The sequence below is a fragment of the Rhodococcus sp. NPDC076796 genome (genome assembly GCF_040702765.1).
In the GTDB taxonomy this organism is placed as follows: Bacteria; Actinomycetota; Actinomycetes; order Mycobacteriales; family Mycobacteriaceae; genus Rhodococcoides.
In genome coordinates this window covers 1-57,671 of the sequence record NZ_JBFBMS010000005.1, presented here as the reverse complement: position 1 = coordinate 57,671, position 57,671 = coordinate 1, and the positions used below count along the sequence as shown (strand labels likewise).

The window sequence follows — 57,671 nt, the reverse complement described above, 5'->3', positions numbered from 1 at the left end:
GTCGGGGCTACCCACCTCACTCGCCGGGGCCGGCATGAATACCGGCCACGACGCTGAGCTGCGCCACTCCCATCACGACGGACTCGACCGTATCGAGGCCGAAGCCGGCACGCCTGTTCTGGCTATCACCACACCCCAGGGCGACAAGCGTGCATTCTTCGGCCCGGTTCTGCGCGACGCTGTCGACCGCGAGGACGCGATCACCCTCTGGGAAGCCCTCCGACAGCTGTCATCGGTTCGCGCCTTCCGCGAGCTCAAGAGTTGAATGGCGCTCCCTCCGAGGGCCATTGACCTCCTCGCCCCGTGTCATATCTGAGCGATGGGGGTTGGCAAAGCGGGCCGAAGGTGAGGCTCAGCGCAATGATGACGCCCAACCTCGAGATGGGAATCGAACCCGGCAGAGCCGATCAACGCATGCGGCAGAATCGAACTCCCGTCCATCTCGAACCGGTCGGTACCCGACGCTTCGAAAAACCACAGCGTGGGGTCGAAATGTCACGGCCGCAACAATCCGAAGTGCTACCGAAGTCTTGATCCAGGACTGCCACAGAAGCTTCCGACAAGAAATCCCGACGACCAATTCGAGTCGTGTCGGTATAACTACAACCGTGGCCGCTTACACGATCCGTGACATCCGCCCGGGCGACGAAGAACAGCTCGGTGCAGCGCACGTGGCGATCTGGAAGGCGACGTACGCGGGAATGATGAACAGCGCCAAACTCGATGCGATACGCCCTCGCGACCGCATCGAACGATGGGAGCAGATCATCGCCCGCCGCGACGAGCAGTCGAGCCGCGGCGTGCGGACCCGGTGCGCCGTCGACACCATCGATTCACGCATCGTCGGTTTCGCCACCGGCGGCCCACCGCGCGACGACAATCCGCCTGCGTCGACCGAACTGTGGTCACTGAACGTCGTGCCCGAGCACCACGGCACCGGCGTCGCAACAGAACTCATGACCACCGTGATCGACCCGGAGGCATCCACATACCTGTGGGTGGCAGCGGCCAACGATCGCGCCGTGGCGTTCTACCGCAAGCATCGATTCGAGCTGGACGGCACCGAGAAGTTCGACCCGATCTGGGAGTGCATCGAAGCCCGCATGGTCAGGGCTTGACCGGAGGTTCTCGTCTGGCTTCGTCGGGATCGAGCTTCTCGGGGTTCAGTACCACCTCGGCCACCATCGGGGTCGTCGCGACGGTCGCATCGCCGTACCGAACGGCCACCGTGTTGGGCAGAAACGCATCCAGGGCACGCGGGGTGATCCACCACAGTAGCGCCGAGAACAGGATCAGAATGTTGACCCACTGCAGAACGGTCGCCGCATTCTCGGACGGAATGACGCGATCGAACACCTGAATGTTCATCACCAGTCCGTGGATGGCGATCAACACCCACAGCCGCCGGTAGCGGTAGAACACCCAGACCGCCGCGGCACCCCAGCACAGCGCCCACAGAAATCCGCCGCCGCCGAAGTACATGTAGAGAAGGCCTCGCATCGTGGCCGACAACGCCATGATCGCCCAGATCGGGAGCCGGCCCACGAGCAGCAACACCGGTAGCGCCACCAGAATCGGCTCCTCGCGTAGACCCACGGCGAGAGCAGAAACCACTGCGAGCCAATCGGATTCGACCGAGGCCGGAACCGAGAAGCTGAAGCGGACGATGTCCAAACGAGACAACACGAGTAGAGAAGCAGACGCGGCACCGATCGCGGCGCACCAGGTGAGCGCGGCCTCGCTCGCGGTGCCACTGCGGGTCGGCCACACCGCAGGCAGCTTCCGACGTCGAGCGAAGTACACGGCGGCGATTGCCACGGCCCCCACCGCCACCTGCGCCGCACCGACAGCCAGATCGGCCCACTGATCCCCCATCGAGAGCGTCGGAGCCGGCGCATCGGGTTCTCGGAAGCGCCACAGCGCACCCATCAGGCTCACCGCGTAGACGACAACCCAACCGGCCACCAGACCGAGGACCATCACTGCGGTACCGGCAGTGGTTAGACCACGCCGAGACGAGCTCGTAGTGAGCCCCGCGTGGACACCGCTCGTCACCAGGTCACCACCGTTCCGCTCGATACCGCATCGCCGAACAGCTTGTCTATCACGCCTGGGCCGAGAATTCAGTACCGTCCTGGCGATAGGGAACCGGGGGTGCCACTCACGACCGAGTGTCACGCTCGGATGTATCGCCGGAATCCTTGCGGCCGACGATGTCGTCGCGCAGTTCCGCGAGCAGCCCCTTCTTGGGGTTGCCGCGACGCGATTCCCATACGTCGACCATCGCGAGCACCACCAGAACACAGCCGATCGGGCCGCCCTGGAACCAGAACACCTGCAGGTCCCAGAAGAACAGCGCCAGCACAGCGCCGACGACAATCATGACGATGCTGCGCGCATCTCTTGCAATCATCGTGCTTCCTCTCATCGATTCAGACCAGGTTCAATTCGATTGCCGCATTCGCGGCCAGTAGCGCGCCCACCACGAGCAACACCGTCGCCCACACGTCCCCACTCCAGCGATCCACGCGCCGGAGCAGAGTTGGCGTGATCGACGAAACACGTTCCTGCGCACACACTCTGGCGGCGAGCAGGACAAGGGCAGGCGAGAGCGTCACGAGCACGTACGCCGCGAGCAGCAGCGACGAGAACTCCCACCCCAGTCCGGCATCACCGACCACGTCGATCGCTGCGAAGTAGGGCAGCATCGTCGCCACCTCCACCGCGCCCACAGCGACGGCAAGCAGGACCACCCCGCGAACACTCCCCGGGGGCCGCGTCCACCACGCACTGCTCGGGACTCGCCGCCGACGGTCCCAGAGCAGGCCCATGATCAGAACCACAACACCCACCGCCAGCCGAACCCGGGCGTCGCCAGGAACAGCAACGCTCAGGCCATCGGTGGCCGCCCATACTGCGATGCCAACCCCGAGGTAGAGCAGACCCAACACGCCCAGATGCAGCAGAACGACACGCGCCCGGAACGACGGCCGAAGCATCATCCAGAGCGGAACCGCAAGAGTCCCGACGCCGATGCTGTCGACCAGCGCGAGCCCGGTCAGCTGAATTAACACAGCTGTACCGTAACAGGATTTCAATACAGTTGTGTGAAAAAGATTTCCTCGTGCTAGAACAGACCGATGCCGAAGATCGTCGACCACGATGCACGCCGGGCGGAGATCGTCGCCGCCGTGTGGCGCGTCATCGAACGAGCAGGAATGGACGGGGCGACGGTACGCAGCGTCGCCGCCGAAGCCGGCGTCTCCCCCGGATCACTGCGGTACTACTTCTCCGATCAGGGAGAACTCGTCCTCTTCGCGGCCGAGGCAATGACGCAACGCGTCGTACATCGGTTGGAGGCGCACCCAACCGACGGTGACGGCCTGGTTCGCGCGATCCGCGTCCTCGAGGAAATGCTGCCCCTCGACGAGGACCGCCGCGCCGAGGCGTCGGTCTGGCTCGAAGCGATCGTGAGAGCCAGATTCGACGAGCGACTCGCCGCCCTCAAGACGGCCGGGTGGTTCGGCAGCCGCTACCTGTGCCGGCTCGCGTGGGCGCACCTGCACGATCTCGATCGACCGAACTCCCCCGCCTTCACCTTCGACAGCAGTGCGGACGAACGTGCAGCGGCCGAACTGCATACCTTCATCGACGGACTGACGCTGCAGGCAGTGACGCATCCCGAGCAGCTCGCAGCCGACGAGGTACGTCGGTTGTTGCACACCTACCTCGAGCCGAGGCCCTGAGCCGACTCGACGGGGAATCTGCGGCCGTAGTACCACCCGATCACCGCGACGACAGAACCGGCGACGGCGATGGCCCCCAACACTGATCCAAAGCCCGACGCATCCACGACGCGACCGACGACCAAGGGAGCCACGAGAAATCCGATCCGAGAGACGAGCGAGACGATCGAGATGGCCGCTGCCGAGGACACACCGGGAAGCCGCCCGGCCAGGCTGAAGACGATGGGAAACAGCGGGCTCGCACCCAGGCCGGCAACCGCGAACGCACCGATGACCAGGACCGGTAGATCCGCGGCCAGAAGCGACAGACCCAAGATGACGAGGAACGCCGCCGCCACCAGTGACGCGCCTCCGGTCAGCACCGCCGACGGTCCGAACCGATCGACGATCCGGTCCCCGACCAACCGGCCGATCAGCATCGCGGCCGAAAACGCAACGAACGCCATACCGGCCGCACCCGGGCCCGCACCCTCTTCCGTCGTCATGTAGACAGCGCTCCACGATTGCGGGAAGTCCTCCATCAGCCCGGCAAGCAGCACCACGGCCCCGAGCAGGGCCAGTGCAGCCGTCGGCCGGACGAGAACGGGCCCCGGCGCTCGGTCTTCGTGATCGACGCGCGCCACCGATTCCGGACCCACCAGACCCCGGCCGACGGCAGCGAGAGCGAGCATCAGCACCACTGCGATCAGAGCGAAGTGCGCTACCACTGGCATCCGGATACCGGCCGCGGCCGCGCCGGTCACTCCCCCGACGACGGCACCGACACTCCATGCGGCATGAAAGCTGCTCAGCAGCGACTTCCCCGCGCGTTCCTCGACGAGGACGCCCTGCGCGTTCATCGAAATGTCCATCACTGCGTCTGCCCCGCCGAGCAGCACCAGCGCCGCCAACAGCGTCCACCACGACACAGCCACCGCAGGCAGCACGAACGCCGCGCACAGCGACAGACCCGAGGCGAGAATCGCCCACCGACTGCCGAACCGTCGGACCACGGCAGCTGCGACAGGCGCGGCAGCCAGCCCGCCGAGACCGATTCCGGTCAGCGCGAGGCCGAGGGTGGCAACGTCGATCGACAGCGACCGCTGGATCTCCGGAATGCGCGGAGCCCAGTTGGCGAACACCGCTCCATTGACGAAGAAGACGACGAGAACGGACAGCCGGGCGCTAGTCATATCGCTGCGAGCCTATCGTTCGCGAGCCGGCCGGATCCGTTACTCGAGGTAACGTCGATGGGATGCATGTGTCCGACCGCCTCACCGACCACGTTCCCCAGCGCTGGCTCGAGCCCCTCGTCAAGCACGCCGAGGCCCTCAAGTTCCTCATCGTCGGAGCGATCACCTTCGTTGTCACCGTCGTACTGTTCTTCGGTCTGAAGTGGACGATCCTGCAGGACAAGCCGGTGACAGCGAACGTTCTGGCCGTGCTGATCGCGACGATCGTGTCGTACATCCTCAACCGGGAATGGTCGTTCACTGCGCGCGGCGGACGACGACGTCACCACGAAGCAGCGCTGTTCTTCGCCGTTGCCGGAACCGGCCTGGCAATCAACCAGCTACCGCTGTGGGTGTCGAGTTACATGCTGGATCTGCGGTCGCCGAACGTGTCCTTCCTCACCGAGAACATCGCCGACTTCGTCAGCGGATCCATCATCGGCACGTTGCTGGCAACCGCATTCCGGTGGTGGGCGATGCGCAAGTTCGTCTTCCCGGAGCAGGTGGACGTTCTCCCCGATCCCGTTGCCCTGACCGTTTACGGTGGACGGCATGGCGACCACTAGGACCCTTGTGCTGATGCGGCACGGCAAATCCGGCTACCCCGACGGAGTACCGGATCACGAACGACCCCTGGCCGCACGCGGCCAACGCGAGGCGGCACTCGCCGGAGCCTGGATTGCCGAGCACGTCGGCAAGGTCGACGCAGTGCTGTGCTCGACGGCCCTGCGCACCCGCGAAACCCTGGCCGCTACCGGTCTTGGAGACGCTCCCACCCGCTTCGAGCGAGACATCTACGGCGGATCCGCCGACGAGATCATCGACGAGATCCGGCTCGCCGACACCTACTTCGACGACGTGACGGTATCGACCTTGCTGGTCGTCGGGCATGAGCCCGGAATCCCCTGGACCGCACTCGAACTGGCGGCAGACGACGACACCGACCTGGCCCGAGAGGTGCGACACCGCTTCCCCACCTCGGCAATCGCAGTGCTGACCACCGAGGCGTCCTGGGCAGAACTGGCCGCAGGCTCGGCCACCATCACCGAGTTCTGCATCCCCCGCGCCGAGCAGTGATCAGTGCTTGACGGTAGTCAGTGCTATCGGTAGTCAGCGGTTCTTGAGGTAGAGGTAGCCGGCTCCGCCTGTTGCGATCAGCAGAATCAACGCGGCGGGGAACCCGAGCAGCCACCACACCAACGCCAGCACCACCAACGCGGGTGCGGCGGCGATCAACGCGATGCCGGGATTCTCGCGAACCGTCTCCAATGCGGACTGTGCGTGCACTCTGTCGATCTTCTTGCCTGCCATCGTCGACTCCCGGGTTTCGTATGTCCTGTATGCGTACTTCCACAGTAGCGCGGTCAGCTACGACTTTCGGTGGAGCGCAGCGTCGTACCTTCGGCCGAACCACCAGGTACGACGCCTCCGCAGGGGTATCGCGCACGCATCGGCTGCGGTGAGATCAGGGCCATGAACAATCCGATTCTGCTCACGATCGCGATCTGCGAGGTCGGCTTCTGGGTTCTGGTGATCGGCGGCCTGTGCCTGCGCTACGTGGCACGCATGCGACGCGCCAGCACGATCACGCTCGCCCTGCTCCCGGTCCTCGACATCGTATTGATCGCGGCCGTGGCGCTAGATCTGCACCGGGGCGGAGACGTCGAATTCGCGCATCGCCTCGCCGGCATCTACCTCGGCTGGACCGTCGTGTTCGCGCACTCGACGGTGGCCTGGCTCGACGTGCGCTTCGCGCACCGATTCGCCGGCGGACCCGCACCGGTCAAGCCCCCGAAGACCGGTCCGCAGGCCTACCGCAACGAAATCCGAGGATTCGTGAAGTGGCTGGTCGCCGCCGCAATCGCGCTGGTGATCACCTACGCATTGGCCTTCACCGTGGCAGACTCGGAGCAGGCAGCAGCACTGAAGACCGTGATCCAGCCGCTCGGCGTCATCACGTTCTTCTGGTTCGTCACCGGACCGCTGTGGGTAGTGGGTACGAAGAACTCGAGCTCGAAAGATGCGGCAGGAGAACGGAGTCGACTCTGATGCTGGGCGATTCCCGGGTACTGGGTTTTCACCGCGTGCTGCGCACGTTTCGCCCGTCCTGGCGGCCACGCAATCCCGTGGTACTGCCGATCGAGATGCTCCTGGCAACGCTGGTCTACGCCGGATTCCAACTCTCGACGGGCATGGTCGGTGACACCGGAGACGAACTCGTCAGCAGCCCACCCCTGATCGCGGTGAGTGTCGTTGCCCTGCTGGCGATGACCGCGGTGACGTGCGTGCGCCGATCCTTTCCGGTCACGGCGTACTTGTCGGTGGTGGCCGTCAGCATCGCACTGATTCTCGTTCTGCCGGACCGGACTCTCGGATTCACCCCGCTGTACTGGTTCGCCATCGCCGCCTTGGCAATTCGGGTGACCGGGCCACGCCTGTTCGTCCCCATCGCCGTCGGGTTGATCCTCGAAATCGCTGTCAGCGTCGACACCGGCCCCGGTGGCACGATCGGCGTGGTCGTCGAGCAGATCGCGAACCTCGCCATCAACTACACGGTGCTCATCGCACTGGGCAAGTACATCGCACGCGGACGGGCCCAGGAACTCGAGAGCGAGGCTGCTCTCGGCCGAGCCGAAATCGAACACCGGCAACGGCTGAACGCGGCCCTGGACAACGAACGAAAGACCATGGCACGCGAACTGCACGACGTCGCGGCTCACCACCTGACCGGCATGCTCATCCAGGCCAAGGCATCGAGGACGCTCATCACCAGCAACCCCGAGCAGGCACGCGAACTACTCACCGGCGCAATCGGACACGGCCAGCGCACCCTCGACAGCCTGCGCCAGATCGTCGGAATCCTGCGCCCGAGCGACACGACCGACAGTAGCTTCGACACCGACACCAGCGTCAACACAGACACTGCTCCGCAGCCGATGATCTCCGATATCGCCGAACTGATCGAGCAGTCACGAATATCGTTCGGGCGCATCGAGATGAGCATTGTGGCAGACAGCAACGATACCGACAGCGCCGTGCAACTGACGTGCTACCGCATCGTTCAGGAGTCGTTGTCCAATGCCCGACGTCATGCGCCGAACTGCGATGTGCGCGTTGAGGTATCGAATCGATCCTCGGCCATCGAGGTGACCGTCACCAACACGATCACCTCGGGCAGCTCCGAACCGGACGAGCCCTCGGGTCAGGGATTCGGAATTCCGGGAATGCGGGAGCGGGCAGCACTGCTCGGCGGCACCCTCGATGCCGGATTGTCCGGCGACCGAGCGACGTGGACCGTACGCGCTCGACTGCCCATCGGCGGGAACATCTCTCGGTCACTGGAGGTTTCGGCATGATCACCGTACTCATCGCGGACGATCAACCGGTGGTTCGGCAGGGATTCGAGCTGTTCCTGGCCGGCCATCCCGACATCGAGGTCGTCGGGCACGCCAGCTCGGGAAAACATGCCGTGCACCAGGTGTCGGCATTGCGACCGGACGTCGTACTGATGGACATCAGGATGCCGAACGGCGACGGGCTGACCGCCACGCGCGAGATACTGGCGCAGTTCGACAGCGTTCGTGTCATCGTCGTCACCACGTTCGACCTCGACGAGTACGTGTTCGCAGCTCTCGACAGTGGAGCGTCCGGCTTCCTGCTCAAGGACACCGATCCCGACGAACTCGCCGATGCGGTGGTCACCGTCGCCGCCGGCGGAGCGGTCCTCTCCCCTCGACTGACCCCGCGTCTGATGACCGAGTTCGCCCGCCGGGGTGCCCCGAAGCTACCCACTTCCGTTGCCCCGCAACACGACCTGAGTCTGCGCGAAATGGAAGTGGTGCAACTGTTGGCGCAGGGCCTGGGCAACAACGAGATCGCCCGTTCACTGCAGGTCGAACAGAGCACGGTGAAAACTCACGTCGGCAACATCTGCCGCAAGCTCGACGTCACCACCCGAGTCCACGTGGTGATCTGGGCCTACCGCAACGGCGTTGCAACCTAGGTCTTTACAACTAGGGGTCTTTACAACTAGGCCGCTCTGCGCTGCTCCTCGTCCGAGGTCTTGCTGGTCAGCTCGGTTGCCGAAGCGGAGTGGTCGGTGTACTGGAAGTGCGGTCGCTTGTCGCCGATGTACGAGGTCATCCACGACACCACCGCGACGTAGCGGTTTCGGAAGCCGACCAGGTACATCAGGTGCACCGCGAGCCACATGAGCCAGGCGATCGGCCCCGACATGTCGACCTTGCCGAACAGCCGCGCCACAGCACTGAATCGGCCGACGATCGACATGCTGCCCTTGTCGGTGTATTTGAACGGCGTCCCGGCGTCGACCTTCCCGATGATCATCTTCGCAACGTGCCTGCCCTGCTGCATCGCCACCGGCGACTGACCGGGGAGCTTGTTCAACGACGTCACGTCGCCGATTGCGTAGATGTCCTTGGCCGAACCGACCGTCAGGTCGTCGTGCACGAGAAGCCTTCCGGCACGGTCTGTCTCGCACCCGGTGCGTTCGGCGACGGTCGACGCCAGATCACTGGCCTGCACTCCCGCCGACCAGATGACCGTCTTGGCCGGGTACGTCCGCGACGTCTTGGTGTCGACATCCTGCACCGTGACGACGTCGTCGGCGATGTCGGTGACCATGGCACCGGTGACGACGTCGACGCCCGACTTCTCGAGCTTCGCGCGGGCGTACGCGCTGAGCTTGCCGCCGAATGCGGGCAGAACTTCCTTGACTCCGTCGACGAGGGTGACCGTGACGTCGCTCGGGTCGATGTCCGGGAACGAGCCGGCGAAATAGCGGTGCGCGAGATCCCTGATCTGGCCGGCCAATTCGACACCCGTCGCGCCTGCACCGACGACGACGAAGCTCAGCAACTCCTTGCGAGCGGCCGGATCGGTTGTCAGGTGCGCAGTTTCGTAGCAGCTCAGGATTTGCTCACGCAGAGCGATCGCGTCGTCGACGGTCTTGAGTGCGAACGTGCGGTCCTTGAACTCGTCGCGGCCGAAGTACGCCTGCGTGGCACCCGTGGCGACGATGAGACGACCGAAGCCGATGGTGTGGTTCTGCCCGGCACCGACGTAGGTGACCTGGTGAGCGTCGGGATCGACATCGACGACGCGTCCGAGACGCACGTCGGCCGACTCGTACTGCGCGAGGATGCGTCTGATCGGAGGGGCGATCTCGCCCGTCGAGAGCATTCCGGTGGCGGCCTGATAGAGCAGCGGCTGAAAGAGGTGTTCGGTGGTGCTGGAGATCAGCGAGAACGTCACACCGGCCTTGCCCAGAGACTTGGCGGCGGCCAATGCTCCGAATCCCGATCCCACGATGACGACGTCGTACGTTTGCACAGCACTTTCCTTTTCGGCTCGAGTCTTTCCCTCTACGAAGAACTACCTCCATGAAACTCCGACCGCGAAGCTCTATCAACGCGGAAGTTGAAATAGCATCTATGAGCAGAACTCATGGTTGAATGGCGGCATGGAACTGCGGCAGCTGAAGTACTTCCTCGCAGTCGGGGAGGAACTGAACTTCTCTCGCGCTGCCGAACGCTGCTACGTCTCGCAATCGGCGATCAGCCTGCAGATCTCCAAGCTGGAACGAGAAATCGGTGAGCCCCTGTTCGAGCGGACCTCCCGGACCGTCCGATTGACCGTTGTCGGAGCACAATTGGTCTCCATCGCCCGGCACATGGTGGAGCTCGAGCAGTCCGCCCTGGCGCTGACGACCCGAAGGCGGAATCAACTGCGCCTGACCGGAAACATGACATTCGCAGCCAACGCCATCTCCGCCATCGTCGCGGTCCGCGAGCGCCATCCCGACGCCGAGATCGACTTCGTCCTGAAACGATTCGCAGAACAGATCGAAGCGGTGACGTCCGGCGACTGCCAGGTGGCGCTGATCCGCGGCAGCGTCGAACGCTCCGGTCTGCACGTGACCGAGCTGTGGACCGAGGACCTCGTCGTCGTCCTCCCCGAGGGCCATCCGCTGGCAGGCGAGAACAACCCGAGCCTGAGCCAACTCGCCGACTACCCCCTGCTACTACCCAAACGAAGCGAGCAAATCCTGCTGCACCGGGTGATCGAGCGCGAGATGAAACGCAGCGGACTGCCGCTGAGCTTCGGCCCACCCGTGGCGTCCGACCACACCGCCAGCGCCGAGCTCCTCAAGAATCCGCAATGCTGGTCCATCCTGTACGCCAGCACCGCCGACAGCACCCCCAAGACCGGCCTGGTCTTCTGCACCGAGGCCGACCGGAGGCTGCGGCTACCGGTATCGGCCGTCGTCGACGCGACCGTGCCCGCCACCGACATTCAACGCGATCTCGTGGCGGCACTGGCCGCGACGGCACCTGTCAAACCCACGGCACCGGTTCAGCCCGCCACTCCGGCGAGCTGAGCGAACGCGGCATCTGCGTCGAACAATTCGGCGCGATCGAACGTGGACGTCGAGGCCATGATCTCGTTCGCGCCGGTGCGCTCGACCACCTCTTCCAGCCGCGGACGGACCTGCCCGGCCGTGCCCAGGATGCTCGACGCCAACGACGCCTCGATTCGGTTCCGCGTCTGCGGCGTCCATTGCGATTCATCGATCGCCGACGCCGGTTCGAGAGCCGAAAACTCGCCCTCGCGTCTGGACCTGGCCATCGCCCATGCCTCCGGGACGGCGAGCCTGCGGGCATCGGCGGCGTCCGCTGCGATGGTCACGTCCAACGACACGATCACGTACGGTTCGGGATTCGCGGGCGTGGGCCGAAAGTGCTTGCGATAGAGCGCCAATGGATCGTCTTGCTGCAATACCGGACCACCGACAACGACCGGAAGACCAGCGCGGGCGGCCACCTCGAGACCGGCTCCGGTGGCGAGGACGAACACCGGCGGAGAAGACACAGCCGGCCGGGCCGTCACCGGGCCCGAACCATCCAGATACGAACGCAATTCGGCGATGTCGGCTTCGAACGTGTCGGTCCGCTCACTGCGCAATGCTGCCCGAACCGGTTCGGTGAAACCGAGGGAACGGCCGACACCCAGATCGATCCGGCCGGGAAAGAGGGACTCCAACATCAGGAATTGCTCGGCCACGACCAGCGGCTGATGATTGGGCAGCATCACCCCGCCGGATCCGACGCGAATGCGCGAGGTGCGCGACGCCACCGCCGCGGCGAGAACCGCAGGCGCGCCCGACGCGATCCCTGGAACGCCGTGATGCTCGGCCACCCAGAACCGATGCAGCCCAATCTTCTCCGCATGCACTGCCCGCTCGACGGTATGACGCAACGCCGACCCGTCGTCGAAACCGGTTCGCGTACGGGATCTGTCGAGGAGTGAAAGCAACACAGCTGGAACAACCGACGAGGCGTCGGGCATATTTCTCGAACTGTTCGTCCAACGCGGACCGAAGTCGTCCGCAATGGCCGTCAGTATTGCCTCATGAACCTCACCATGAAGATCGAACTCGTCACGCTGGCCGTCACCGATGTGGACCGCGCCAAGGACTTCTATACCTCGATCGGCTTCAACGCCGACCATGACGCCCGCCCCTGGGACGGCATTCGGTACGTCCAGCTCACTCCCCCGGGTTCGGCCTGCTCCATCGCGATCGGCGAGGGAATCACCGACGCCGAGCCGGGCAAGGGGGCCGGGATTCTGATGGTCGTGGACAACGTCCAGGAGGCCTACGAGCACCTCACGTCGGCGGGCCTGACCATCGATCCGCCCAAGGACGAGGGCTGGGGCACGTTCGTGTACTTCGCCGACCCCGACGGCAACAAGTGGTCGGTGCAGCAGTTGCCCGCATCGTCCTGACTCGCCGGATCTAGGACTGCCCGAAGGCCAGCCGAGCCAGGATGCCGCGGTGATCGGAACCGGGAATCGTCACGGCTTCGACCGATCGAACGGCCAGGTCTGCCACCAGAACATGGTCGATGGCGATCACCGGCGGGTACCAGGTATGCGCCGGGTACGTCCTGAGCATGCCCGCCCCGGTGGCCACCGCGGCATCGACGAACCGGCCGTCCTGCAGATCTCGGTACCGACGATGATCCTGCGTCGCGTTGAAGTCGCCCGCGACCACCACGGGACCGTCGTCGACGGGGATCTTGGCCAACAGCTGGCGCAGTAACCCCAGCTCACGTACCCACTCCGACGGCTCCCGCGGCCACGGCGGCACCGGATGGACCGCGAACACCAGCGGCCGGCCCGGCATCTCCACCCGCGCGGAGAGCAGTTCTGTCACGAAGCCGTCGTGCCTGCGCTGGTCGGCGAGCGGGAAGCGACTGTAGATTCCGCTGCCTTCGCCGCCGGGAGCTGCACTGACGTAGGCATGCGGCAACGAGCTGGACAGTCTCGGGCGCAGACGGGCGTCGGCCTCCGGCGTCAACTCCACCAGGGTGAGAACGTCGGGCCGATGCTGCTCGACCAGCGCTGCCAACGCGTCGAGGTCGGCCTGGCCCAGCCAGATGTTGGCGTGCAACACCGTCAGACTCGATGCCTCGGCCGTCGTCCGGGAGCGGTGCCTGAACAGAGGAATCTGCGTGGCCGCGGCACTCGTCAGTACAACTGCACCCGCCGCGAACCCCCACCAACCGAACGCCACGGCCGCGAGAGCAGTGCCGGGCACGGCGGCGAGCATGAGGACATGTGCCAAAGCACCGAAGACGAGCATCGCCTGCCCCCGGGCGTCGACGAGGTGCGCTGCGATGCCCAGTACCGCTGCGAAGAGCAGTAACAGCGCCACCGATCCCGAAACCATGAGCGGAGTGTGACAGGCAAACCTGAGGCCGAGCTGGGAGCCGTCCCTATATCCGACCGAAGTGTTCGCTTTCTTGCAGCAAACACGACACAATCGACAGCGCTGTCCGCACGCACTAGGGGGAAGTTTTCCGTGAATCGAAGGCAACTGCTGCGTTTGGCCGCTGCCGGAATGCTCGGCGCTGCCGCCGCTCCGGTCCTGAGCTCAGCTGGACTGCCGGGATCCGCCACAGCAGGCGCACTCCCCATCGGTGCCGAACGAATCCGATCACTGGTCCCCGAGCTGTTCGCCGATCCCCCGCGCCCACCGGACCACTCCCCCGTACTCGTCATCGGCTCCGGGTTCGGTGCCAGCGCCGCCGCCCTCCGGATGGCGCAGGCCGGCACCCAGGTCACCGTCCTCGAACGCGGACTGCGCTGGCCACGTGACCCGTGGCGCGAGATCTTCACCGCCGACATGACCGCCGACGGACGCGGACTGTGGCAACAGACCTCGTTCACCAACATCACCGGAATGCCCGTCGGACCGGTCGACCTGTTCGGCGGCGTACTCGACACCACCCGCTACGAAAACCTCTCGGTCTGGCGCGGCGCGGCCGTCGGCGGCGGCTCGATCGTGTACACCGGCGTCACCATCGCCCCCGACAAGAAGTTCTTCGACCTCTCCTTCGCCGGACGACTGAACTACGACGAGATGGCCGCCACCTGGTACCCGAAGGCCCGCTCGATGCTCCGGCCGTCGCCGATGCCCGAGGACGTCTACAACAGCCCGAACTTCGCACACTCGCGCACCTGGGACGACCACGCCCGGCGGGCAGGCTTCACCCCCCAGGCAGTGGACGGCAACTGGAACTGGAACGTCGTCCGCGACGAGATCGGCGGACGCTCCAGGCCGTCCGCAACCGTCGGTGCCAGCACCTTCGGCAACTCCAACGGCGCCAAGCACGACCTGACGCAGAACTACATCCCCCAGGCCGAGGCCACCGGCCGCGCGACGGTATGTCACAGCCACCGCGTCGCGGCGGTCGGTGCCGAATCCGGCGGCCGCTACCGCGTCGAGATCGAACGCCTGGATCCGTTCGGCAACGTCGTCGAGACACGCACGCTCACCTGCGACACGCTCGTCCTCGGAGCTGGATCCATCGGCACCACCGAACTGCTGATGCGCGCCCGCACCACCGGAGCGCTGTCGAACCTCAACGAATTCGTCGGCACCGGCTGGGGCACCAACGGCGACGCATCGATGACCCGCTCCCTCGGGCCGATGTCCGCCGGACCGCAGGGTGCGCCCTGCGCGTCACGCATCGTCGACGACTCGGGACTGCCACTGACCGTCGAGAACTGGTACGTGCCGGGCGTTCCGATGAACCTGGGTTTCATCGGCTCACTCGGTATGACCATCGACCCACTGCGCGGAAACTTCGGATTCGACTCCGCCAGAGACCGATTGACGCTGAACTGGCCCAAGGGTGGCAGCCGGGACACCGTCGAAGCCCTACGCTCCGTGCAGAATCGGATGGCCCAGGCCGGCGGCACCATCGTCGCGGCCGAGCCGTTCACCCGCGACGTCGACGACACCTTCACCGCCCACCCCCTCGGCGGCGCGGTACTGGGCGACGTCACCGACGATTACGGCCGGGTGAAGGGCCACCCCGGGCTCTACGTCGTCGACGGTGCGTTGATCCCCGGCAGCACCGGAGCCGCCAACCCGTCGCTGACCATCACTGCGCTCGCCGAACGCAACGTCGCGCAGATCATCGCCGACGGTCGCTGACCGTTCGAAAGTGGGTAGACCCGCGCGAAACGGGTAGCCCACAGGTATGCCCGTCAACGATCCGACCGAACGCACCATCGCCGACCGCGACGTCGAAAAGCGCTGGAGCGATCCCGGAGCCTTTCGCAAAGCGGCGGGATACTGCGCGGCCGTGGTGGCGGTGGCTGCGGCATTGACCGCAGTGTTCCTGGTCGTCGACCGCACGAACCCTGTGTTGGCCGCGTCGGTGCCTGCGGTGTGCTTCCTCGGCGGAATCGGAGCTCTGACGTTGGGGTACAAGTCCTACCGCGCCGGTGGCACGTGGCCGATCTGGCAGGGCGCGGCATGGTTCCTGTTCACCGTGATGCTGCTCGGTCTGGCGATGCCGATGTTCGCAATTCGTCAGTGACCGTCGCGAGTCACCCGAGCTGAATATCGGGGCGGCCTTCGGGGACGGTGACGGTCGCGGCTGTGCGCACCGCCTTGCCGGGCGTCGACACCGCATCGAGAACCCTTACTTCCGAATGCCATTCGGTGTTCGTCAGCGTGCTGCGGAGATAGCCGCGCCGAGCGTTGCCGTACTTGACGTGCGGTGAGGCTTCGGCGATGGCCGCACCGGCGGTGTCGACATCGGCACCGTCCTTGCCCGACGCGATCGAGGTGGTCGCGATCTCCACGCCTTGGATCGGCGACGTCTGATCCTGGTAGTCGCGGCGTAGTTCGGAGACGATCGTGCGATGGATGTCGCCGACGATCGACGCGACGTTCTTCGTGCCACGATCCCTGGCCCCGTCCAGAATTCGGTGCCGAGACGCCTCGTAGCCGCTCCACGGGTCCATCCCGACCTTGCGATCGCTGCCGAGCCCACGGGCCAAGTCCGAGATGACCGTCTGGTGCGCCAAGAAGTTCCACGTCGACGGTGATGCGAACCCGTCGAGTATCCATTTCTCCTGCGCCGCACCGGTGATCGTGCGCGACGGATCTGCCGTCTCGGCGTCCTGGGCATGCTCGCCGTCCCCGTGCGCCTGATCGCTGCGGTACTGCCGCGTGTCCAGTACCGAGAAGTCCACCAGATCGCCGAACGAGAACCGGCGATAGACCGTCATGTCCGGTCCGACGGGCTTCAGATTCGCGCGAACTGGAGTGTTCTCCCACCAGGCCTTGAACGCATCGGCTCTGCGCAACAAGAACTCTCGCGGATCGTCGTCATCGTCCTGACTGATCTGCGAGGCCCAGTTGTTGTCCACCTCGTGATCGTCGAACGTCGAGACGAACGGTGCCGACGCATGGGCCGCAGCGAGATTCTCGTCCGCCTTGTACAGCGCATATCGGTCTCGATAGTCGTTGAGCACCATGGTTTCTCGGGCAGCCGATTCGGTGCGCGGCTCGCCCTGCCTGGCACCTTCGTCCTTGATTGCGTACTCGTAGATGTAGTCGCCCAGAAAGAACACCACATCGAGATTCGACGCCGCCAAGTCCTGGTACGCGCCGAAGTAGCCGTCCTCCCACTTCTGGCACGATGCCCAGGCGAAATCGAGCTTGCTGAGCGGCTGGCTCAGTGCCGGTGCAGTTTTGGTTCGGCCGACCGTGCTGGCATGTGGTCCGACGAGGAACCGATAGAAGTACTCGCGAGCCGGCTCGAGCCCTCGGACGTCGACGTGAATCGACCAGCCGTCGAGCTCGGTCGCCAGCTCGATACCCTCGCGGGTGATGTTCGCGAATCGCTCGTCCGCCGAGATCTGCCACCGTACCGGCACCACTCCGGGCGTCATTCCGCCCAGCGGGGCAAAGGGATCGGTGGCGAGCCTGGTCCACAGCACGACCGAATCGGGCAGTGGGTCACCGGATGCCACGCCGAGACGGAACGGATAGTCGGGAGTCACCACGGACTGTGCGTGCGCCGTCGTTCCCGCGAGTCCCGGAGTGAACGCCAGCGCCCCCACCAGCGCACTCCAGGTCAGGAACTGTCGACGCGTGGCACCCGCCCGCAAGGAGATGTCCTGCCCGATCCGTATCTCGTTACCCCGACTCACCATCCTTCGAGGTTCTCGCGCCCGGGCGAACTACGTCCGTAATTGGGTCTACCGCGAAGTGAACACGACGTTTCGAATCGATTCAGGACCGAACTCGTCCGCGATGCCGACAACACTCGAGCGCATGACGAACACCGACCGCACAGGCTCCCAAATCGACCACCTCAACATCGGCGTCGCCGATGGTGCCAGCGCCGAGTTCTACAGTGCTGTCCTGGAACCGCTGGGGATCAGCGAAATCATGCGGGTACCGCACACCCCCGAGGCGAACCAGCTCGCGATGATCGCGTTCGGTTGGGCGCAGGTGAAGCCCTTCTTCTGGATAGTCGATGCCCCGGGATCGGCCATCGGTCCGCACACCCATCTCGCCTTCAGCGCTCCGGATCGCGCCACCGTCGATGCCTTCCATGCGGTGGCACTGTCGGCAGGAGCAGTCGAGCTCCGGCCGCCGGGACTGCAGCCGGAATACCACGCCACGTACTACGGATCATTCGTGCGCGACCTCAACGGCATCGACCTCGAGGCCGTCTGCCATCACTGACGATCGACAGCATCCGCGAAGGGGACCGGTCAGCTGCTGCCGAACATCGGAGGCAGGGTGGGGCGCTTCAGATCAGCCGCGCCCCCGGCCCCGCCTTGCCCAGCTCGTCGCCGGGATTGAGCAGGGTGCACTTGTTCAGCGAGAGGCAGCCACAGCCGATGCACCCGGTCAGTTCCTGTTGCATTCGCGCAATCGACTGCTTTCGATCCTCCAACCGCTGGTTCCATGCAGCCGAGATCTTGGCCCAGTCACGCTTGTTCGGGGTGCGACCCGACGGCAACGACGCGAAGACCTCGGCCACCTCCGCCAGTGGTATCCCGAACCGCACCGCCACCTGAATCAGCGAAATCCTCCTGATGGCGTGACGTGGAAACTTGCGCACGTTCCCGGCCGTCCGCTCGGCAGGAACGAGCCCGAGGGTCTCGTAGTACCGGACCGCCGACACTGCGGCACCGGTTCTGGCCGCAACCTCACCGATGGACAACAGCTCGTCGCTTTTGCGGATCATCCTGCCTCCCAACCGGTGAACGGATTTGACCTGAAGTGCACTCGAGATCCTAACCTTCGTCATCATGCACCCCTCCACCGAACCCACGACCGGAACCTGGCGACAGCTGCTCAGCACCCGCTACCTCGGCACCGCAACCGTCCTCGCGGGCGGCGTAGCGCTGTACGCCACCAACGTCTACCTCACCACCAGCCTGCTCCCCACTGCCATCGACCAGATCGGCGGCCAGCGCTACTACGCCTGGACGGCAACGGTTTTCCTCATTGCGTCCGTCATCTCCTCGATGCTGGTAAGCAACATCCTCGCCGCCCGCGGACCACGAGGCGCCTACCTGATCGGCCTGATGATCTTCGCTCTCGGAACCGTCGTGTGCGCGCTGAGCTCCACGATGGAACTGCTACTGGTGGGGCGAACGATCCAGGGTGCAGGAGGCGGCCTCCTGGCAGGACTCGGCTACGCCGTCATCAATGCAGCTCTGCCACAACACCTCTGGACTCGCGGCGCTGCACTGGTCTCGGCCATGTGGGGCGTCGGAACGTTCGCGGGCCCGGCCATCGGCGGCATCTTCGCTCAATTCGGAGCCTGGCGAATGGCGTTCGGCGTGCTCGTGGTCGCAGCTCTGGCCGTCGCCGCCCTGGTCCCCAAAGCACTCCCGGCCCGCACGAACGAGACCACCGAGACGAGCCCGGTGCCCACCCTGTCGCTGACCTTGCTCACCACGGCTGCACTGCTGGTCAGCGCGGCTGGAGTGATGTCCAACCTCGCGACCACCGCAGTGATGGTCCTGGCCGGCGTGCTGCTCCTGGTCGCCTTCGTGGCCGCAGACCGTCGCGCGCCCCACGGCGTGCTTCCGCCGTCTACCTTCAGCGCATCGTCCCTGAAGTGGGTGTACCTGACCATCGTCGTTCTCGCCGTCGCCTCGACGGTGGAGACGTTCATTCCGCTGTTCGGCCAACGACTGGCAGGCTTGGCACCGTTGGCCGCCGGATTCCTCGGAGCTGCGCTGGCATTGGGATGGACTCTCGGCGAGATACCGAGCGCATCGGCCACAGCACCACACGTCGTACGACGCATCGTCATCGGTGGACCGATCCTCGTTGCCGCCGGATTGTGCACCATGGCAGCACTTCTCACCGATCGGGCGGGTGCAGGTGCGATCGCGGTGTGGGTGGTGGGTCTGATCGTCGCGGGTGTCGGAATAGGCATCGCGTGGCCGCACCTGGCGGTCGGTGCCATGACCTCGGTTGCCGAACCCGGCGAAGGCGCACGAGCCTCCGCCGCCATCAACACCGTCCAACTGATCGCCAACGCCTTCGGCGCAGCCCTCGCGGGTGTGCTGGTGAACCTCGGGGAACCATCGACGCTGCGATCGGCTCAGTTGCTGCTGTTCACTTTCGCCGCGCTGGCATTGATCGGGGTGACAGCGGCGGCGCGATCGCAGCGGACGTAGGTCCGAGGTTGATCACCTACCGCATCAGGCCTGAACCACCCACACCGAATTGCCATCGGGATCACGCAGCGCGAACATGGGCGGCGCACCGTCCTCTGTCCCGGAAATTGCGTCCATGTCGACACCGCCGATCGCGCTCAGTCGCGCATGTTCCGCCTCGACGTCGGGAGTTTCGACACCGATCGAGGACCCGCCGGGCGAGGCACCCATAGGCGGATTCAGGGCGAGCCGCGCCGTCGAACCGGGCGGTGCCACCTCCACCCACCGATACTCGCCCTCGGGGCCGAAACGCGTCTCGTCGCGAAGCTCGAAGCCGAGCACACGTGAATAGAAGTCGAGAGCCGCGTCCTGGTCTGCGACGGTGAACATGGCCACGCCGATGTTCACGATGGTGCTGGATTCTGGGTTGGTCATACCGTTACTGACCCGAGTGATACGGAAAACTCACCGCGCACCCCAGACACGACAGAGCCCCGCACCGACCGGAGTCGATGCGGGGCTCTGTGTGTCGAGCGCCGTCGTCGTGAGCGGAAATTCGTAGTGGGCTACGAGTTTCTATGCACGTGCGACGGAGTCGCTCTAGCGGTATTCGTTGGAGAAACCGTAGTCATCGAGCGGCACTGCAGCGCCGGTTCCCTGGCCGAAGCCGTCCGGGCTGTAGTACTGATCGTCGTACGACGGCACCGCGTATGCCGCGGCACGTGCCTCTTCGGTCGGCTGCACCGTGATGTTCCGGTACCGGTTGATGCCGGTACCAGCCGGGATGAGCTTACCGATGATGACGTTCTCCTTGAGACCTATGAGCTTGTCGCTACGGCAGTTGATCGCCGCGTCGGTGAGCACACGAGTGGTCTCCTGGAAGGACGCAGCCGACAGCCACGAGTCGGTGGCCAGCGACGCCTTGGTGATACCCATCAGGACCGGACGTCCGGCTGCGGGCTCGCCACCCTCGGAGACGACGCGACGGTTGCTCGACTCGAATTCGCTGCGCTCGGTCAGTGAACCGGGCAGGAATTCGGTGGAGCCGCTGTCGATGATCGTCACGCGACGGAGCATCTGGCGCACGATGGTCTCGATGTGCTTGTCGTGAATCGACACACCCTGCGACCGGTACACCTCCTGGACCTCGTTGACGAGGTGGATCTGCACCTGACGGGGACCCATCACACGCAGGACCTCGTGCGGATCGGCAGCACCTTCCATGAGCTGCTGGCCGACCTCGACGTGGTCACCGTCCGCCAGGAGGCGCTCGGTGCCGTCGTCGTGCTTGAAGACGCGCAGACGCTGACGCTTGGAGAGCTTGTCGTAGACAACCTCTTCGCCGCCGTCGTCCGGGACGATGGTGATCTTGTAGAAACGATCGCCGTCCTCGAGCTGGATGCGTCCCGACACGTCCGCGATCGGAGCCTTGCCCTTCGGCACACGTGCCTCGAACAGCTCCTGCACGCGAGGCAGACCACCGGTGATGTCATCTCCGGCGACACCACCCTGGTGGAAGGTACGCATGGTCAGCTGGGTTCCGGGCTCACCGATGGACTGTGCGGCAACGATACCGACGGCCTCACCGATGTCGACCAGCTTGCCGGTGGCCATCGAGCGGCCGTAGCAGGTGGCGCAGACGCCGGTTCCCGTGGTGCAGGTGAGCACCGAGCGAACCTTGACCGACGTGATGCCCGCAGCGAGCAGAGCGTCGATGGCCGGGTCACCGAGATCGTGTCCGCGAGCGACGATAACCGTGCCGTTCTCGTCGACAGCGTCGTTCGCCAAGGTGCGGGCGTACGTGCTGGTCTCGACGTGAGCGTCGCGGATCATCTTGCCGTCGGCCATCTTCTCGGCGATCGTCGTGACGATGCCGCGCTCGGTGCCACAGTCGGTTTCCCGAACGATGACATCCTGCGAGACGTCGACCAGACGACGCGTCAGGTAGCCCGAGTCGGCGGTACGAAGCGCCGTGTCGGCCAGACCCTTACGAGCACCGTGCGTGTTGATGAAGTACTCGAGGACCGTCAGGCCTTCCTTGAAGGAAGACTTGATCGGACGCGGGATGAACTCACCCTTCGGGTTCGTCACCAAGCCCTTCATGCCGGCGAGCGAGCGAACCTGAGTCATGTTTCCGGCTGCGCCGGACTTCACGATCATCGGGATCGGGTTGTCGTCGGGGAAGTGGGCCTCCATGGCCTTACCGACCTGCTCGGTCGCGTCCTGCCAGATCTTGACCAGTGCGGAGTTGCGCTCGACCTTGTCGAGTGCGCCACGCTGGTACTTCTTCTCGATCTGATCGGCCTGAGCCTCGAAGGTCTCCATGATCTGCGGCTTCTCCGGCGGCACGAGGACGTCGGAGATCGAGATGGTCACACCCGAACGCGTGGCCCAGTAGAAGCCTGCGTCCTTGAGCTTGTCGACGGTCTGTGCGACGACGATCATCGGGTAACGCTCGGCGAGATCGTTGATGATGGTCGACTGACGCTTCTTCGGCATCTGCTCGTTGACGAACGGGTAGTCCGCCGGAAGCAGCTCGTTGAAGAGCACGCGTCCCAGAGTCGTCTCCGCGGTCCATGCATCGCCGCGGTTCCAGCCCTCGGGGAACAGCTCGTTCTCGATGTCACGCGGCGGGCGCTGCGTGGTGAGACGAACCCGAATCTGCGACTGCACGGTCAGCGATCCACGATCGACGGCCATCTGAGCCTCGGCCGGGGAGGAGTACGCCCCGAACTCGGCCTGATCGGTCGACGCGTCGACGCGCTCGCCGACAGCACCGGCATCGAGACGTGTCAGGTGGTACAGACCCGTCACCATGTCCAGACGCGGCATGGCGAGAGGACGGCCGGATGCCGGCGAGAGGATGTTGTTCGACGACAGCATCAGCACGCGTGCCTCGGCCTGAGCCTCGGCGGACAGCGGGAGGTGGACAGCCATCTGGTCACCGTCGAAGTCGGCGTTGAACGCCTCACACACGAGCGGGTGCAGCTGGATGGCCTTGCCCTCGACGAGCTGCGGCTCGAACGCCTGGATGCCCAACCGGTGCAGGGTGGGTGCACGGTTCAGCAGCACGGGGTGCTCGGCGATGACCTCTTCGAGAACGTCCCACACCTGCGGACGCTGACGCTCGACCATGCGCTTGGCCGACTTGATGTTCTGCGCGTGGTTCAGATCCACCAGACGCTTCATCACGAACGGCTTGAACAGCTCGAGAGCCATCAGCTTGGGCAGACCGCACTGGTGCAGCTTGAGCTGCGGGCCGACGACGATGACCGAACGGCCCGAGTAGTCGACGCGCTTGCCGAGGAGGTTCTGACGGAATCGTCCCTGCTTGCCCTTGAGCAAGTCGGAGAGCGACTTCAGCGGGCGGTTACCCGGTCCGGTGACCGGACGTCCACGACGGCCGTTGTCGAACAGGGCGTCGACCGACTCCTGCAGCATCCGCTTCTCGTTGTTGACGATGATCTCGGGAGCACCGAGATCGATCAGACGCTTGAGGCGGTTGTTGCGGTTGATGACGCGGCGGTACAGGTCGTTGAGGTCGGACGTCGCGAAACGGCCACCGTCGAGCTGCACCATCGGACGAAGCTCCGGTGGGATGACCGGGACAGCGTCGAGAACCATGCCCATCGGCGAGTTACGGCCGGCCTGGAACGCAGCGACGACCTTCAGACGCTTGAGCGCGCGCAGTTTCTTCTGACCCTTGCCACTACGGATGGTCTCGCGAAGAGATTCCGCCTCGGCGTCGATGTCGAAGGTCTGCATGAGCTTCTGGATGGACTCGGCACCCATGGCACCGGTGAAGTACTCGCCGTACCGGTCGATGAGCTCGCGGTAGATGAGCTCGTCGACGATGAGCTGCTTGGGAGCGAGCTTGGTGAACGTGGTCCAGATCTCTTCGAGACGATCGAGCTCACGCTGCGCGCGGTCACGGAGCTGACGCATCTCGCGCTCGCCGCCGTCCTTGACCTTGCGACGCACGTCGGACTTGGCACCCTCGGCTTCGAGCTCTGCGATGTCGGCTTCGAGCTTCTGCGCACGAGCCTCGAGATCGGCGTCGCGCTGATCTGCGACGGCCTTCTTCTCGACCTCCATCTCGGCCTCGAGCGTCGAGAGCTCGTTGTGACGGAGCTCGTCGTCGACCGTGGTGATGACGTAGGCAGCGAAGTAGATGATCTTCTCGAGATCCTTCGGAGCCAGGTCGAGCAGGTAGCCCAGACGCGACGGCACACCCTTGAAGTACCAGATGTGCGTGACCGGAGCGGCCAGTTCGATGTGGCCCATGCGCTCACGACGAACCTTGGCGCGAGTGACCTCGACGCCACAGCGCTCACAGATGATGCCCTTGAAGCGGACGCGCTTGTACTTGCCGCAGTAGCACTCCCAGTCCCGAGTGGGGCCGAAGATCTTCTCGCAGAAGAGGCCGTCCTTCTCGGGCTTGAGCGTGCGGTAGTTGATGGTCTCCGGCTTCTTGACCTCGCCGTAGGACCACTGACGGATGTCGTCCGCAGTGGCAAGGCCAATGCGAAGTTCATCGAAGAAGTTGACGTCGAGCACGTAACTTCCTTTCCCCGTTATGGGTGTTGTGCTGGAAGAGCAAATGAGAGAAACGCCTCCGGGCCTGCAGTGACGCAGGCCCGGAGACCACGGAACTACTGAGCGAGGTCGTCGACCGTGGCAGCTTCGTTGCGGGAGAGGTTGATTCCCAGGTTGGCTGCGGCACGCTCGAGGTCTTCGTCGTCACCGTCGGCCATCGTGATGGCAGCGCCGTCCGAGGACAGCACCTCCACGTTGAGGCACAGCGACTGGAGCTCTTTGAGGAGCACCTTGAAGGACTCGGGGATACCGGGCTCGGGAATGTTCTCGCCCTTGACGATCGCCTCGTACACCTTCACGCGGCCGACAACGTCGTCCGACTTGATGGTGAGAAGCTCCTGCAGCGTGTACGCGGCACCGTAGGCCTGCATGGCCCAGCACTCCATCTCACCGAAGCGCTGTCCACCGAACTGGGCCTTACCACCGAGGGGCTGCTGCGTGATCATCGAGTACGGCCCGGTCGAACGAGCGTGGATCTTGTCGTCGACCAAGTGGTGCAGCTTGATGATGTACATGTAGCCCACCGACACCGGGTACGGGAACGGCTCGCCGGAGCGGCCGTCGAACAACGTGGCCTTTCCGTCGGATCCGACCATCTGCTCGCCGTCGCGGTTGGGAATTGTGCTCTCCAGCAGGCCGGCGAGCTGATTCTCCTTGGCACCGTCGAACACCGGGGTGGCGATGTTGCTGTCGGCCGGAGCCGCCAGCATCTCCTCGGGCAGACGCTCGGCCCAATCGGGCTTGCTGCCGTCCGCGGCGATCTGCACGTTCCAACCGGTCTTGCCGATCCAACCCAGGTGGGTTTCGAGGACCTGACCGATGTTCATACGACGCGGAACACCGTGGGTGTTGAGGATGATGTCGATCGGGGTGCCGTCGGGCAGGAACGGCATGTCCTCCTGCGGGAGGATCTTGCCGATGACGCCCTTGTTGCCGTGACGGCCGGCGAGCTTGTCGCCGTCCTGGATCTTGCGCTTCTGAGCCACGTAGACGCGGACCAGCTCGTTGACGCCGGGAGGCAGATCGTCGTCGTCGTCGCGCGAGAAGACGCGGATGCCGATGACCTTTCCGTTCTCGCCGTGCGGAACCTTGAGCGAGGTGTCGCGAACTTCGCGAGCCTTCTCACCGAAGATGGCGCGCAGCAGGCGCTCCTCGGGGGTCAGCTCGGTCTCGCCCTTCGGCGTGACCTTTCCGACCAGCACGTCGCCGTCACGAACCTCGGCACCGATACGGATGATGCCGCGCTCGTCGAGGTCTGCGAGGACCTCGTCGGAGACGTTCGGGATGTCGCGAGTGATCTCTTCGGCACCGAGCTTGGTGTCGCGAGCGTCGATCTCGTGCTCCTCGATGTGAATCGAGGTGAGAACGTCCTCTTCCACGAGGCGCTGCGACAGGATGATCGCGTCCTCGTAGTTGTGGCCCTCCCACGGCATGATCGCCAGCAGCAGGTTCTTGCCGAGTGCCATCTCACCGTTCTCGGTGCAGGGGCCGTCGGCGAGGACCTGGCCGGACTCGACGCGCTGTCCCTCGTCCACGATCGGACGCTGGTTGGCGCACGTGCCCTGGTTGGAACGCGCGAACTTACGCATCCGGTAGGTCTTGCGTGATCCGTCGTCGGCCATGACCGTGACGTAGTCGGCGGAGACCTCTTCGACGACACCGGTCTTCTCGGTGATGACGACGTCACCGGCGTCGACAGCGGCACGCAACTCCATACCGGTACCGACGATCGGAGCCTCGCTGCGAACCAGCGGGACAGCCTGACGCTGCATGTTCGCACCCATCAGGGCACGGTTTGCATCGTCGTGCTCGAGGAACGGAATCATCGCGGTGGCGACGGACACCATCTGGCGAGGCGAGACGTCCATGTAGTCGATGTCGTCGGACGAGACGAACTCGACCTCTCCACCCTTACGACGGACGAGAATCTTGTCCTCGATGAAGTGACCCGAATCGTCGACCGGAGAGTTCGCCTGCGCGAGCGTGTGGCGATCTTCCTCGTCGGCGGTTAGGTAATCGACATCGTCGGTCACCTTGCCGTCGACGACCTTGCGGTACGGGGTCTCGATGAAGCCGAACGGGTTGACGCGTGCGTACACCGACAGCGATCCGATCAGGCCGATGTTCGGGCCTTCCGGGGTCTCGATGGGGCACATGCGGCCGTAGTGCGAGGGGTGCACGTCGCGGACCTCGAGGCCGGCGCGCTCACGAGAGAGACCGCCGGGTCCCAGTGCCGACAGGCGACGCTTGTGCGTCAGACCCGACAGCGGGTTGTTCTGGTCCATGAACTGCGAGAGCTGGGAGGTTCCGAAGAACTCCTTGATCGCAGCGACGACGGGACGAATGTTGATCAGGGTCTGCGGCGTGATCGCCTCGACGTCCTGAGTCGTCATACGTTCGCGCACGACGCGCTCCATGCGGGACAGGCCCACGCGGATCTGGTTCTGGATGAGCTCACCGACGGTACGCAGACGACGGTTGCCGAAGTGGTCGATGTCGTCGACCTCGACCGGAACCTCGACGCCCTCGGGTGCGGTCATCGAGGTCTCACCTGCGTGCAGACGCACCAGGTACTCGATGGTCGCAACGATGTCTTCCTCGGTGAGGGTCGACGCCACGATGGGCTGGCCCGAGTTGAGGCCGAGCTTCTTGTTGATCTTGTAGCGACCCACGCGAGCGAGGTCGTAGCGCTTGTCCTTGAAGAACAGGTTCTCCAGCAGGGTCTGCGCCGACTCCTTGGTCGGCGGCTCGCCCGGACGCAGCTTGCGGTAGATGTCGAGGAGAGCCTCGTCGGTACCGGCGGTGTTGTCCTTCTCCAGCGTGGCCATGAGGATCTCGGAGAAGCCGAAGCGCTCCGTGATCTGCTCGGTGGACCAGCCGAGAGCCTTCAGCAGCACCGTGACGGGTTGGCGACGCTTGCGGTCGATACGCACACCGACGGTGTCGCGCTTGTCGACGTCGAACTCGAGCCAAGCACCGCGGCCGGGGATGACCTTGACGCTGTGCAGGTCCTTCTCGGTGGTCTTGTCGATCGAGTGATCGAAGTAGACGCCCGGAGAACGCACCAGCTGCGAGACGACGACACGCTCGGTGCCGTTGATGATGAAGGTGCCCTTGTCGGTCATCATCGGGAAATCACCCATGAAGACCGTCTGGCTCTTGATCTCGCCGGTGTTGTTGTTGATGAACTCGGCGGTGACGAACAGCGGAGCTGCGTACGTCATGTCCTTGTCCTTGCACTCATCGGTCGAGGCCTTGACCTCGTCGAATCGTGGGTCGGAGAAGGAAAGCGACATCGAGCCCGAGAAGTCCTCGATCGGAGAGAGCTCGGTCAGGATGTCCTCGAGTCCGCCGGAGACACCACTGTCTCCGCGGGCGGCGGCACGGTCGCGCCAACTCTGCGCACCTACCAGCCATTCGAACGAATCCGTCTGTACATCGAGGAGACCGGGTACCTCCAACGGCTCGCGAATGTTCGCGAACGAAACCCTCCTCGGGGCTCCCGGTGTTCCGACAACTGCCTTGGTCTGGCTAGAGACTGCCAAGATGCGTCCTTCCAGCACCTCACGCGGGTCGCGCCGTTCCGTCGACTGACAGGACCTGTCAGCTGACACGACATGGCGACCGCCGCTGTATCTGTTTGCTATATGTGGGGCGAATTTCGGCTGGTCGCAACCAGACCGAATCCCCATCACAGCGGCCCGAAAACGTGCTTTCGGGTAACAGCGATCGAGAGGTGGACAGGAGGCAGCCAGCGCAACGTCCAAAGGTACCCCAAATGTGCGCACAGCGCAACGGGGGCATCAAAAGTAGCACCCGAGGTCCGTTCGCGCGCCGAGTCGGCAGCAGCGTGTCGGCCTTCCTCGCCGAGGCCCGAACGAACAGCAACGGTGACAGAAGACTGTGGCTGACGACCGGCAACGGTCGGTCACCACGGGGGTGCTCCTTCACGACAAGAGTGACCCCTGCGCCTTCCTTCGTCAAGAGGTCCGCGGGAATCCGCTGCCGCTATGGCAATCGGCCGCTGCTTCTGATTGTATTTCTTCTGTCGCAACCGGGGGCGGCGTCGTTCTGTCATCGGACGTGCTGTGTGACAGATCTTCCTCTGTGCCACAGACAGATTCACGGAGCACTCACATCACGTCTCGCGGGGGGACAACATGGTCACGGTGGTAAAAATCGGCGCTGCATGCAGGTGTCGAGCCCTCGGCAGCCCCGCGTGAGCAGGGGTTCGCCCGTCGTCGAGTTCGTCATCGCCCGTGCGCGCTGGGTCCTCGCTGCCGTGGTGGCAACCGTCCTGCTCGCCGGAACCTGGGGCCTGGGCGTCGTCGACGAACTCAGCATCGGTGGCTACAGCGATCCCGGGAGCGAGTCGGCGAAAATCGACGCACTCGTCGAATCCCGGTTCGGTCGCGACGTTCCGGACATCGCGGTGATCTACACCCCGACGGACGGGCGGACGGTCGACGGGATCAGGGACGCGGTGGCGGCAAGCCTGGCCGGAATCGACGCGGGTGTACTGGCCCGCGACCCCGTCACCTACTGGACGGTGCCCGACGCCTTTGCTCCCGGACTTCGATCGTCGGACGGCAACTCTGCCCTCGCGGTGCTGACTCTGACCGGCGACGAGGATCGGCGCGTCAAGTCCTACCAGGACCTGCGTGAGAAGTTGACGATCGATGGCGCGGACGTGCAGCTCGGTGGATTCTCGGCCGTCTTCGACGCGTACAACGAGCAAGCGCGGGCAGATCTGGTGCGAGCCGAGATCATCACCTTCCCGATTCTGCTGGTCCTGCTCCTGATCGTGTTCGGCGGACTCGTCGCCGCAGGAACTCCGCTGGTGATCGGCGGACTGAGCGTGCTGGCCTCCCTGGCCGTGCTGCGAGCGGTGAACAGCGTCTCCGAGGTGTCGGTGTTCGCGACCAACATTGCATCCCTCGTCGGACTCGGAATGGCCGTCGACTACAGCCTGTTCGTGATCACGCGGTTTCGCGAGGAGCTGCGCAACGGGCACGGAACGGTGGATGCGGTACGCTGCACGATGTCCACCGCCGGCCGAACCGTGGCGTTCTCGGCACTGCTGCTGATCTGTGCATTCATCGGCATGCTCATCTTCCCGCAGGCAATGATTCGCTCACTGGGCATCGGCGGCATGGCAGCGGTGGCCGTCGCCGCCGTGATCTCGCTGACCGCGTTGCCCGCCGCACTCGCCCTCCTCGGCCCCCGCATCGATTCGCTGAGCTGGCGCACTGGTGCGATCGACCGCGGCGAGGCACGGGCGCAGAGGTTCTGGGGCACAGTCGCAGACCGCGTGATGCGCAGGCCCGTCCTCGTGGCCGTTGCCATCATCGGCGTGCTGGCCGTCCTCTGCGCACCCATCTCCGGAGTAGCTCTGGGCGACCTCGACCACACGGGTCTGCCGGCGGACTCACCCGCCCGGATCGCCACGCAGAAGCTGATCACCGAATTCACCCTCGCCAACAGCAGCGTCACCGTCGTCGTCGAATCGGTCACCGACCAACCGCCGAGCCCTGCCGCGGTCTCCGAAGTCACCGCTGCAGTCGGCCGCGTGGACGGAGTCACGGCCGCGTTTCCCAGTGGCAGCACCGACAATCTGACCGTGGTCGATGCCATCATGAACTCGGCCGATCGCACCCCCGCTGCACTCGCGACACTGGATGCGATTCGATCGATCCCCGCTCCTGCCGGGACGACGCTCGGCGTAGGCGGCAGCACCGCGCAGAGCGAGGACGGCATCGACGCGATCTACTCCACCATTCCCTGGATGCTGGCCATCATGGTGCTGGCCACATTCACGATGACGACACTGGCCTTTCGTTCGATCGTGCTCAGCCTCAAGGCAATTGCCATGGCGATGGTCAGCCTGGCGGCCACTTTCGGTGTGCTCACCTGGATCTTTCACGACGGCTACGGTGCCGGGCCGATCGGCGTCACTGCCGGCCCTCTACAGTCCACGATGAGCATCCTCGTCATGGCGGTGGTGTTCGGCCTGTCCACCGACTACGAGATCTTTCTGCTTTCACGCATCGTGGAGGCCCACGACAACGGAGCCGGCACCAGAGAGGCAGTCCGCCTCGGGGCCGCTCACACCGGACGCATCGTGACGGCCGCAGCGCTGCTGCTCATCACCGTCACCGCGTTCTTCTCGTTGTCCGAACTGTCGATGATGCGACTGGTGGGTATCGGCATCATCGTCGGTCTCGTCATCGACGCCACCATCGTGCGGATGATGCTCGTGCCCGCCCTCGTCGCGCTGATGGGAAACGCGAACTGGTGGTTGCATCCCACCCCGACACGACCGACTGGGACTGGGCGGGACGGGGCCGGGGTTCCCGAACTCCCGGGAACCCCGGCCCCCGCCGACTACTGACTACCTTCGCGCCACCGAGTGGCCTCGGCGAGCGCGAACCCATGGACGTCGGCCAGCTCACCCAATCGTTCGACGCTGTCACCGTCGAGAGTGGTGCCGATGCTGCGGAGGTCGAACTCACCCGACAGGGCGATCAACATCGTCTCCGCCATGCAGGCATACGTCAGACCCGGAGCCAACCCGTAGGTCAACCCGAAATCCGAACCCGACGGCACCCTGACGATGCCGCCGTCGAACACCGTCACGTCCGGCCGCTCACCGCGCACGTCTCGGCCGATGTTCGGCGGCTGCGCAACATCGCAGACGATGGCACCCTCCATCAGGTCCGTCGGATCGATCAACGCATGCGGCGCCGATGTGGCTGCGATAACGATCAACGAATCCTGCACCGCAGCAACGGGATCGGTGAAGAACTCGAGGTGCCGCGACTTGATCAGATCATCCATGTCGCCGTTCATCTCGTGTGCAGCAACGGCAAGATTCCCCGTGCCGGACCCGCCCGTCGCACTCGCCACCATCTCCTGCGCGGCCGCCCACAACTTCGGCGCGACGACCGTGCTCTCACCCCGCCGACCGACCAGGGCGATACTGCCGACCTCGCCGGCCAACTGCTTGCCGATGGTCCGACCGATGGCCCCGGCAGCACCGAGAATCGTCACTCGGGCCTGCGCTACGTCGATTCCGCGTTCCCGGCACACGCGTCGAACAGCCCGCAGACTCGCTGCGGCGGTGAACGTGTTGCCGGTGGTGATCGGACGCGACCTCGCGCCGAGGCCCAATCCATTACCGGTGATGACCGACGAATAGCCGCCCAACCCGACGACCGTCGCACCGCGCGAGATCGCGAGTTCGACGGCGCCGCCCACCACGCGCAGCGCCTGCTCGGTCGGCAAGTGCAGCAATTGTTCCGAGGTGTAGGGCAACCCGATCAGGTCGCCGTGTGCCTTGGCGTCCCCTCCCCCGACGACCCGGCCACTGCCGATGACGAACGACGCAGGGTCGAGCTCGGATGTCGACGCAGCGAACCTCTCGAGCAGATCCTGTCGCTCGCCATGATGGAAGACGTCGAGCGCCGGGTCGAAGGCGGCGAAGAACTCCAGATTCAAGGGGTGCGCGATGAACGCGAACCGCCGATCGGTGCGACGAACGGCGATATCGGGGATGCGGCCCGGGCGGAGCGCAGCGAGCGACGGTGGGGTACCGACGGTCGGACGGCCCAGAAGGTGCCCGAACAATCCGTCCATGTCCCCCATCGCCGCGTAACCCAGCGCACGGTCGAGTGCTGCAATCAGCCGCGAGCACTGCACCGCCGACACAGTCAACGGCGGTTCGATCCGAATCACCCTGTTACCGAACAGAGTCGGAGCCACCCGGATTCCCTCGACGTCGAGCAGGTACGAACAGATGACCGCCGTCAGGTTGTGTTGCTGCGCAATCGAACCCAGTAGCGACTGACGTCCCACGAAGTTCACGTCGGCGGTGAGCTCGATGCCGAGCAGGAGCCCGCGACCACGAACACCGGTGACCACGGACGGATACTTCTCGGCCAACGCATTCAGATCCTTCGACAATTGCCGGCCGAGCACGGCAGCGTTCGTCACCACTGCGCCGTCGTCCCGGGTCAACTCGTCGATCACCGCGATGCCCACCCGAGCCGCCAACGCGTTGCCCGCAAACGTCGACGTGTGGCGCAGCGCAAAGCTCTCGTCTACCAACTTCGGTGCACACAACACCGCACCCACCGGCACGATCCCGCCACCGAGCGCTTTCGCGACGGTCAGAATGTCGGGCACCACCCCCTCGTGTTCCGACGCGAACATCCGGCCGGTCCGGCCGAGTCCCGTCTGCACCTCGTCGAGCGCCATCAGCACTCCGTGCCGATCACAGATCTCCCGCACTCGCCGCAGATAACCGTCGGGCGGACACACCACTCCGCCTTCACCCTGAATCGGCTCCACCAGGAACACCGCGTAATGGCCCGGCGCTGCCGACAGGGCCGCGTCGAGCGCGCCCGAATCACCGAACTCGATGTGATCGAAACCCTCGACCGGTGCGCCGAACCCGGCCTGATACTTGACGCTTCCGGTCGCAGACAGTGCTCCGAGCGTCTTGCCATGGAAACTGTTCCCGGTGGTCAACACGCCCAACCGTCCGGTATGCGACCGCGCGATCTTGAGCGCCACCTCCGTAGCCTCGGTACCGCTGTTGACGAACGTCGTTCGCGTCAACCCGTGAGGTGCGATGCGCCCCAACCGATCCGCCAGTTCCCCTGCCGCCGTCAATACCGAGGGCTGCACGAAAATTGGCTCCCCACTGCACCGAACATCATTGATCGCCTGCCAGATCGGCGTAGGTCCGTGCCCGAACGGCAGTGCGCCGTACGCCCCCGCGAAGTCCAGATAGCGCCGGCCGGAGGCGTCGAACAGGACTGTTCCGTCGCCGCGCACGTACTCGCGATCCAAATTCAGGGCCGACAACAATCGGTACAGTTCGGGATTGACGTTCTCGGCGAAGCCCGACCGACCGGACCTCGATTCCAGCACGGACAATTCGATAGTTGTGTCAGTCATGACCAGCATGCTCCGTATTCATCGGATCCATCCCTGGCTGTCGAGCGTCGAAATGGTTGTCCCGAACAACCAGGGCTCGTCACAAGCCAGGACGCAATCGCGATATTAATCCCGTCGTGCACCGGCGACAGATGAGCGACGAACGCACGAAAAAGCCCCATCCGCGCAGCGTTACTGCGTCGAACGGGGCCGATCCGAAAAGCGGGGCCAGCGAATCCCGGTACTACTGGTCGTCGATTGCCGACAGCTTCCAGGTGCCGTCGACCTTTTCCATGTTGACCGTCAACGGGCCCTCGGCACTACCCGAAGCAACGCCGTTCTGTGTGGCGCTGATGTTCACATTGGCGATCAGCTCGGCACTGCCGTCCTCCAACCGCGAGACGCCGATGTCGGTCACCATGGCCTCGGTTCCTGTCATCGTCTGCACCACAGCAGATTTGGTGGTGTCGGCGGTGGAGTTGAACTCGTCGAGCATCGACTGATTGAGGACCGCACGGGCGGCATCGAAATCGGCATCGATCGTCTCGGCCTTGTACGTGTAGAGAGTCTGAAGCGCATCGGTCGCGGCAGAGGTGACTTCCTGAGTGGCTGCAGAATCCACCCAGGCTGCATTGTCAATCGTTGCGAATGGCTTGAACGACGCCACAGCAGCGAAGGCACCGAGCACCACGGCAACGGCCGCGACGACAAACACGTGCTTGTAGCCGATTCCCGACATCGACCTGCTTTGCGTGGTATCCGCAGAATTCGCGTCGGACGCTCCGGACTCGATGAGAGCAGGCTCCGAGTCGGCCTTGCCGGTTGCGGTCTCGCCTGCGGCCGGCGTGTCGGTTGCGGTGTCGTCGACGGCGGGCTTGTCGGTTGCGGCCTCGTCGACAGCGGTCTTACCGCTGCCTGCCTTGCCGGTACCGGACTTCTCGAGCGAGGGTTTCGCAGCGGAGGACTCGTCGGCGACAGGCGTGCTCGATGCCGGTGTGGTGGGCGCGGGTGTGGTGGGCGCAGGAGTGGTGGGCGCAGCGCTGTCGGTTGCATCCGAACCCTTCACGGCGCTCGAATCCGCGTCGGGCGCTGCCGACTTCCCGGCTCCGGCGACCTTGCGACGGACTTTGCTGGTGGTCGTGGGTGGAACGATCTTGCGACGCTGGGGAGGCACTACAGAACTCCTTCGAAACTCACTGCACTACAGACGGAAACGACACTGCCGGGCAACGTCAGTTACCGCCGGAATCCGGCTGTGGAGCCGGCGTTGCTTCCGCGCTGGGGGTGCCCGCATTCGGGTCTGCCGCATTCGGATCTGCAGCATTGGGGTCTGCCGCATTCGGATCTGCAGCATTGGGGTCTGCCGCATTCGGGTCGGTAGCACCAGGCTCCGTCGGGATGACGGGGTTGGTGTTCGGGTTGTCCAGCGAGATCCGTGAACCGATCGGGTCGACCTTGTTGGTCTTCCACACCCCGTCGATCTCTTCCATGGCCAATCGCATCGTCAGCTTGCTCCGCTCGACGCGATCGGGCCAGGTGGTCGTCGTCGCGATGACAACGAGCGCCTCGGCGGTGTTCTCGTCGGTACTGAGCTCGGTGATCGCTGCGTGCAGAACCTCTGCCTCACTCTTGGCACCGGACTGACGAACCTGGTCGGTAATGCCCGACCGCGTCTGCTCGAGGTCGTTGAGCATCAGGTCGCCGGTGATGGACGACTTCATGTTGTCGAACGACTGATCGATGGTGGCCGCGTCGACCGTGTTGAGGTTGACGGCCGCTTGCTGAGCGCCGGTGAGAGCCGCGTCGCGGGTGTCCGCCATGGGCTTCTGGCTGAACAACGCCTTGCCCCAGCCGTAACCGAAGAACACTGCCGCTGCGAGCGCAACCACGGCGATCACGGTCACGACCGCAAGCAGAATCTTCGCTGTCTTGTTCTGCCCCGGAGTCGCTGGGGACTCCGGGGCTTCGGTGCTCGAGTTCACACTTTCCACCCTACTACTCGGTAATATCTGGCCGAACCGCTCTCGGCCCGACGATAGTGCTGAGCAGCAGTTTCTCCGATTTCACTACTTCGGCGTGACGCCGATCAGCGGTGCCAACTGGGTGGCGATCGGGTTGAGGTTCAACTTCTCGGGATCGACCTTGGGCTTGAGGTCCCACGGCTGCGGCACATCCGGATCGGCGAACACGATGCGGTTCGCACTACGAACGCCCGTCACGCTGCCCTGAGGTGTGGCGCAGTTCGCGTCGAGGTTCAGCGGGTAATTCTCCCGAGTCGGATCGAAGTTCGGGTTCTTGCGCTTCTCCTCGTCGAGGATCGCCTGGCTGCCCTCGTAGCCCACCGTGCACGGGGGCGGGTTGTTGGTCTCGAGCAACAGGCCCTGATGGATCGTGCCGTCGTCCGGGACGATGGTGGAGATGCCGGCACCGAGGGCAGGCAGGAACGTCAGGAACGGACGAAGCGCGAAGTACCGGGGTTCGGCCTGCGCAGCAACAAGTGCCAGGTTGTTGATATCGGTCGTCAGAGCCGGACCGGCATCGGTGATGAGACCACCGAGCTGATCGCCCGCCGCTGTGCCGGTGTCGATCAGGCGACGGATGTCCGGATCGCTGGACTTCAACTGAGCCGTCACCTCATCCAAGCTGGTGCTGAACTGCCGAATCAGATCCGACTGCTCGGACTGCGTGTTCAGCACCGGCACCGCGTCGCGCACCAGCGCGAGCGTCTGCGGCAGCGCCTCGTTGCCTGCCTCCGAGATGTTCCCGAGCGAATCGACGAGAGACGCAAGATCCGTGCCCTTTCCGTCGAACGCCACACCGAGCTCGTTGACGACTCGCGTCAACGTATCCAGCGGTACCGACCGAACCAGCGTGTTCGTGTTGGCGAGAACCTGTTCCACCGGCACGGGTGTGGTGGTGTCGGCCTCCGCGATCTGCGAACCGTCGACCAGGAACGGGCCCTGGTCGGTCTCGGGTTGCAGGTCGACGTACTGCTCACCGATGGCCGACCTGTTGGCCACGACGGCCTTGGTGTCGGCAGGGATGTCCGGGCCGCCGTCGTCGAGCATGAGCGCGACTCGGATCCCGTCTTCCGTCAGTTCCAGATCTCCGACGGTTCCCACCGGGACACCTCGGTAGGTGACCTCGGCGTTGGAGAAGATGCCACCGGAATCGGCGAGGTTCAGATCGACCTGGTACTGCCCGAAGCCGAGCATGTTGTCAAGTCGCACGTACTTGGCACCGACATAGACCGACCCCAGTACGGCGACCACGACGAAGAGGACCAATTGAATGCGAACCAGTCTCGATCTCACTGTCCAACTCCGAATCGCTCGAGCAGATCGTTCAACGGTGCGAACGGATCGGCCGGTGCGGGCGCGGCGGCCGCCGCTGCCTGCTCGTTCGCAGGTGCACCCGGACCGGGAACCGGTGACGGGATGATCGGCGGCAACGGCAGCAGCGAGATCGTCGGCCAACCCGGGCGCGGTCCGTTGCCGTTGTAGTACGGATTCGACGGGTCGACGACGGGCAGCGTGTTGCCGTACTTGGGCTGGATGTAGACCGGATCGCCCTCCCCGACGCCGAAGTTGCGCAACGCAGTTCCGATCGACAGGTCGAGCGAAAGGAACAGGTTCGCCGAGTTGCCCTCGATGATTTTCTCGGTGCCGTCCGCGAACGGCAGGGTGGGGATCACCGCGAGCGAGCTCACCACGTCGTCCGCCGAATCGGCCAGGGCCTGGAGCGTGGGGCGTAGTGCCCGCAGGTCCGCGATGAGATCGTCCTTGGAACGGTCGATCACGTCGGTGCCGACGGCTCCGAGACGGTCGAGCGCTCCGAGCATCTCGGTCAGCTGCGGGCGCTGCTGCTCGAGAACCTCGGTGGCGATCGGCAAATCCTTCAGCACTGCGTCGATCTTGTCGGTCTGCGTGTTGACGCGGCCGCTGAGAGTGTCCAGCCCGTCGATGGCGCGGGTGATGTCGTCACGCTGCTGGTTGAGGCCGTCGATGAGGGTGTTCGCTTGCTGCAGAAGCTCTTTGGTTCTGCCTTCGCGACCGTCGAACGCCGTGCTCAGTTCCTTGACGATCGGCGAGAGCTGCCCGACACCGCCGCCGTTGAGCAGCAGCGAGAGCGCACCGAGTACCTGTTCGATATCGGTGGCATGGCGGGTGCGATCGAGCGGGATCGTGGCCCCGTCCTGCAGACGCGCTGCTTCCTCGTCGCCAGGAGGTGCCGAGAGCTGCACGAACTTCTCGCCCAACAGGTTGGTCTGTTGCACCGATGCGATCGCGTTGGCCGGAAGGTCGACGTCGGAATTCAAGATGACGTTGACGTCGGCGGTCCAGCCGTCGTTCGGGACCGTTATCGAGTCGACGCGGCCGACCGAGACGCCGTCGACCTTCACGGTCGACTGCGGGACGAGGTCCAGTACGTCGTCGAACTGCACCGTCAGGTTCAACGGGTTCTCACCGACGTCGGCACCGCCGGGCAGCGGTATCGCGTAGATGCCGGCCGACGAGCATGCTCCGGCCGACAGCGCCACCACGCACGCACCGGCTCCGACCACCAAAGAACGCTTCACTCGAGCTCGATTCCGATTCACAGAGGCTCTCACTGTCCCCCACCTCCGATGTACGACTGCTCCAGTCCGGGCATCGAGCTGTTTCCGAGCCTGGGCGAGACGACGCCAGGCACGGTGCCCGGCACGGACACGTTCTGCTCGATGTCGTTGGTGAGAACGCCGAACGGCAGCACGATCCGGTTCTGGTCTTTGATCGGGGCCTGGATCATCGTGGTGATGTTGGAGCACTGATCGATGATCGGCTGAATCTGCGCACCGAGTGCTTCGAAGCGCGGATCACCGGGAACCAGCTTTCCGAGATCGATGAGCTGACACAGGGTGCCGAGCGGATCCTGGGTCTCGTTCTGGAGATTGGCGCGCGTGGCGAGCGTTCCCGACTCGGCGTCGTAGGCGTTTACCAGGTTGCTGATGGCCAGCGGCAGCAACGTGAGCGTTTGCACCAGCTGCTCGCGGTTGTCGGCGAGTGTCTGCGTCGGAACCGTGAGACCGTTCGCGGCATCGGTCAGTTGGGTCCGGTTGTCCGCGACGAACGTCGCCACGTCGCCGAGCGAGACCGACAGCTGTTGGAGTGCAGCTCCGAGGTCCTCTCGCTGCCCCGACAGGAAACCGGTCAGGTCGGCCAACTGGGTGTTGAAGTTGCGTACCTGCTGATCGTTGACGGCCAAGGCGCTGACGAACGTCTGCAGGTTCTTGATCGTGTCGAACACGTCGGTGCGCGAGTCACTCAACGTTCGACCGGCGGCCGAGAGCTGGGTGATGCTGTTGCCCAACGCTTCACCGTTGCCGTCGAGGTTGGCTGCACCGGTGTTGACCAGATCTGTGAGAGCGCCGTCCTTGTTCGCGCCGTCCGGACCGAGGGCGGTGGACAGGTCGTCGATGGACTTGTACAGCTCGTCGACCTCGACGGGTGTTGCGGTGCGATCGCGACCGATCGTCGCGCCGTCGGCCATGGTGTCGCCGCCGGTGTAGGCGGGTGAAACCTGGACGTAGCGGTCGGCGACGAGCGACGGGGTGACCTGCACGGCCTTTGCGTCCACAGGAATGTCGACCCCACGGTCGACGCGGAGGACGACCTCCACGTCTTCGCCTTGCGGCGTCACGGAGTCGACCGTACCGACCTTGACGCCAAGCACGCGCACCTCCGAGCCGGAATAGATGCCGATCGACTTGTCGAAGTAGGCGGTGATCTTGGTCGTTCCGGCCCTGGTGAACAGCCACCAGCCGGCGACCGCGAGGACGAGCGCCACGGTCACGACGACGGCGATCAGCGCGAGCTTGTTCTTGCTTCTCGGTGCTGTCTGCGTGTCTGTCATCAGTTCCCCGCCAACGTATCGAGCGAGGGCTGGCGGTAACCAGGTATCAACGGAACTCCGGGCGGTGTGAGGTTTGCCAGCGTGATGTCTATCCACCGGCCGTTGCCGGTCAGATTCGTGTACAGCCGAATGAACGGTTCGTACAGCTTCAGCGCACGGTCGAGGTTGTCGTTGTTGCGCTGCAGGATCTCGATGGTGCCGTTGAGCTGCTGCAACATCGGGTTGATGGTGGCCTCGTTGTCGCGAACCAGGCCGGTCAGCTCTTGCGACACTCGCTGAGTGCCGGTGAGCAGCTGCGAGATGGCCTGCTGCCGATTGTTGAGCTCTTCGAGAAGCGGGCCCGCGTCGGTGATCAGTTGGTTGAACTGCTCGTTGCGGTCGGCCAGCACCTTCGAGGTCTCGCCGGTGGCCTCGAACAGCTTCTTCAGTTCCTCGTCACGGCTGGCCACGGTCTGCGATAACCGAGTCACACCGTCGAGCGAGGCACGGATGTTCGCAGGCGTCTCGGAGAACGCCTCGGACAGGGTCCGCATGCTCGTCGCCAGCTGATCGGTGTCGATGTCGCTGATGGTCGAGGCCGCAGCGGAGAACGCGTCGATCACGTCGTACGGGGACGTGGTGCGCTCGAGCGGAATCGGGTCCTTGGGGCTCAACGTCTCCGGACCGCTCGGGTCGAGCGCCAGATATTTCTGCCCCAGCACAGTCTTGATGGCGATGGCCGCTCGCGACTCGTTGCCGACCCAGGCGTCCTTGACCGTGAAGTCCACGAGCACCCGGTCGCCGTCGAGACGCACATCGGTGACCTTGCCGACCTTCACGCCCGCGATACGGACCTCGTTGGGCGGCTTGAGCCCTGCTGCCTCGCTGAACTCGGCGGTGTACACCGAACCCGCACCGATGATCGGGAGCCGGTCGAGAAAGAAGACCGACATCGTGGCGAGCAGGATGATTGCGATACCTAGCGCACCGATGGTGGCCGGACTACGACGAGATTTCATTGCTTGATCCCCCCAGCTTTGCAACGCGCTGCGGAGTTCGTGTACAGCGGCTGGTTGACGGTCGGCAGCCCGGTCGGCAGATTCAGATTCGGCGAACTACCCGGTCCGGCGACGATGTCGATACCGCACAGATAGAAGGTGAACCAGGATCCCTGCTGGGCCGTGCGAATGAGCTTCTCGAGTTTGACGGGCAGAATTCCGAGGACCGTGTCCACGTCGTCGCTTCGTCGGTTGACTGTCTCGGCCAACGTGTTCAACGCAGTCACCGAACCCTGGATCGACGGCCTGGTCGGCTCGAGCAGGTCGGCGGTCGCGTTGGTCAGGCCGGCGAGCGACGTCACGGCGGAGCCGACGACACCACGGTCGGCCGACAGGCCCGAGACGAGCTGCTGCGTGTTGACGATCAGGCTGTCGAGCTGCCCGTCGTTCTGGTTCACCGTCTCCAACACGTTGTTCAGATTGGTGATGACCTGCCCGATGACCTGATCCTTGTCGGCGACGGTGTTGGTCAGGGTCGCCGTATTGGTGACCAGTTCGTTGATGGTGCCCGACTCCCCCTGGAACACCTGAATGATCTGGTACGACAGCTTGTTGACGTCATCGGAGCTGAGCGTGGTGAACAGCGGGCGGAAGCCGTCGAAGAGCGTGGTCAGGTTCACCGCAGGCTTGGTCCGCTCCAACGGAATGGTGGCACCGTCGGTGATCTTCCGACCCTGATCTCCCGAACCCTGCTCGATGGCGATGTAGCGCTGGCCCACCAGGTTCCGGAATCGGATGGTCGCCGTCGAACTGGCCGGGAGCCAATCACGACTGCTCAGAGTGAAGTCCACCTTGGCTTCGCGCTCGTTGGCGATCTCGATCTTGTCGACCTGGCCGACACGAACGCCCGCGATACGAATCTCGTCGCCCTCGTTGAGAGACGTGACGTCCGTGAACACAGCCGAGAACTTGGTGCCGCCGCCGCCGCTGGAATTGGCGATGGTGAAGGCAAGGGTGGCCGTAGCAATGATCGTAATCACGGCGAACACGACCAACTTGATGATCGGCGCGAGAAGGCCTCTCATGGCACGGTCACCTCCACTCCTCTCAGTGCCGGTGCGCCGATAGCGGCCGCCCACGACGGAATACTGTCCGGTGCAACACCACTCGCCTGTCCGTAGATCACGGCCAGAGTGTCGCGCTCGAAGTCGGAGCCCTCGTAGCTCGCCGGCTGCGCGGATGCGGAGACGGCGGGAACGATGGAACTCTGGGCAGACTTCGGTGGTCCCTGTCCTTCGATCACCTGCGGGCCCGGGTTCCGGGTCGGCACCTGGTAGGAACCGTCGTTGATCGAGCCTCCCGGATACTGCGGGAAGAACTCCCCCGGCGCCGCGGGCTCGAAACAGGTGGCTCCGCGATCGTCGAACAAGCGCGGCTCGTCCTGGTTCGGCAAGTAACGACCCTTCGGGTTGACGAACGGTGCGGAGACGTTGATGCCGGGGTACTCGTCGCCCTCACCGAGTACGACTTTTCCGCGCCTGGCACCTTCGGCGAAATAAGTGAACGTGCAGCCGAACGTCGGGGAGAACTCGGCCAGCAGCTCGAGCGCTTCCCGAGAGTTCGCGGCCAATCCGATCAGGTTCTCGGAGTTGGTCTGTAGAAAGTCCGCAGTGGTGTACGACGCCGAGGTCAGGGAGCCGTACAGCGTGTCGAGGCTGGACTGCCGCTCGACCACGGTGTTGCCCGTCGTCCGCAAGTTGTCCAGCGCCGAGACCAAGTCCGGTGCCGCGTCTGCGTAGGTCTGCGAGAAGTCGGCCAGCCCGACCAACGTCTGCTGGATGTTCGGCAACTCCGTGTTCAGACCCGACACGATGTTCGTCAGGTTGTCGATGGTCTGGCCCAGTTGCTCACCGCGCCCGCTGAGGCCCTGCGCCAACGACCCGAGGGTGTTCGCCAGATCCTGTGGCGGAATCGCCTGCAGCAGTGGAAGCAAGCCGTCGAGCAACTGCCCGACCTCGATGGCGTTTCCGCTGGTGTCCTGTTTGAGGACCGTGCCCTCGGAGATCGGCGACGCCGCATCGTTCTCGGGCACGATCAACGAGACGTAGCGCTCACCGAACAGTGTCTTGGGAAGCAACCGTGCCGTCACGTTCGACGGAATCAGCGGTGCCTTGTCCGGATCGATGGCGAGCTGCGAGGTCACGACGCCGTCGACGGTGGACGCCGAGCGCACCTCGCCGACGATCATTCCGCGCACCTTGACATCCGCGTTCATCGGCAGCGCGTTGCCGACCGAGTCGGTTTCGAGGCTGACTTTCACCACATCTTTGAACGTCTTGTTGTAGGACGTGATGCTCCACCCCAGGAACAGGATGAGCACCAGGAAGAACGCCAAACCGAGGAGTACTCGCTTCAGTCGCGACGGCGAGTCGATCATCCCGCAACCCTCACTGTGGTGGTCGTGCCCCAGATGGCGAGGCTCAAGAAGAAGTCCAGTACGGCGATCGTGACGATCGCGGTACGAACGGCACGGCCCACTGCGACGCCGACACCGGCAGGTCCGCCAGAGGCGTGGTAGCCGTAATAGCAGTGGATCATGATCAGGACGAAGGCGAATATCAGCACCTTCAAGAACGAATACAACACGTCTTCCGGAGGTAGGAAGAGGTTGAAGTAGTGGTCGTAGGACCCCGTGGACTGCCCGTTGAAAATGGTGCTGATCCCTCGGGATGCGACGTACGACGCCAACAGCCCGACGATGTACAGCGGGATGACGGCCACGAAGCCTGCGATCATGCGGGTGGTCACGAGGAACGGCACGCTGGGTACGGCCATCACCTCGAGCGCGTCGATCTCCTCGGAGATTCGCATGGCACCGAGCTGGGCGGTGAAACCACAGCCGACGGTGGCCGAGAGTGCCAGTCCTGCGACAATCGGCGCGATCTCACGGGTGTTGACGTACGCGGACAGGAATCCGGTGAGCACGGAGCTACCGAGCTGTTCGAGGGCTGCATAGCCCTGTAGACCGACGACGATGCCGGTGAAGCCGGACATCATCACGATCACGCCGATGGTCCCACCGATGACGGCGAGCGCACCGCTGCCGAAGGTGACCTCCGCCAGCAGGCGGAGCACCTCCTTCTTGTAATGCACTGCGGTCTTGGGAATCCACCCGATGGCCCGCAGGTAGAACGACATTTGCTCGCCTGCGCGGTCGAGCACGTTGAGCGGGGCGTTGCCGACGCGCTTGACGCGCATCAGCGTGCGGTCACCGCGACCTCTTGCGATCGTCATCGCGGTTACGCTCCCTTCGCTGGGACGACCTGGAGATAGACCAGGGTCAGGATGAGGTTGGCGAAGAAGAGCAGCAGGAACGTGATGACAACCGTCTGGTTCACTGCCTCGCCGACGCCCTTGGGTCCGGGGTTGGGATTGAGGCCCTTGTAGGAGGCGATGATGCCCGCGATGAGTCCGAAGATTGCTGCTTTCGCCTCGGCGACATACAGATCCGGCAGCTGGGCCAAAAACGAGAACGACGCCAGATATGCACCGGGGGTGCCGCCCTGAAGGATCACGTTGAAGAAGTAACCGCCGGCGATGCCGACGACCGAGACCAGGCCGTTGAGCAAAAGTGCGACGAGGATCATCGCGAGCACTCGGGGAACGACGAGACGATGTACCGGGTCGATACCCAGCACTCGCATGGCGTCGATCTCCTCGCGGATGGTGCGCGAGCCGAGGTCTGCAGTCACAGCAGAACCGGCAGCGCCGGCCACCAGCAGTGCGGTCACGATCGGACTGCCCTGCTGGATGACCGCGAGCACGCTGGCCGCACCCGTGAACGACTCGGCACCGAGCTGCTTGATGAGCGATCCGGTCTGCAGCGCCACGACCGCGCCGAACGGAATGGCGACGAGCGCCGTCGGCAGAATCGTGACGCTGGCGATGAACCAGGCCTGCTCGATGAACTCGCGGAACTGGAACGGCCTACGGAAGGTGTTGCGAACCACCTCGACGAACAGTTCGACGATATTGCCGGCTTGTGTCAGAGCGGCGCTCGCCGGAGCGAACGTGGACTTCTTCGATCCCCCCATGTCTGCTATTGACCCCGACCTTGTGTTGGAGCTTGGTAGCCCTGCTGATCATGACCTTGCCCGCTGTAACTCTGCTGGTCGTAACCCTGCTGGTCGTAACCCTGGTGGTCGTAACCCTGGTGGTCGTAACCCTGGTGGTCGTATCCCTGCTGGTCGTAACCCTGCTGCTGGTCTGCATACGCGGGGTAACGCTGACCCGGGTCGGTGGTGTCGAGGCTTTCCTGGATCGCAACCTGGGCATTGTGCGGCAGGGTGTGCATGATCTGGCGGACGCGCTCCTGCCTACGCCCGACGGCTTCGCGCACCGGAGTTCCGGGAGTGGCCTTCATCTGCGGCACGATGCCTTCGACGTCGTCGACGCCGCCGGCGTGGTGGCCGGCGTCGACCATGGCCTGCTCCTGCGCCATCTGCGCCTCGTCCTTCTCCTCCGACATGCCGATCGGACCGATCATCGTTCCGTTGAGGAACTGCTTGACTACCGGCTCGTCGCTCGTCAGGAGCACCTCGCGGGGGCCGAACATGACCAGCTGGCGACGGAAGAGCATGCCGATGTTGTCGGGCACCGTCCGAGCGAGGTTGATGTTGTGCGACACGATCAGGATCGTGGCGTCGATCTCGGCGTTGATGTCGATCAGGGTCTGCGAGATGTACGTAGTGCGAACGGGATCGAGGCCGGAGTCCGGCTCGTCGACCAGGATGATCTCGGGATCGAGAACCAGAGCGCGGGCGAGACCGGCGCGCTTACGCATACCGCCGGAGATCTCGCCGGGCAGCTTGTCCTCGGCACCGAGCAGACCCGTCAGTTCCAACTTCTCCATGACGATCTTGCGGATGTCGGACTCGGACTTCTTCGTGTGCTCGCGGAGCGGGAACGCGACATTGTCGTAGAGGTTCATCGAGCCGAACAGTGCGCCGTCCTGGAACAGCACCCCGAAGAGCTTCCTGATCTCGTAGAGCTCACGGGAGGAGCACTGCAGGATGTCGGTTCCGTCGATGAATATCTTGCCCTGTTCGGGACGCAGGAGGCCGATCAAGGACTTCAGGAAGACCGACTTGCCGGTACCGGAAGGACCGAGGAGCGCACTGACCTCACCCTTCGGCAGGGTCAACGTCACGTCCTGCCAGATCTTCTGTACCCCGAAAGACTTGGTCAATCCCTCGACCGAAACCTCGACTCCCACGCTGACCTCCACAATTCGTACACATCGACCCGGATGTGGGTTGTGTCACTGTATCCCATGCACGTGTCCGCACCGACACGGGAGCTTACCGCCCAGTAAGAACTTCCCCGAGTCAGGCTGTAGAGCTTGCATCAGTGTGGCTCATCTCACGCGACACGGTCGGCGACTCGCCAGAACTGTGACAAGTCCCTGCGTCACAAAGCTGTGACACGCCACAAACAATGACCGCCGAAACCCTTCGGAATGCTTTGGACTTCGGCGAAACCGAGTAAACAGGGGCACAAGGCCGGTGTCACGCGATTTGCAGGAGTCCGTGATCGATCACAACAGTGCACCCCGTGCGGTGTCCGAGAACAGAAGAAGGGCCGTCCCCACCGAGGTGGGAACGGCCCTTCTTGCGCTCGTGCGTTCAGAGCACGAAGCACGACTGCAACGAAGCGGTCCTACTTGACGGAGATCTTCGCGCCGGCAGCTTCCAGCTTCTCCTTGGCGGCGTCGGCTGCGTCCTTGGCAACCTTCTCCAGAATTGCCTTCGGAGCGCTCTCGACGAGATCCTTGGCTTCCTTCAGGCCCAGGCCGGAAACGACCTCACGGACGACCTTGATGACCTGGATCTTCTTGTCGCCGGCCGACTCGAGGACGACGTCGAACTCGTCCTGCTCTTCAGCAGCCTCGGCGGGGGCTGCGCCGCCGCCTGCAGCAGCAACGGCGACGGGGGCAGCTGCGGTGACCTCGAAGGTCTCCTCGAATGCCTTCACGAACTCGCTGAGCTCGAGGAGAGTGAGCTCCTTGAACTGGTCGAGCAATTCTTCGGTGCTGAGCTTCGCCATGGTGGCGGGTCCTTCCTGTAAGTACCTAACCGCTGATCCGCGGCATGGTGTTGATGGTGTGGAGCTGAGCTGTACGCCAATACCAGCGGATCAGCTTTCGGCGGGAGCTTCCGCCGGTGCTTCTGTTTCTGCAGGTGCCTCGGCTGCGGCGGGTGCGCCGGCAGCCTTCTTCTCCTGCAACGCGAACGCCAGACGCGCGAACTGCGATGCGGGAGCGTTGAACAGGCCTGCAGCCTTCGACAAGTTGCCCTTCATGGCGCCGGCGAGCTTGGCCAACAGGATTTCGCGCGACTCGAGGTCTGCGATCTTGTTGATCTCTTCCACGGACAGCGTTGCGCCGTCCATGTAGCCGCCCTTGACGATCAAGGCCTTGTTGTCCTTCGCGAAGGCCTTGATGGCCTTCGCTGCGTCGACCGGCTCGCCCTTGATGAATGCAATGGCGGTCGGTCCGACGAACAACTCGTCGAGGCCGGTAATACCTGCCTCGGCCGCTGCGCGCTTGACCAGGGTGTTCTTGGCGACGGAGTACGTGGCACCTTCGCCGAGCGCACGCCGGAGCTGAGTCAGACCGGACACCGACAGGCCACGGTATTCCGTGACGACGGCAGCCGTCGAACCCTTGAACTGTTCGGTGATCTCCGATACTGCTGAGACCTTTTCGGGCTTTGCCATACTTCGCCTCCTCTCGTGGGAAGTTGTGTCGATCGCGAGAGGGCCGGAAAACGACGAACGCCCCGGCGCAAGAAGCACACGGGGCGTGAACGAGCAGGCAGTCGCGAGGACTGCAGACAGGTTCCCTACCTCGTTCTCCTGCGTGGGCCGTCCGACACGATCTCGGACCTTCAACCGCGCAACTCCCGGAAGTGAATCCTTCGAGAAGGCGGTGACCAACGGTCTTGGGTAGAACTTGATTGGGCGGTCTGGACCGGAGTGCGAGCACTCGTGATCCGAACCGTTGTTCAGGTTACAACATACTCCGCGTCAACTCCAAAACGCTGGGCTATTGCCGCACTCCGTAGACGACGAGGTTGCGCTCGTAACTGCCCACCGAGGCGTCGAAGTCGCCCGAGCACGTGATCAGCCTGATCTCGTCGGTGGGCACCGCCCCGAAGACCTGCACCGTCGGGAACTCCACTTTGCCGTAGTCGCCGACCCGATCGATGCGGTAGTCGACTCGACCACCCGTCCCGTCCCCCACCGTCACGACATCTCCCGGTCGAAGCTCCGACAACCGATCGAACACTGCGGGACCGGTCGTGGAATCCACGTGCCCGGCCAGCACGGTAGGACTACCGATCACGCCCGGTCTGCCGCCGCCGGTGAACCACCCGACGTCGTCGTAGTCGCTCGGCACCTCCATCTCGCCGTTCTCGGTGAGACCCAGGCCGATCAACGGCTCGTCGAGGTCGATGGCCTCGACGCTGAGCCGGGTCGGTGCCTGCGCCGCGAAATCCGCCGTCGGGCCCGGTCCCGGCAAATCTCCAGCGGTCGAGGACTCGGTCGCTGGTGCGGCAGGTGGTACCGAGGTAGGTGTTGGTGCGGCAGGTGGTGATGGTGCGGCAGATGGCGGCGGTGCGGACGTACAGCCCGTCACCACCACCACTGCCGTAACAGCAACCAGGAGCCGAGATCTCAGCTGCGTGCCGTTCCGCTGCGGCGAGCAACCAACGTCACTCCCGCGATCGCCGTTGCACCCAGGACTACTGCGCCGAGGGCAACCGCGCCGACGACGGGCACCGCATTACTGGAGGCCGAATCGGACGCCGCGGCCAGAGCCGAACCGCCACCTCCGGTGGCGACGGAGCCGACCGGAATCTGCGTCAGCTGTCCGCGTACCGCTCCGGCCACGAAGTCGACGGTGTGGGTGTCGGCCGCGAAGCCCGCCGGATTTGCTTCGATCTGGTCCAGCGTGAATCCGGTTCCACTGTCGGCGTCGGCACCGGCCGGCGTCAGGCCGGTGGTGAACGGTCCCTGCATGCAGCCGGTGCTCGAACGTGGGCCGTCACCGATCGGCGTCGGGTTCGGGAACGCCAGACGCGGAGGTCCCGCAGCACCCGCCGCCGCCTCGTGAATGTGCGTGGCGGTCTTGGCCGGGCTCATGTAATCGCCGGTGACGCCGTCGAGCGCGATGTCGTAGCAGACGATGTCGAGATCGGAATTGATGCGCAGCGTGAACGTGCCCGTCGCGCCCGGCTGGCCCGGAGTGGCGACACCGTCGCCGTTCACCACCTGGTCGGGAGTTGCCATCGCGGTGAACGCGCTGGTGAACGAGTCCGGTTCGGCAACGGGGGTATCGGCACCGGCCGGGGCCGCGGTGAACAGCATCAGTGCAGCGGCCGTGCCGCCGACGACTGCGGTGGCGGTGCCGCGGACGGACATGGTCGGGCGGGTGATCGAGCGTCTGGTCATCTCGTGGGCCTTCCGTGGGAGTATCGGGCAGGCGAGCCCGTGCAGAGGTGTACGACGGTCGATGCCACGATGTTCAAAATTCGGTAAAGAAATACTCCAGTCTCGGATATGAACGTCCGGGGGTCCGTCGACGTAGTCACTGTCATGAGCATCGGGAGCGTGATCGAACTGCACTTCGACGTCGCTGCCGCGTACGACGAGCATGCGTCGGCCATGCTCGGTTTCGCCGTCAACGCACTGCGCGACCGAGCGCTTGCCGAGGACTGCGTCCAGGAGACGTTCCTTCGCGCATGGCGGGCCCGGTCCCGATTCGAGCCCAGCCGAGGAGCGCTGCGTACCTGGCTGTTCGCCATCGAGCGCAATGTGATCGTCGACGTCCAACGGTCTCTGAGCAGAATGCCGAAGCCGGCGTCGGAAAGGATCGAGGACCTCGACCGACGATCGGTCGCGATCTCGCGTGACACCAGTCCCGACGTGGACGAGCGACTGCGCATCATCGCCGCGCTCGCCCTTCTCTCTCCCGATCATCGGCAGGTCGTCGTTGCGGTGCACCTGGCGGGAACCACCTATGCGGAACTGTCCGAGTCGACGGGCGTTGCCGTACGAACATTGCGCACTCGCGCCTTCTACGCACTGAGGGCGCTGCGAGACCATCTCGACGGACAGGAGGAAGCATGAACGCCCGAGACGATCGCCGAGCCGAACTGATCGCCGCTGCCGTCGGCGACGACCTCGACGACACCGAGGCCGCCGAGCTACGCGAGCTCGCAGCATCCGATCCCACCGTCGACAGGGACATCGCCGAACTGCGCGCGCTGACCGGGACTCTCGGTCGTCGCGGTCCGACCGAACCGTGGCTCGAAGCATCGACGTCACCCGACCTCCGCGCCCGAGTTCTGGGTACGTCACCCGGCTCTGCGTGGCCACCCCAGCGGACACGTGGACCGCGCAGATCGGCCGGCCTGGCGGCCGCCGCCGCGATCGCGGGGCTGGTCGTCGGCAGCGGCGTCGTGCTCGGTATCGACGCCTCTCGACCGCAACCCGAGGATCCACCGGCCGCGATCACCGGACCTCCGGGAACCCTGGGTGCCTACGAGCAGGTCGCTTTCACCACGAGCATGCCGAGCGTGGACATCGAGGGCGGCCTCGTTGCGCACACGTGGGGCACCGAGACGTTCCTCGACATGGACGGCGTGTCCGATCGAGGCCCGTACGAGGTCGTCCTCGTCGATCGGTGGGGCACCGAACTCCCGTCCGGCACGTTTCTCGGTAGCGACGTCACCATCGAATGCCGCATGAACGCGGCGGTACTTCGCGGCGACGTCACCGAGATCGAGATCCGCGGCGCGGACGGCTCGCTGCTGGCGTCGGCTCAGTTGCCGACCACCTGACGATTCCGCGTACCGGGCCACCAGTTGCGCTCGCCGAAGAGCTTCATCATCGCCGGCACCAGCATCATGCGCACCAGCACGGCGTCGAACAGCACCGCGATGGCAAGAGCGAAGCCGAACTGTTTGAGCTCGAGCACGTCTGCGGTGAGGAAGCTGGCGAACACGGCGATCATGATTGCGGCGGCGGCGGTGATCGGCCTGGCGGTGTGTTCGATGCCGTCGACGACGGCGACGTCGTTGCTCGCTTCCCGCACGAACACTTCTCGCATACGGCCGATGAGGAACACCTCGTAGTCCATCGACAGACCGAAGACCACGGCGAACACCGTCACCGGTAGATACACCTGGATGTAACCCGGGCTCTCGAAGCCGAGAATGCTCGAACCCCAACCCCATTGGAAGACGGCGACGGTGGCACCCAGCGCTGCCCCGGTGACCAGCAGGTTCATGGCGACGGCCTTGAGCGGGATCACCACGCTGCGAAACACGACGGCCAAGTAACAGAGAGAAAAGGCCAGTACCGCGGCGACGACCCAGACGAACTTGCCGGAGATCTCCTCGGATGCGTCGACCACCAGCGCGGTGGTACCGCCCACGGACACGCTGGTGCCGTCCACGTCACCGGCGAGAACTGCCTGAGAACGCAGGGTTTCGACGAGGTCGGCGGCCTCCGTCGAGTCGATCGGGACCGACGGGACCACGATCAGCAACGACCGGCCGCCCTCGGGTTGCGCCAACGCGTAGGCGACGCGATCGTCTCCGCGCACGGAGTTCGCGAACGCGTCGACCGTGGCGATCTGCTGCGGTCCCAATGGACTGTCGTCCTCGCCGGTGAACACGATGGTGATGGGCGAGATGGTGCCGGGCGCGAACTTCTCGGTCAGGACCGTGTTGGCTCGTCCGGACGGTTCCGCGCTCAGCGCCTCGGCACCGAGATCGACCCCGTACGAGATCGAACCGATGGGAACCAGGCAGACGATGAGGACGGCGGCGGATGCGACCGTGTAACGCCAGGGGCGCTCGATGACGTGCTGCGCCCACCGCGACCACCACGTGGGAACTGCGGCGTCGTGCTCGTCGACCGAGGGAGGTTGGAATCGTCGCGGCAGCGACCAGGCCCCGATGCGCGTTCCCAGCACCGCGAGAAGTGCCGGCAGCAGGGTCCACGCGACCACGACGACGGTGGCGATGGTGAGCGCGACGACCAACGAGATGCTCTGCACCGCAGGGACATCGACGATCGCGAGGGCTCCGAGTGCGATCAACACGACCAGACCGGAGATGACGATGATGTGTCCGGCGGTGCCCATGGCCGCCCCCACCGCGCGCTCGGTCCTGTCCGAATCTTCACCGGGTCCGGCCCGCCCGATCTCCTCCCGGAACCGACTGACGATGAAGAGTGCGTAGTCGATTCCCAGACCCAGACCGAACATCGCCGCCACCGTGGTGACGAGAACATCGAAGGTCATCACGTTGGACAGCAACGCGAACATGCCGAACGCCGCCAGCACTCCGATTCCGGTGGTGACCAGCGGCACGATGCCCGCGACCACGGAACCCAGCGCCAGAACCAGCACCACGAAAGCGATGGGCAGACCGATGCTCTCGGCCCGCACGGCGTCCTCGGATTCGACGCGGGTGAGATCGACGGTCATCGGCGAGTAGCCCGTCACCGCCACCTCGACGCCATCACCGGACGCACCGCCGATCATCTCCTGCACGCGTTCGGCCACTGCGATCCGATCGCTGGCCTCTCCGCCGATGCCGACGAATGCGAGCGCCGAGGTCCCGTCGTCGGAGATCGTCGGGACGAATCCTGCGCTCTCGTAGGGGTCGACGACACGCAGTACGTCCGGTGACTGCCTCAGTGACGAGGCGACCTCGGCCACCCGTGCGCGAAAGGCCGGGTTCCGGCTGTCCACCGAATCCGAGGTGAACGTGACGACGAGCTGTTCCGAGCCGAAGGACGCGAAATGCTGCTCGACCAGTTGGTCGGCGCGGCTGGATTCGGTTCCGGGAACGGAGAAGTTGGCCCCCACCAGGGAGTTCTGCAGCGCTGGGTACAGAATCGCGGATCCCACCGCCAGCAGCGTCCAGATCGCCAGCACCACCCAGCGTCGCCGCGCGACCAGTCGACCCCACCGGTCGCCGATGTTTCCGCAGCTCACCTGCGGGTCGATTCGCGAGATCGTGTCGGTCATCTACGTCAACTCCCGGCTGAAGATGCGGTACGTGCGGTGCGGAGCGAGTTTCGTCCGGGACAGGACCGAGCCCTTCATCCACGGACTGTCGTCGAGCACGGGAGCCGCTTCGACGCGCGTGAACCCGAGATCGCGCATACGCACCGACATCTCCATGATCAGCAGAGAGGACACGGCTCGATCGGGGCAATCCGGATCGACGAACAGCATGTCCACCCGCACTCCGTCGATGACCTCCGTGCGACCCGGACGCTTGACGTGCCACAGCGTCACCAGGTCTCGTGCCCAGCGCGACTTCAGGTGCGACGCCTTCGCGGCGGCCTGATTGACGTCCGGGATTCCCATCAGAAAGCCGACGGGCTTGCCGTCGAGTTCGGCCAGCAGGGTGAGCCGACGATCGATGACCGGAAGCATCATCTTCAGCAACTCGAACAGTTCCGTGTAGGACAGCGGCGAGAAGCCCCAGAAGTTCACGAACGTCTTGTTGTAGAGATCCCGCACGATGCGCGCGTCGCAACGTCCGGTATTTCATCGACCGGAACGTCACCTCGGATCGCGCCTTGATCTTCTCGAAGATCTGCATGTGCCGCGCGTATTTGGGGTCGTTGTAGATGATGCACGGGTCGTCGAAAAGGTAACTGTAGAAGTCCTTGACCGCCATCAGACCCCACTTCTCGAAGTGGGCCGCGTAGTAGAGCGGATTGTGCGGCATCCCCACCAGGGGCAGCGCCGGGACCTCGTCGACGACGATGCCTGCGCTGTAGAACATCGACGGACCGAAGGGCCCGGAAATCGTCGCGAGTCCGCGCGCCGAAAGCCAGTGCGCCGCAGCGTCGAGCAGCGCTTCGGCGACGTCGTGATCGTCGACCGCCTCGTAGAAGCCGAAGAAGCCGATCGGCTCCCCCGTGTACTCGGTGAACGACAGATCGTGGATGGCCACGACGCGACCGACGGCAATCCCGTTCTCGCGAGCCAGAAATGCTTTCGTGACGCGGGTGGCGGCAACCGAGGGCGGCGGTGCGATGAGAATTCGGCCCAGGTCCATCGACTCGTCGGGTAGGCGGTACGGATCGCCCTGGTAGACCAGGTCCGAGACGGACTCGAATTCACGCCAACCGGCTTTGCCGTCGACCTCTTCGATCGTGATCATCGTTCCTCTTCGCTCGGTTGTCTGCCGTCGACGAGGATCGGTGAACGCACCACCGTCGTCTCGCCGGCGAACACGTAATTGCCTGGCCGGACAGTGATCTCGTCGACGAGTGCGTCGGGCACGAACACGTCGCACTGAGAACCGAAGCGGATCATTCCGTACTGCTCGCCGCGCTCGACGGTGTCACCGACGGCGACGTGCGCGACGATGCGATCGACCCAGAGATCGGCAATCTGCGTCACCGTCACCACGGCACCGGACTCGTGCTCGATCGAGATGGTGAGCCGCTCGTTGGTGAGCAGGTAGTCGCAGCCCTCGTCGTAGGGAGTGCGCCGGGTCAACAGGTTCGCACCGACTCTGGCCATCGACTTGTTGAACGGTGCCGCGGACCGATGACGACGCATACCGATGGTGCCCGATACCGGAATTCGGTTGCGGTGCACCGAGTATTCGGACATGTAGATCCCGATCAGGTAGCCGCTGTCGGTCGAGGCGACCCCAGCGATCTCGTCGAGGACGATCGTCCGCCCCTTCTTGACGGCGAACGCGGCACTGCCCGCCTCCACACGCTTGACGTACGTGACGAACCCGTCCGCCGGAGCGAGCACCGCCCGCGGATCGGCCGGCGGTTCGCGGTGCGGATCGCGGAAGAAGAACCGGGTCCGCCAGTACACGAACAACGCGAAGAGAGCCGCCGGCACCGCAGCGAGGCCGAGGGCCCACCGACACCACGACATCAGCTGTGCCGCTGTTCGTCGACGCTCTCCGACCAGGTCACGAAGGCATCCGCTGCCCAGTTCCGCACCGGGCCGGGCAGCAGTCCGATCAGCCCACACACCACGTAGAAGCCGAGCGAGAGAACGCCGTTGGTCACCTCGCGGCCGATGGGTACGTCCCGTAGGCGCACCGAGGTGGGCTCGAATCCGTCTGCCACGTCAGTTGACGGCGGCGGGCGTGAGCGTCTTGAGCTGTGCTTTCTCGAAATAGAGCTCGAACAGTCGGCGGTGGTCGCACCACGAGATGTCGTGGTCGAGTGGGAGTATCGCCTCGGGCTTGTGCACCAGGCGCATGAGCTGGTCGATGTTGTCGGCCAGCATCGTCTCGGCGAAACGAGGAGAGATACGCACGCTGACACGCTCCTTGAACTCCTCCCAGCTCACCAGATCGAGCCCGAGCAGCTCGGCGTAGAGGTCGTGCCCGTATCCGGTGGGATTGCTCGGCAACAGCCTCGTCAGAGGATGACTGCGCAACGAGTTGCTCGCCATGACGTCGCACATCACGTCGACCGGGACGTAGTTCATGCCCGGGCCGTCCCAGATGGCACCGGCTGCGATCGCCAGTTCGATGATGCGCCAGAAGCTGTACACGCGACCGGGATCTCGGCCGAGCTCCGTGCTGCCGAGGATGTACGGAGCCTCGCACAGAGTGACGGAGTAGGTGTCCGACATCGACAGCCATCCGAGCAGAGTTGCGTTGACCCACTTCATCTGCGCGTATCCGGAGTACCACCACGAGTCGGGACGACGGAAGTCCTCGGGCTTCTGATAGAGGTGGGCACCGATGCTGCCCACGTACGTCAGGTGCTTACGGGCGGAGGTGATGCTGAATTCCAGGATCCGCAGCACGCTGACGAACCAGTCGTCGCGCAGTTCGGCATAGCTCTCGGTGTAATCGGTGGAGCTGGCGCAGTTGAAGATCTGCCCCACTCCGGCAGCCAGGTCGTAGTAGGCGGCCTTGTCGAGGCCGAACCGGAACGTCGTGGGAGTGCCCTCGACGATGCGAATCTTGTCGGCGTCGACCTCGATCTCGTACTGGTCGAAGGTGCGCTGCAGGCGCTCGAACGCCGTCTCCTCCTCGGTGGGGCGCACCATCGCATAGACGACCTCGACGGCGGAATCACGAGTGAGTCGGCCGATCAGGTGCGCGCCGAGGAATCCGTTGGCTCCGAACACCAGCGCCGTGTCGGTGCGCGGCGGTGCCATGCTCGCCACCCGGCGTCGGGTGTCCTCGTCGACGAACGGCCGCAACGCGGTCGGATCACCGTTGCTCAGAGCGACGACGTCGGCGTACTTGCCGGCGAAGCGAAGCCCCGTGCATTCGCTGGTGATCAGTGCATCCGCGTGCGGCCAGACCGGACGCAACGAACCATCTCCGAACAGTGCTTCTACGTGCATTCTCGCTCCCCTGCAACGATCGGTGTCCCATGTCACTTCGGACCGGCAGAACGTAGCAATTTCGAGGGCTCGAGATCGGGTGACCGGGAAAGTCTGGTACGCCCCATAGCGTTGCTCAACTTTTGTTGAGAGGGTTCCCAACAGAACACAGTCGAACGGGCGGATTATTGGAGCAGATTACGACCGATTCGCGTTCCTCGTGTCAGTTTCAGAAGACGGCTGCACGATGTCAGAAGTGCACTGCAGTGCAACTCCGAGTTCTCGAGCACACGTCCGGCCGTATCCAGTGAGCGCTGCGATCCCTGACTGGATAGCGCATTGATGGTGAAATTTCGCATCAAGTTTTATTGGCCGTCGGTGAGCTGCGGGTCTAGCGTCGCGGCCGGCCGTGGACGGCTGTGGTCGCGCGAAGTGCTCGATCGGACACTTGCGGCATGGGCGGCGAGAAAGTTGTCGACGATTTGGATGCAGTCGTCGGCGTGGATGTGGCGCAGTCCTGTGAGGCGAGCGAACACTATCGGTCCGAGGAGCTGAATGAGGGCGAAGGTGGTGTCGATCTCGCCGAGTACAGCGCGGGCGTCAGGGGCCGTCAGGATCTGATCCAGGGACTTGCGGTATTGCTCTATGACACGGGCCCGAAGCGAGACCACCGCGCCAGGATCGAGATCGCGCCGGCTGGCGTCGCCGCTGTTGACGGGTCCCATTGCCAGCCAGGCCAGCGTGGTCATCTGCACCGGAGCTTGGTCGATGAGGTCGGCTTGGGTGGTGAGCAACGAAATCAGACGTTCACGTAGCGGACCGGTATCGATATCGGTGTCGACTGGGGGTAGTAGTCGCTCGAAGGTTGCAGCGAGCAGGTCAGTGGTACTTCCGAAGTGGCGGTACAGAGTGGCACGTGCAACCTTCGACATGCGGGTGACCGCCTCCACGGTGACCGCCTCGACACCGCCGGTGGACAGCAGCTGGCCCGCCGCTTCGAGCAACCGGTTACGTGAGCGCGCCAGCCGGGGGTCGGCCGGGCCCTCGGCTGCAACGAGAGGGTCGACCATGAACGGGCTCCGCTCCATTTTGACTGACAAAACATGTCCTCGCTTGACCATTCTGTCACACCCGCAAAGTTATGATACTAATAGTCTCGCACCGAGACGATCAGTCTCGAACTGGGAGGCTGGCCGTTGAACGAACGTAGATCCGACTCTGCCAGCGTCGCTCGATGGAGCGGTGCCCAGTGGTGGATGTTGATTGTGTCGTGCATGGCAGTCGCGTTGGTGGTGGCCGCAATGGCGGCATTGTATTCAGCGTTGCCACAGATCGCGGTCGCGACAGGGGCGACGCAAGCTCAACTGACCTGGATAGTCGACGGTTATACGCTGGTATTGGCGTGCTTCGTTCTGCCTGCCGGTGCGATCGGTGACCGGTACGGTCGCCGCGGGGTGCTCGTGGCGGGGTTGGCGTTGTTCGCTTTCGCGTCGGCCTTGCCCTTGTTTCTCGCCGACCCGGCGTGGCTGATCGCTGCTCGCGCGTTGGCTGGGGCGGGTGCGGCGCTGGTCATGCCCTCGACGCTGTCGATACTGACCGCGGGATTTCCACCGGCGCATCGCGGCCGCGCTGTAGGTGTGTGGGCCGGGGTTGCTGGATCCGGGGCGGTCCTGGGCATCCTCGGGGCTGGTGTGCTGCTCGAACAGTGGTCGTGGACCTCGGTGTTCGTCGGGTTGACCGTCGCCGGAGCGGTTCTGGCCGGGTTGGCATGCAGTATCGCGGAGTCCCGCCAGCAGGAGCATCCACCGGTCGATTGGGTGGGCGCGGTGACCGTAGTTGTCGCGGTCGGGGCGATCGTCTTCGCTGTGATCGAGGTTCCGGCCCG

54 protein-coding genes (1 of these 54 running past the window's edge) are annotated in these 57,671 nt (G+C 64.5%); 19 read left to right on the top strand and 35 right to left on the bottom strand.

Features of this window, described 5'->3' with window-relative positions; translation table 11 throughout:
- Both AB0366_RS17285 and AB0366_RS17280 read left to right on the top strand, forming a co-directional pair.
- Nucleotides 1-265, top strand: partial view of a disulfide bond formation protein DsbA gene (locus AB0366_RS17285; RefSeq protein ID WP_366244987.1) — the final stretch only. Its footprint begins 359 nt before the window's first position; the window shows 265 of its 624 coding nt (coding positions 360-624); its start codon lies beyond the left edge, outside the window; the stop codon is at nt 263-265.
- 343 nt (nt 266-608) lie between these two features.
- Nucleotides 609-1,118 (top strand): GNAT family N-acetyltransferase, encoded by a 510-nt coding sequence (locus tag AB0366_RS17280; RefSeq protein ID WP_121873387.1) that lies wholly within the window; start codon nt 609-611, stop codon nt 1,116-1,118.
- On the opposite strand, the gene AB0366_RS17275 is transcribed toward AB0366_RS17280, so the two are convergent.
- The 3 genes from AB0366_RS17275 to AB0366_RS17265 all read right to left on the bottom strand — a co-directional run bounded on the left by AB0366_RS17275 (nt 1,108) and on the right by AB0366_RS17265 (nt 3,074).
- Nucleotides 1,108-2,055, bottom strand: coding sequence for a CPBP family intramembrane glutamic endopeptidase (locus tag AB0366_RS17275; protein WP_366244986.1), 948 nt, complete (start codon nt 2,053-2,055; stop codon nt 1,108-1,110). The genes AB0366_RS17280 and AB0366_RS17275 overlap by 11 nt on opposite strands.
- A 106-nt stretch (nt 2,056-2,161) precedes the next feature.
- Nucleotides 2,162-2,413: a hypothetical protein gene (locus tag AB0366_RS17270; RefSeq protein ID WP_366244985.1), complete on the bottom strand. Its 252-nt coding sequence runs from the start codon at nt 2,411-2,413 to the stop codon at nt 2,162-2,164.
- Nucleotides 2,414-2,432: 19 nt separating this feature from the next.
- Nucleotides 2,433-3,074: a GAP family protein gene (locus AB0366_RS17265; protein WP_366244984.1), complete on the bottom strand. Its 642-nt coding sequence runs from the start codon at nt 3,072-3,074 to the stop codon at nt 2,433-2,435.
- A 66-nt stretch (nt 3,075-3,140) separates the two neighbouring features.
- Here AB0366_RS17265 and AB0366_RS17260 point away from each other — a divergent pair, with 66 nt between their 5' ends.
- Nucleotides 3,141-3,746, top strand: a complete 606-nt coding sequence (locus tag AB0366_RS17260; protein WP_366244983.1) for a TetR family transcriptional regulator C-terminal domain-containing protein — start codon at nt 3,141-3,143, stop codon at nt 3,744-3,746.
- Here the strand turns inward: AB0366_RS17260 and AB0366_RS17255 are convergent.
- Nucleotides 3,725-4,918 carry an MFS transporter gene (locus tag AB0366_RS17255; RefSeq protein WP_366244982.1) on the bottom strand — a complete coding sequence of 398 codons (1,194 nt, stop codon included), beginning with the start codon at nt 4,916-4,918 and terminating at the stop codon, nt 3,725-3,727. The two genes, AB0366_RS17260 and AB0366_RS17255, sit on opposite strands and share 22 nt — an antisense overlap.
- Nucleotides 4,919-4,980: 62 nt before the next feature.
- On the opposite strand from AB0366_RS17255, the gene AB0366_RS17250 reads away from it, so the two are divergent.
- Both AB0366_RS17250 and AB0366_RS17245 read left to right on the top strand, forming a co-directional pair.
- Nucleotides 4,981-5,523 carry a GtrA family protein gene (locus AB0366_RS17250; protein ID WP_121873393.1) on the top strand — a complete coding sequence of 181 codons (543 nt, stop codon included), beginning with the start codon at nt 4,981-4,983 and terminating at the stop codon, nt 5,521-5,523.
- Nucleotides 5,510-6,034: a histidine phosphatase family protein gene (locus AB0366_RS17245; protein WP_366244981.1), complete on the top strand. Its 525-nt coding sequence runs from the start codon at nt 5,510-5,512 to the stop codon at nt 6,032-6,034. Before AB0366_RS17250 ends, AB0366_RS17245 begins: the two co-directional genes overlap by 14 nt.
- Nucleotides 6,035-6,067: 33 nt before the next feature.
- On the opposite strand, the gene AB0366_RS17240 is transcribed toward AB0366_RS17245, so the two are convergent.
- Nucleotides 6,068-6,268: a hypothetical protein gene (locus AB0366_RS17240; RefSeq protein ID WP_366244980.1), complete on the bottom strand. Its 201-nt coding sequence runs from the start codon at nt 6,266-6,268 to the stop codon at nt 6,068-6,070.
- Nucleotides 6,269-6,430: 162 nt separating this feature from the next.
- Between AB0366_RS17240 and AB0366_RS17235 the strand changes: the two genes are divergently transcribed.
- The 3 genes from AB0366_RS17235 to AB0366_RS17225 are packed head-to-tail and all read left to right on the top strand — an operon-like array spanning nt 6,431 to nt 8,960.
- Nucleotides 6,431-7,006, top strand: a complete 576-nt coding sequence (locus tag AB0366_RS17235) for a hypothetical protein (RefSeq protein WP_366244979.1) — start codon at nt 6,431-6,433, stop codon at nt 7,004-7,006.
- Complete coding sequence (locus AB0366_RS17230) at nt 7,006-8,313, top strand: histidine kinase (protein WP_366244978.1); 1,308 nt, start codon at nt 7,006-7,008, stop codon at nt 8,311-8,313. Before AB0366_RS17235 ends, AB0366_RS17230 begins: the two co-directional genes overlap by 1 nt.
- On the top strand, nt 8,310-8,960 hold the full coding sequence (locus tag AB0366_RS17225; RefSeq protein ID WP_366244977.1) for a response regulator transcription factor: 651 nt from the start codon (nt 8,310-8,312) through the stop codon (nt 8,958-8,960). The genes AB0366_RS17230 and AB0366_RS17225 overlap by 4 nt, the downstream gene beginning before the upstream one ends.
- Before the next feature lie 26 nt (nt 8,961-8,986).
- Here the strand turns inward: AB0366_RS17225 and AB0366_RS17220 are convergent, their stop codons facing one another.
- On the bottom strand, nt 8,987-10,309 hold the full coding sequence (locus AB0366_RS17220; protein WP_366244976.1) for an NAD(P)/FAD-dependent oxidoreductase: 1,323 nt from the start codon (nt 10,307-10,309) through the stop codon (nt 8,987-8,989).
- A 130-nt stretch (nt 10,310-10,439) separates the two neighbouring features.
- On the opposite strand from AB0366_RS17220, the gene AB0366_RS17215 reads away from it, so the two are divergent.
- On the top strand, nt 10,440-11,357 hold the full coding sequence (locus AB0366_RS17215; RefSeq protein ID WP_366244975.1) for a LysR substrate-binding domain-containing protein: 918 nt from the start codon (nt 10,440-10,442) through the stop codon (nt 11,355-11,357).
- Here the strand turns inward: AB0366_RS17215 and AB0366_RS17210 are convergent.
- Nucleotides 11,333-12,295 carry an MsnO8 family LLM class oxidoreductase gene (locus AB0366_RS17210; RefSeq protein ID WP_366244974.1) on the bottom strand — a complete coding sequence of 321 codons (963 nt, stop codon included), beginning with the start codon at nt 12,293-12,295 and terminating at the stop codon, nt 11,333-11,335. The two genes, AB0366_RS17215 and AB0366_RS17210, sit on opposite strands and share 25 nt — an antisense overlap.
- A 93-nt stretch (nt 12,296-12,388) precedes the next feature.
- Here AB0366_RS17210 and AB0366_RS17205 point away from each other — a divergent pair, with 93 nt between their 5' ends.
- Nucleotides 12,389-12,763, top strand: coding sequence for a VOC family protein (locus AB0366_RS17205; RefSeq protein WP_366244973.1), 375 nt, complete (start codon nt 12,389-12,391; stop codon nt 12,761-12,763).
- Between the two features lie 10 nt (nt 12,764-12,773).
- On the opposite strand, the gene AB0366_RS17200 is transcribed toward AB0366_RS17205, so the two are convergent.
- Entirely contained in the window at nt 12,774-13,709 is a 936-nt protein-coding gene (locus AB0366_RS17200; RefSeq protein WP_366244972.1) for an endonuclease/exonuclease/phosphatase family protein, read from the bottom strand.
- A gap of 132 nt (nt 13,710-13,841) precedes the next feature.
- Here AB0366_RS17200 and AB0366_RS17195 point away from each other — a divergent pair, with 132 nt between their 5' ends.
- Together AB0366_RS17195 and AB0366_RS17190 are read left to right on the top strand one after the other, a co-directional pair.
- On the top strand, nt 13,842-15,482 hold the full coding sequence (locus tag AB0366_RS17195) for a GMC oxidoreductase (RefSeq protein ID WP_366244971.1): 1,641 nt from the start codon (nt 13,842-13,844) through the stop codon (nt 15,480-15,482).
- Nucleotides 15,483-15,528: 46 nt separating this feature from the next.
- The gene (locus AB0366_RS17190) at nt 15,529-15,870 is read left to right on the top strand and encodes a hypothetical protein (protein WP_121873402.1); all 342 of its coding nucleotides are present in this window, start codon (nt 15,529-15,531) and stop codon (nt 15,868-15,870) included.
- A gap of 10 nt (nt 15,871-15,880) precedes the next feature.
- Here AB0366_RS17190 and AB0366_RS17185 read toward each other — a convergent pair whose 3' ends face one another.
- On the bottom strand, nt 15,881-17,497 hold the full coding sequence (locus AB0366_RS17185; protein ID WP_366244970.1) for an alkaline phosphatase D family protein: 1,617 nt from the start codon (nt 17,495-17,497) through the stop codon (nt 15,881-15,883).
- Between the two features lie 121 nt (nt 17,498-17,618).
- Here AB0366_RS17185 and AB0366_RS17180 point away from each other — a divergent pair, with 121 nt between their 5' ends.
- On the top strand, nt 17,619-18,035 hold the full coding sequence (locus AB0366_RS17180; protein ID WP_366244969.1) for a VOC family protein: 417 nt from the start codon (nt 17,619-17,621) through the stop codon (nt 18,033-18,035).
- A gap of 67 nt (nt 18,036-18,102) precedes the next feature.
- On the opposite strand, the gene soxR is transcribed toward AB0366_RS17180, so the two are convergent.
- Nucleotides 18,103-18,540 (bottom strand): redox-sensitive transcriptional activator SoxR, encoded by a 438-nt coding sequence (gene soxR, locus AB0366_RS17175; RefSeq protein WP_366245184.1) that lies wholly within the window; start codon nt 18,538-18,540, stop codon nt 18,103-18,105.
- 67 nt (nt 18,541-18,607) lie between these two features.
- On the opposite strand from soxR, the gene AB0366_RS17170 reads away from it, so the two are divergent.
- Nucleotides 18,608-19,993 (top strand): MFS transporter, encoded by a 1,386-nt coding sequence (locus tag AB0366_RS17170; RefSeq protein ID WP_366244968.1) that lies wholly within the window; start codon nt 18,608-18,610, stop codon nt 19,991-19,993.
- Between the two features lie 24 nt (nt 19,994-20,017).
- On the opposite strand, the gene AB0366_RS17165 is transcribed toward AB0366_RS17170, so the two are convergent.
- The 3 genes from AB0366_RS17165 to rpoB all read right to left on the bottom strand — a co-directional run bounded on the left by AB0366_RS17165 (nt 20,018) and on the right by rpoB (nt 28,131).
- The gene (locus AB0366_RS17165) at nt 20,018-20,407 is read right to left on the bottom strand and encodes a VOC family protein (protein ID WP_366244967.1); all 390 of its coding nucleotides are present in this window, start codon (nt 20,405-20,407) and stop codon (nt 20,018-20,020) included.
- A 165-nt stretch (nt 20,408-20,572) separates the two neighbouring features.
- Nucleotides 20,573-24,529, bottom strand: a complete 3,957-nt coding sequence (locus AB0366_RS17160; protein WP_366244966.1) for a DNA-directed RNA polymerase subunit beta' — start codon at nt 24,527-24,529, stop codon at nt 20,573-20,575.
- Nucleotides 24,530-24,624: 95 nt separating this feature from the next.
- The gene (gene rpoB / locus AB0366_RS17155; protein WP_027498214.1) at nt 24,625-28,131 is read right to left on the bottom strand and encodes a DNA-directed RNA polymerase subunit beta; all 3,507 of its coding nucleotides are present in this window, start codon (nt 28,129-28,131) and stop codon (nt 24,625-24,627) included.
- 656 nt (nt 28,132-28,787) lie between these two features.
- Between rpoB and AB0366_RS17150 the strand changes: the two genes are divergently transcribed.
- Complete coding sequence (locus tag AB0366_RS17150; RefSeq protein ID WP_027498215.1) at nt 28,788-30,959, top strand: MMPL family transporter; 2,172 nt, start codon at nt 28,788-28,790, stop codon at nt 30,957-30,959.
- On the opposite strand, the gene AB0366_RS17145 is transcribed toward AB0366_RS17150, so the two are convergent.
- From AB0366_RS17145 to AB0366_RS17070, 16 genes are all read right to left on the bottom strand, one after another.
- Entirely contained in the window at nt 30,953-33,529 is a 2,577-nt protein-coding gene (locus AB0366_RS17145) for an aminotransferase class III-fold pyridoxal phosphate-dependent enzyme (protein WP_027498216.1), read from the bottom strand. The two genes, AB0366_RS17150 and AB0366_RS17145, sit on opposite strands and share 7 nt — an antisense overlap.
- 223 nt (nt 33,530-33,752) lie before the next feature.
- A complete protein-coding gene (locus AB0366_RS17140) occupies nt 33,753-34,682 on the bottom strand; it encodes a hypothetical protein (protein WP_027498217.1) in 930 nt (309 codons plus the stop codon).
- Nucleotides 34,683-34,740: 58 nt separating this feature from the next.
- Nucleotides 34,741-35,490 carry a hypothetical protein gene (locus AB0366_RS17135; protein WP_027498218.1) on the bottom strand — a complete coding sequence of 250 codons (750 nt, stop codon included), beginning with the start codon at nt 35,488-35,490 and terminating at the stop codon, nt 34,741-34,743.
- A gap of 84 nt (nt 35,491-35,574) precedes the next feature.
- Nucleotides 35,575-36,822: an MCE family protein gene (locus AB0366_RS17130; RefSeq protein WP_027498219.1), complete on the bottom strand. Its 1,248-nt coding sequence runs from the start codon at nt 36,820-36,822 to the stop codon at nt 35,575-35,577.
- Nucleotides 36,819-38,087, bottom strand: coding sequence for an MCE family protein (locus AB0366_RS17125; protein WP_027498220.1), 1,269 nt, complete (start codon nt 38,085-38,087; stop codon nt 36,819-36,821). Before AB0366_RS17125 ends, AB0366_RS17130 begins: the two co-directional genes overlap by 4 nt.
- Nucleotides 38,088-38,116: 29 nt before the next feature.
- Nucleotides 38,117-39,400, bottom strand: coding sequence for an MCE family protein (locus tag AB0366_RS17120; protein WP_027498221.1), 1,284 nt, complete (start codon nt 39,398-39,400; stop codon nt 38,117-38,119).
- Nucleotides 39,400-40,398 carry an MCE family protein gene (locus AB0366_RS17115; protein ID WP_008713869.1) on the bottom strand — a complete coding sequence of 333 codons (999 nt, stop codon included), beginning with the start codon at nt 40,396-40,398 and terminating at the stop codon, nt 39,400-39,402. Before AB0366_RS17115 ends, AB0366_RS17120 begins: the two co-directional genes overlap by 1 nt.
- Nucleotides 40,395-41,462 carry an MlaD family protein gene (locus AB0366_RS17110; protein ID WP_027498222.1) on the bottom strand — a complete coding sequence of 356 codons (1,068 nt, stop codon included), beginning with the start codon at nt 41,460-41,462 and terminating at the stop codon, nt 40,395-40,397. The genes AB0366_RS17115 and AB0366_RS17110 overlap by 4 nt, the downstream gene beginning before the upstream one ends.
- Complete coding sequence (locus AB0366_RS17105) at nt 41,459-42,814, bottom strand: MCE family protein (RefSeq protein WP_008713865.1); 1,356 nt, start codon at nt 42,812-42,814, stop codon at nt 41,459-41,461. Before AB0366_RS17105 ends, AB0366_RS17110 begins: the two co-directional genes overlap by 4 nt.
- Nucleotides 42,811-43,671 carry an ABC transporter permease gene (locus tag AB0366_RS17100; RefSeq protein WP_027498223.1) on the bottom strand — a complete coding sequence of 287 codons (861 nt, stop codon included), beginning with the start codon at nt 43,669-43,671 and terminating at the stop codon, nt 42,811-42,813. The genes AB0366_RS17105 and AB0366_RS17100 overlap by 4 nt, the downstream gene beginning before the upstream one ends.
- Before the next feature lie 5 nt (nt 43,672-43,676).
- Nucleotides 43,677-44,471 carry an ABC transporter permease gene (locus AB0366_RS17095; protein ID WP_027498224.1) on the bottom strand — a complete coding sequence of 265 codons (795 nt, stop codon included), beginning with the start codon at nt 44,469-44,471 and terminating at the stop codon, nt 43,677-43,679.
- Nucleotides 44,472-44,476: 5 nt separating this feature from the next.
- Nucleotides 44,477-45,652, bottom strand: a complete 1,176-nt coding sequence (locus tag AB0366_RS17090; RefSeq protein WP_094718929.1) for an ABC transporter ATP-binding protein — start codon at nt 45,650-45,652, stop codon at nt 44,477-44,479.
- A 443-nt stretch (nt 45,653-46,095) separates the two neighbouring features.
- On the bottom strand, nt 46,096-46,482 hold the full coding sequence (gene rplL / locus AB0366_RS17085) for a 50S ribosomal protein L7/L12 (RefSeq protein ID WP_008713856.1): 387 nt from the start codon (nt 46,480-46,482) through the stop codon (nt 46,096-46,098).
- Nucleotides 46,483-46,572: 90 nt separating this feature from the next.
- Entirely contained in the window at nt 46,573-47,154 is a 582-nt protein-coding gene (gene rplJ / locus AB0366_RS17080; RefSeq protein WP_008713855.1) for a 50S ribosomal protein L10, read from the bottom strand.
- Between the two features lie 328 nt (nt 47,155-47,482).
- Nucleotides 47,483-47,959, bottom strand: coding sequence for a class F sortase (locus AB0366_RS17075; RefSeq protein WP_228139272.1), 477 nt, complete (start codon nt 47,957-47,959; stop codon nt 47,483-47,485).
- Between the two features lie 155 nt (nt 47,960-48,114).
- Nucleotides 48,115-48,891, bottom strand: a complete 777-nt coding sequence (locus tag AB0366_RS17070; RefSeq protein ID WP_027498227.1) for a CHRD domain-containing protein — start codon at nt 48,889-48,891, stop codon at nt 48,115-48,117.
- A gap of 144 nt (nt 48,892-49,035) precedes the next feature.
- Between AB0366_RS17070 and AB0366_RS17065 the strand changes: the two genes are divergently transcribed.
- Nucleotides 49,036-49,569: a sigma-70 family RNA polymerase sigma factor gene (locus AB0366_RS17065; protein ID WP_045840763.1), complete on the top strand. Its 534-nt coding sequence runs from the start codon at nt 49,036-49,038 to the stop codon at nt 49,567-49,569.
- Complete coding sequence (locus AB0366_RS17060) at nt 49,566-50,282, top strand: hypothetical protein (protein WP_027498229.1); 717 nt, start codon at nt 49,566-49,568, stop codon at nt 50,280-50,282. The genes AB0366_RS17065 and AB0366_RS17060 overlap by 4 nt, the downstream gene beginning before the upstream one ends.
- Here AB0366_RS17060 and AB0366_RS17055 read toward each other — a convergent pair.
- Nucleotides 50,264-52,483, bottom strand: a complete 2,220-nt coding sequence (locus AB0366_RS17055; RefSeq protein ID WP_032375379.1) for an MMPL family transporter — start codon at nt 52,481-52,483, stop codon at nt 50,264-50,266. The genes AB0366_RS17060 and AB0366_RS17055 overlap by 19 nt on opposite strands.
- Nucleotides 52,484-52,984 (bottom strand): hypothetical protein, encoded by a 501-nt coding sequence (locus AB0366_RS17050; protein ID WP_027498230.1) that lies wholly within the window; start codon nt 52,982-52,984, stop codon nt 52,484-52,486. It abuts the gene before it with no gap.
- 1 nt (nt 52,985) lies between these two features.
- On the opposite strand from AB0366_RS17050, the gene AB0366_RS17045 reads away from it, so the two are divergent.
- Nucleotides 52,986-53,543, top strand: a complete 558-nt coding sequence (locus AB0366_RS17045; RefSeq protein ID WP_228139273.1) for a hypothetical protein — start codon at nt 52,986-52,988, stop codon at nt 53,541-53,543.
- A gap of 86 nt (nt 53,544-53,629) precedes the next feature.
- Here AB0366_RS17045 and AB0366_RS17040 read toward each other — a convergent pair whose 3' ends face one another.
- From AB0366_RS17040 to AB0366_RS17025, 4 genes are all read right to left on the bottom strand, one after another.
- On the bottom strand, nt 53,630-54,370 hold the full coding sequence (locus AB0366_RS17040; protein ID WP_027498232.1) for a phosphatidylserine decarboxylase: 741 nt from the start codon (nt 54,368-54,370) through the stop codon (nt 53,630-53,632).
- Nucleotides 54,370-54,567, bottom strand: a complete 198-nt coding sequence (locus AB0366_RS17035; protein ID WP_027498233.1) for a hypothetical protein — start codon at nt 54,565-54,567, stop codon at nt 54,370-54,372. The genes AB0366_RS17040 and AB0366_RS17035 overlap by 1 nt, the downstream gene beginning before the upstream one ends.
- Nucleotide 54,568: 1 nt before the next feature.
- Nucleotides 54,569-55,807, bottom strand: coding sequence for an SDR family oxidoreductase (locus AB0366_RS17030; protein WP_027498234.1), 1,239 nt, complete (start codon nt 55,805-55,807; stop codon nt 54,569-54,571).
- Nucleotides 55,808-56,151: 344 nt separating this feature from the next.
- The gene (locus tag AB0366_RS17025) at nt 56,152-56,856 is read right to left on the bottom strand and encodes a TetR/AcrR family transcriptional regulator (RefSeq protein WP_366244965.1); all 705 of its coding nucleotides are present in this window, start codon (nt 56,854-56,856) and stop codon (nt 56,152-56,154) included.
- A gap of 186 nt (nt 56,857-57,042) precedes the next feature.
- On the opposite strand from AB0366_RS17025, the gene AB0366_RS17020 reads away from it, so the two are divergent.
- The coding region (locus tag AB0366_RS17020) for an MFS transporter (RefSeq protein ID WP_366245183.1) at nt 57,043-57,671 on the top strand (629 nt) is incomplete at its 3' end.

What these genes read in the sequence shown, in the direction of transcription:
- rplL (WP_008713856.1), bottom strand. Translation starts at nt 46,482, where the DNA reads ATGGCGAAGCTCAGCACCGAAGAATTGCTCGACCAGTTCAAGGAGCTC.
- AB0366_RS17060 (WP_027498229.1), top strand. Translation starts at nt 49,566, where the DNA reads ATGAACGCCCGAGACGATCGCCGAGCCGAACTGATCGCCGCTGCCGTC.
- AB0366_RS17245 (WP_366244981.1), top strand. Translation starts at nt 5,510, where the DNA reads ATGGCGACCACTAGGACCCTTGTGCTGATGCGGCACGGCAAATCCGGC.
- AB0366_RS17190 (WP_121873402.1), top strand. Translation starts at nt 15,529, where the DNA reads ATGCCCGTCAACGATCCGACCGAACGCACCATCGCCGACCGCGACGTC.
- AB0366_RS17165 (WP_366244967.1), bottom strand. Translation starts at nt 20,407, where the DNA reads ATGACCAACCCAGAATCCAGCACCATCGTGAACATCGGCGTGGCCATG.
- AB0366_RS17255 (WP_366244982.1), bottom strand. Translation starts at nt 4,918, where the DNA reads ATGACTAGCGCCCGGCTGTCCGTTCTCGTCGTCTTCTTCGTCAATGGA.
- AB0366_RS17215 (WP_366244975.1), top strand. Translation starts at nt 10,440, where the DNA reads ATGGAACTGCGGCAGCTGAAGTACTTCCTCGCAGTCGGGGAGGAACTG.
- AB0366_RS17100 (WP_027498223.1), bottom strand. Translation starts at nt 43,671, where the DNA reads ATGACGATCGCAAGAGGTCGCGGTGACCGCACGCTGATGCGCGTCAAG.
- AB0366_RS17185 (WP_366244970.1), bottom strand. Translation starts at nt 17,497, where the DNA reads ATGGTGAGTCGGGGTAACGAGATACGGATCGGGCAGGACATCTCCTTG.
- AB0366_RS17260 (WP_366244983.1), top strand. Translation starts at nt 3,141, where the DNA reads ATGCCGAAGATCGTCGACCACGATGCACGCCGGGCGGAGATCGTCGCC.
- AB0366_RS17250 (WP_121873393.1), top strand. Translation starts at nt 4,981, where the DNA reads ATGCATGTGTCCGACCGCCTCACCGACCACGTTCCCCAGCGCTGGCTC.
- AB0366_RS17270 (WP_366244985.1), bottom strand. Translation starts at nt 2,413, where the DNA reads ATGATTGCAAGAGATGCGCGCAGCATCGTCATGATTGTCGTCGGCGCT.
- AB0366_RS17225 (WP_366244977.1), top strand. Translation starts at nt 8,310, where the DNA reads ATGATCACCGTACTCATCGCGGACGATCAACCGGTGGTTCGGCAGGGA.
- AB0366_RS17170 (WP_366244968.1), top strand. Translation starts at nt 18,608, where the DNA reads ATGCACCCCTCCACCGAACCCACGACCGGAACCTGGCGACAGCTGCTC.
- AB0366_RS17110 (WP_027498222.1), bottom strand. Translation starts at nt 41,462, where the DNA reads ATGAGAGGCCTTCTCGCGCCGATCATCAAGTTGGTCGTGTTCGCCGTG.
- AB0366_RS17030 (WP_027498234.1), bottom strand. Translation starts at nt 55,807, where the DNA reads ATGCACGTAGAAGCACTGTTCGGAGATGGTTCGTTGCGTCCGGTCTGG.
- AB0366_RS17095 (WP_027498224.1), bottom strand. Translation starts at nt 44,471, where the DNA reads ATGGGGGGATCGAAGAAGTCCACGTTCGCTCCGGCGAGCGCCGCTCTG.
- AB0366_RS17145 (WP_027498216.1), bottom strand. Translation starts at nt 33,529, where the DNA reads ATGACTGACACAACTATCGAATTGTCCGTGCTGGAATCGAGGTCCGGT.
- AB0366_RS17070 (WP_027498227.1), bottom strand. Translation starts at nt 48,891, where the DNA reads ATGACCAGACGCTCGATCACCCGCCCGACCATGTCCGTCCGCGGCACC.
- rplJ (WP_008713855.1), bottom strand. Translation starts at nt 47,154, where the DNA reads ATGGCAAAGCCCGAAAAGGTCTCAGCAGTATCGGAGATCACCGAACAG.
- AB0366_RS17065 (WP_045840763.1), top strand. Translation starts at nt 49,036, where the DNA reads ATGAGCATCGGGAGCGTGATCGAACTGCACTTCGACGTCGCTGCCGCG.
- AB0366_RS17180 (WP_366244969.1), top strand. Translation starts at nt 17,619, where the DNA reads ATGACGAACACCGACCGCACAGGCTCCCAAATCGACCACCTCAACATC.
- AB0366_RS17240 (WP_366244980.1), bottom strand. Translation starts at nt 6,268, where the DNA reads ATGGCAGGCAAGAAGATCGACAGAGTGCACGCACAGTCCGCATTGGAG.
- AB0366_RS17045 (WP_228139273.1), top strand. Translation starts at nt 52,986, where the DNA reads ATGCGCGCGTCGCAACGTCCGGTATTTCATCGACCGGAACGTCACCTC.
- AB0366_RS17040 (WP_027498232.1), bottom strand. Translation starts at nt 54,370, where the DNA reads ATGTCGTGGTGTCGGTGGGCCCTCGGCCTCGCTGCGGTGCCGGCGGCT.
- AB0366_RS17235 (WP_366244979.1), top strand. Translation starts at nt 6,431, where the DNA reads ATGAACAATCCGATTCTGCTCACGATCGCGATCTGCGAGGTCGGCTTC.
- AB0366_RS17055 (WP_032375379.1), bottom strand. Translation starts at nt 52,483, where the DNA reads ATGACCGACACGATCTCGCGAATCGACCCGCAGGTGAGCTGCGGAAAC.
- AB0366_RS17115 (WP_008713869.1), bottom strand. Translation starts at nt 40,398, where the DNA reads ATGAAATCTCGTCGTAGTCCGGCCACCATCGGTGCGCTAGGTATCGCA.
- AB0366_RS17230 (WP_366244978.1), top strand. Translation starts at nt 7,006, where the DNA reads ATGCTGGGCGATTCCCGGGTACTGGGTTTTCACCGCGTGCTGCGCACG.
- AB0366_RS17105 (WP_008713865.1), bottom strand. Translation starts at nt 42,814, where the DNA reads ATGATCGACTCGCCGTCGCGACTGAAGCGAGTACTCCTCGGTTTGGCG.
- AB0366_RS17205 (WP_366244973.1), top strand. Translation starts at nt 12,389, where the DNA reads ATGAACCTCACCATGAAGATCGAACTCGTCACGCTGGCCGTCACCGAT.
- AB0366_RS17200 (WP_366244972.1), bottom strand. Translation starts at nt 13,709, where the DNA reads ATGGTTTCGGGATCGGTGGCGCTGTTACTGCTCTTCGCAGCGGTACTG.
- AB0366_RS17025 (WP_366244965.1), bottom strand. Translation starts at nt 56,856, where the DNA reads ATGGTCGACCCTCTCGTTGCAGCCGAGGGCCCGGCCGACCCCCGGCTG.
- AB0366_RS17120 (WP_027498221.1), bottom strand. Translation starts at nt 39,400, where the DNA reads ATGACAGACACGCAGACAGCACCGAGAAGCAAGAACAAGCTCGCGCTG.